Below are 57,533 nucleotides of genomic sequence, written 5' to 3' on the forward strand. Positions count from 1 at the left end.
GTAATTCAGCTGATCTTCTTGTAATTGATCAGATGATAAAGATATAGCTCCTCTCTATGCTATCCATAATAATGGTGAATAGTTCCATTTAGCGGAATTATTTTGACAGAGAACAAACTAACAACTATTCTCTTTTCTAGGATGCAGAGAGACCACGGGGTACAGGGTGCCCCGGCGCCTCCAGACAGGGTTGTCCCAGGACTATCCTTCCTTCGACATATCCCTTGCAGCGTCGCGCACGAGCCTGCTGGTACAGGGTAGTACAGCTTCTCAGGAGAGGGTCGAAGCTGCAGGCAGCGGCTCCCTGTCTGGGGCTTGGGCCGGCTTGGCGTTCTCCTATCTTTGCCTCTCTTCCCCCTATGGTGGCAGGCGGCAAGAGAGGCTTGAGCGCACAGCACTACCGCCTTGTTCTCTTCGCCCGCCAGCACCGGGGGAAACGAAGGTGGTGATCTGTTCGATGTGCTTGATATCAACCAAGGCTTACTCCAGGCTCACAGTTCTCCGCTCGCGGCAGTCTGTATTCGCATGCAGCGTGCGCAAGCCAAGAAACGAGGACGGTATGTATACCCGCTCTCTTCGTCTTCTGGCAACGATGGGCACCATGCTCCTGGTCCAGGTGCTCTTCGGCTGGGCCATCGTTGCTCCAGGTATGCTCTCCCCTGGCTGGCCTGAACAGCCAGTAGCCGCTCGAACGGCGCCAGGGCTGATGGTGATAGCTCTGCTCGCTGGCCCTCCCAGTAGCGGCGCATGGTGGGAAAATACGCCGATCGTGGTGGCCTTCATCTCTCTGGTGGGGGCTGTGCTGGCCGCAGCCATCCCTGCCTCTGTTAATCTCTATCTGGGGCGCTTGCGCGCCTCCCAGAGCGAAGATGAGGCCAATGCCTGGCGTCAACGCCTCTCTGCTCGCTGCCTGCGCCAGGCGCTTGAGCAGTATCAGGCAGGGTTGCGCGTCGATCCTCGCTTGACTCATCTGCAGATCCTTGATATGAATCTTCCTATCAATCTGCTCGATCTCTATATCCGTGTGCGCCTGCATGAGGAGACCCGCCCGGGCTACCAGCTCGATGAGGAGCGCTACGGACGACAGTTAAGCGGCGATCTCGTCGACCTCTGCCGCAGCGGCCATCGCTATTGCGATAGCCAGGCAGCCTCGACGCTCGACCCGGATGAGGCCATTCGCCGCTATCGCCGCAGCGTGGTGCTGGGAGACCCCGGCGCCGGCAAGACAACCCTCCTGAAATATCTGGCTCTGCGCTCGCTCTCTGGCCAGCTAGAGGGCCTGCCCGACCTCCCTATCTTCGTTGAGCTGAATACCTTCGTCTCTGCCAGCCCTATCACTACGCCTCATAACATCGATATTATTCAATTTGCCGCACGGACATGGGAGGAGCGCTATCGCATCCCTCGGGCTACGGCCCTGGCGCTGATGCACTCCCGTTTACAGGAGGGGCGCGCGCTCCTGTTGCTCGATGCGCTCGATGAGACACTGACCGGTGCCAGTAAGGATGAGGCTGAGTCAACCTATCGTTCTGTCGTGATGATGATTGTAGAGCTGGCAACGCGCTATCCCCAGGTCCCAATTGTGGTGACGGCGCGCAAGGCCGGCTATCACCAGCGCAGCCGCCTCACTGGCTTTCGCGAGCTGGAGGTGCTCGATTTCCGGCCCGAGGACATTCGCCAGTTCATTCAGCGCTGGCTGACTCTGACCGGCTCACAGCTGCGCCCCGAGGCCGCGAACGACCTGATCTATCGTCTCGAACGCAGTCCCCGCGTGCAGGCCCTGGCAGGCAATCCACTGCTGCTCTCGCTGATTGTCCTGCTCTACGAAGAGCAGCTGGATCTGCCCGATCGGCGCGTGGAACTCTATCGACGCTGTGTGGAGACGCTGCTGACGCGCTGGGATAGCAGTCGCGATATCCGCCGTCACAGCCAATTTTTGCCCCAGCACAAGCTACAGTTGCTGGAAGCAATCGCCTGGCATTTCCACCTGCGCGGCCAGCGCTACTTTCCCGAGGACGAGCTGTTGCAGGAAATCGCTCGCTTCTTGCCCACGATCGGCCTTGATCCCGAACAGAGTCAGGAGATCTTTAGCGAGATCATTGGGCAACACACCCTTTTGAAGGAGCAGGCTCGTGGCTGGTATGGCTTCCTTCATTTGACGTTGCAGGAGTATCTCACTGCGCTCTACGCTGTCGAGCATGGAAAGTTACTAGAGCTGATTAAACGGCGTGGCAATCCCTGGTGGGAAGAGGTGATTCTGCTCTACGCAGGGCGAGTGAGCGATATCAGCCCACTACTTCAGCACCTGCTTGGCAGCGGCGGGCGACGTCGCTCCAGCGACGATCTCTTCCATACGAATCTGCTGTTGGCGGGGCGCTGCCTGGCCATGCGTCCGACGATGCGCGAGAGCGGTCTGCGCCAGGAGGTCATCAGCCGCCTCTTTGCTCTGCTAACAGCGACGTCTTATCCTCTGGACCGGCGTAACAGTGCGGAGGTGTTGGCGGAGATCGGCGGCGAGTGGGTCAATATGGGCCTCTTGCATCTGCTGGCCGATGAGGGGGTTGACGTTCAGGTTCGTGATGCCATCGCCGATGCCCTGGGTCGGCTTGGGGAGCGTTCGCTGGCGCTGCCACTGGTACACCTCCTGGTCGATGAGCAGCTCGATGCCTCGGTGCGCTATGCGATTGCCAATGCCCTGGGTCGGCTTGGAGAGCGTTCCATTGTGCCTCACCTGCTGCGTTTGCTCTCCGATGAGGGGATCGATCCCTCGGTACGCTATGCAATTGCCCATGCTCTGGGCTACCTGGGGGAGCGCTCCATTGCGCCCCAGCTGCTCCACCTGCTGACGGATGAAGCGGTTGATCCCTCGGTGCGTGATGCCATTGCGGCAACGCTGGGTCAACTCGGCGAGCGGTCCATCGTCCCTCAGTTACTGGCTCTGCTGATCGATGAGCGTCTCCCGTTGTCGCTGCGCCATACGCTGGCGGCGGCCCTGGGCCAGCTGGGCGAGCGCTCCGTCGCCCCCCAGTTGCTGCGCTTGCTCGCTGATGAGCGCTTGCCGCTGCCGCTGCGCCATGCGATCGCGGCGGCTTTGGCCCGCCTGGGTGAGCGCAGCCTGATTCCGCAGCTCTTGGGCCTGCTTGACAATGAGTATGTCGACCGCTCGGTACGGTATGCCATTGCGGTAGCCCTGGGTTACCTGGGTGAGCGTTCGGTCATTCCCTTACTACTGGAGCTGCTGGCTGATGAAGAGGTTGAGCTGCCGGTGCGCGAGGCAATCGCCGGGGCTTTGGGCCATTTGGGCGAGCGCTGGGTGGTGCCGCAACTGTTGACGCTGCTGGCCGACCGGCGGCGCGGCTCCTGGATGCGTGAGGCAATTGCTCGTACGCTGGGCAATTTGGGCGAGCGCAGCGTGGGGCCATACTTGCTGGCCCTGTTGAGCGACGAGGAGGTTGAGCTACCGGTGCGTTGCACCATTGCCCATACCCTTGGTCAGCTTGGCGAGCGCTCGATTGTTCCCCAACTCCTGCACTTGCTCTGTCGCGAGGAGGAAGACAAGTACTTGCGCCGCGCCCTGGCGGAAGCGCTTGGGCAGCTCGCCCAGGATCAGGAGACCCTGCAGGCGTTGACGGGGCTGCTCCAGGAAGCGGATATCGCCGATGCTGTCTATGAGGCGCTCTGGAGGATCAGCCGCCGTCTGGGCGTGCGCCTGATGCCTGGCCAGGGATGCGTACGGATTGAGGCCATTCCCTAGCGATTGACCGGCGTGGGATGGCTTTTACATGGTGCTCACCGGGTCGATGTCGATGTGCCAGCCCGGCGGAATGGAGATCGCGCGTAGCAGGGGACGTAGATCAGGGCCGCGTGCAATCATTTGCCAGCGGAATTCGTCGCGGATGCGTTCCATTACTGCCGGGGCAGGTCCCACGATGTCGGTCTCCTCTAACTCCAGCTCGGCAATAATGCGATCGAGCTGCTCACGCAAGAGAAGGGCTTCGTTCTGGGCACGACGTCGGTTGGTATGGCTATAGGTGAACTTGACAAACTGGCGGAAGGGGGGATAGCCGTAGCGCTGACGCAGAGCGATCTCAGCCGCGTAGAATTCGTGGTAGGCATGGCGCGAGGCGGTTTCGATGGCAAAGTGCTCTGGGTTGAAGGTTTGGATGATCACCAGTCCCGACTCGCTGCCGCGCCCGGCTCGACCCGCCACCTGGGTGAGGAGGGTAAAGGCGCGCTCGGTGGCGGCGAAATCTGGCAGCATGAGGGCGATATCGGCAGCGACTACTCCCACCAGGGTCACTCCGGGCAGATCAAGGCCCTTGGCAATCATTTGGGTGCCGATCAGAATGTCGGCTTCATGATTGGCAAAGCGGTCCAGGAGCTGCTCATGGGCGCGCCGCGTGCGGGCCGTGTCGCGGTCCCAGCGCAGCAGCCGGGCGTTGGGAAAGGTCTGCTGGATCGCCTGCTCGACTTTCTCAGTACCGACTCCGAAGTAGCGCAGGCCGTGGTTGTCACAGTGGGGGCAGCGCGTCAAGACGGGACGCTGAAGATTGCAGTAGTGGCAGAGGAGGATGCGCTCGGTGGCGTGATAGGTTAACGGCACGTCGCAGTGTTCGCACATGGCTACATAGCCGCACTCGCGACAGAGGACGCAGCTGGCAGCGCCGCGGCGATTGAGATAGAGAATGGCCTGCTGACGCTGGGCGAGGACGCGCTCCAGCTCGCTGCGCAGGCGACGACTGAGGATGCTGGTGTTACCAGCATGTAGCTCGCTGCGCAGGTCGACGATCTCCACCGGGGGCAGAGGAGCCCCAATGCGCTCAGGTAGCTCCACAAGCTGATAGGCCCCCTGCTGGGCGCGGTAGAAGCTGGTTACGGAAGGGGTGGCGCTGCCCAGGACAACGGGAATATCAAGGAGCCGCCCCAGGGTGCAGGCTACCTCACGCGCATGGTAGGTGGGCCGGCGCTCTTCTTGCTTGTAGGCCGTCTCGTGCTCTTCGTCAAGGATGATGATGCCCAGGTCGGGCAAAGGGACGAAGAGGGCGGAGCGCGAGCCGAGGACGACATCAACCTGACCGGCCCGAATGCGCCGCCATTCATCGTAGCGTTCACCCGGACTGAGGGCGCTGTGGATAATAGCTACCCGTCCCGGGAAGCGCCCAGCAATACGCTGGATGGCCTGGGCAGTGATGGCAATCTCAGGGACCAGCACAAGACCTTTCTTGCCGCGAGCAATGAGGGCCGCCAGGGCTTGCAGGTAGACCTCGGTTTTGCCACTGCCGGTGACGCCATGCAGTAGCAAGGGACGCTGAGCAGCATCGGGGGCAAGAATGGCACGCAAGGCAGCCTCCTGGGCAGGCGTCAGCGGCAGCGGGGCGCCAGGCGTAATGCGTCGATCGCGCAGCGGATCGCGCCGGACTTCCACGTTCTCTTCGATCGCCAGAACGCCCTCGGCGATGAGCTGCTGCAGTTGGGCCTGGGTGAGTCCGCTGGCGCGCGCCAGGCGGCTCGGTGTCCAGATGACATCAGGCGGGCTGTGTTCCAGCAAGTCGACGGCAGCCAGGGCGCGCAGAGCACGCAGGCCCTCCTGACTCGGGCCACCATTGGCCGCCGCGGCGGAGGCTTTGGTTGCAGGCCCCCCAAGCGAAAAGGGGGCTGCCGAAGATGGATGTCGGCGCAGAGGGGGAGAGAAATGCAGCAGCCCGACGGTTGAGGCAGGAGCGGCATCGGGCCCCAGGTCCTGCGGCAGGTTTTCCTGCAGACGCCGCTTCCAGGCGGCCAGCTCCTCGCCGCTCAGGCGGAGTCGCACAGCGCGCTGCCGCCGCGGACGCAGACGCGGCTCCGCCAGGCGTGGTACGCGCTCGATCAGGCCGCTGGCCACGGCCTCCTTGAGCAGCGAGCGGGCGCGCGTAGGGCCCAGCATGCTCTGCAGGCGGGCGACATCGATCTCGCCCTCATCCAGGAGCAAACCGATCAGAGCCTGGAGCGGCAGCGAGGCTGTCTCACGTGGCTCTGTATTGGCGAGAGTCAGCACAGCACGCGACCCTTGCAGCAAGCCCGGTGGCAGCATCAGCTGCACAACCAGGGCTAGCGAGGTCACATAGTAGTCGGCCATCCACTCCGCCAGGGCACGCTGATGGGGAAGAAGCACCGGCTGCGGATCAAGCAGAGCATGCAGGGGGCGTAACGTTTCCGGCACGCTGCGCTCACAGGACTCTTCCAGCTGCCAGATAATGCCCTCGACCAGCCTCTCGCCATAGGGGACGGCCACCAGCTGGCCCGGCTGAAGTTGTTCGGCCAGCTCCCCCGGTACTTCATAGGTCAACAGGGGTCGCTCGCCCTGCCAGCTAGCGGCCACGGTTAGCACCTCGGCAAACACTAGCGCCTCCCGAATTCGCGTTCTAGAGCCGCAGCGCTGAAATGGATCGTCGTCGGTCGACCATGACAACAGCTAAAGGGCGCGCGCGTGCGGGCGAGCTGATCGATCAGTTCGCGCATTTCGCTGCTGGTTAGAAAATAGTTGGCTTTAATGGCCGCCTTACAAGCGATATTGGCGAGGGCATGCTCCTCCCAGGTCTGGCTGTAGCCATCGTGCTCGGGAGCCGTTAGCTCCCTGAGCAGCTCCTGCAGCGAACGCGCGCTGAGCTGCTTGGCAAGTACAGAAGGGACAGCACGCGCCAGCACCTGCCCGTGATCGAGCACCTCTAGCTCGAAGCCCAGACTGCGCAGATCGTCGAGCCGCTCCTCGATAGCCTCCAGCTCAGCAGGCGAGAGGTCAAGACGCAAAGGGGTCAGAAGGATCTGAGCAAGCGAGGTCTGTTCCTGACGCGCGGCCAGCATACGCTCCAGGACAATGCGCTCGTGAGCGGCATGCTGATCAATCAAGTAAAGGCCATCGCGCCCCTCGGCCACAATATAGCTCTGAAGTAACTGCCCAATGACACGCAGCTCTGGAAAACGACTGTGCTCCTGACGCGGTCCGGGCTGAGCAGCAACCAAGACTTCCTCTGGAGCAAGTGGAGCAGCCAGAGAAGGTGCCTCTTCTCCCGCCGAGGCTGCCGGCTCCTGCTCTGCCTCCGTTCCACTCTTCGCAGGTTCCGCGGACCCGGCTGGAACGGCTGTCAGAGCACGGCGCCCGCGCGCGGGTTCACCTTGCTGCGGACGCAGATGACTCTGCCAAAGACGGGACTGCAGGGCGGCTCGCTCTCCACGTTCCTCCTCGCTTACTGTCAGCCAGGGATTATCAAGAGGGAAAGCATGCCGCAGCCCGAGGCTACTGCCGCTCTCAGGACCTTTGCGCGGCGCAGGGCCAGCCAGCGGGGTGGAAGCACGGCCCTCCCTTGACTGCTCCTGAGCGGTCGCGTCCGGGACCAACGCCGCCGCCCGCTCTTCTGTGACAGCCTCTTCCTCTAGAGATTGAGGCGACGACTCTGGCTCTGGGGACGCCAATACCACATCGGTGCTGGCAGCAGCTGAGCTGGCGGGCCGTTGAGCCGGCTGCCAGCTTGGAGCTTCAGCCTCTTCCAGAACAGCGCGCCGTACCGCACGCATCAGCTCGGCATAGATCCGGCGCTCGCGCAGAAAGCGGATCTCCGTCTTGGCGGGGTGCACATTGACATCAATCTGGGACGGGTCTACCTGGATATTAATGACTGCCAGCGGATGACGTCCGCTGAGCAGCAGGGTTCGATAGGCTTCTTCAACAGCAGCAATCAGCAGGCGACTGTGAACCCAACGGCGATTGACAAAGAACGAGAGATACTGGCGCGTACTCTTATAACACGCAGGCCGACTGACATAGCCGCTGATCACTGGGCGTTCGGGATCATCGGCAGGCTGGCCGCCGAGCGGCACCATCTGCCTGGCCACCGCCGGGCCGTACATCTGCACCAGCACCGTAGCCAGTTGACCATCGCCAGGCGTCGTAAAGACCTCGCGCCCCTCGCTGGTGACCGTGAAGCGAATCTCGGGGTATGCCAGGGCATACTGCTGGAGCAAATGCAAACAATGACTGACTTCTGTCTGACGGCTTTTCAGAAACTTCAGGCGCGCCGGTACAGCGCTGAAGAGGTTACGCACTGTGACAATGGTGCCTTCGGGCGAAGCGGCAGAACTGACTGCCGAAATTTGCCCATTGCAAGCGCTGACCTGAGCACTCTGGGCGGCGCCACGGGGACGGCTGATCAAGACAACCTCAGCTACCGCGGCGATGCTCGCCAGCGCCTCCCCGCGAAAACCCAGCGAGCGAATGCTCTCCAGATCCTCAACAGTGCTGACTTTGCTCGTGGCATGGCGCGCCAGAGCTAACGGCAGCTCTTCCGCCGGAATACCGCAGCCATTGTCACTCACCCGTATCAGCTGCAAACCGCCACGGATGAGGTCAACGCGGATCTGCGAAGCACCGGCATCAATGCTGTTCTCGATTAATTCTTTAACAACCGAGGCGGGGCGCTCCACCACCTCGCCAGCGGCGATTTTGGCTGCGACCTCCGGGGCCAGTTGGCGAATCGGCATAGGGCAGACTCTTCCTTCGCTGCTGAAGCGAGCTGGGAGAAACACGCTACTCTACGCTGCTCCCGCCCTCGCTCCACTCCTCAGATTAGCTGCGCTCGGCCTTGACCTCCTCCCCCTCAGCGGAACCAGGCAGGACAAGAACGAGTGTTCGTACTGACTGATTATACCATAGAACCACCCCGTGTGTGGCCCGCAATCTACGCCTCGCGCTCGACTGGTAGCGGGTTCGCTCGCTATCGCCTTTCCCGGGCAGGATGGGCCACAGTAGCCTTTTTGGGCCTTACATGCCACTTGCCCTTGGTTTGACTGCGCTCTAGGAAGACATATAACTATTTATCTATGATGAGCATAGATAAAAGATGTATTGGTCATAATTTTAACGGAATTTTAATGGCCGAGGTCGGAGGAGCGTGCTATAGTTAGGTGAGGAGCGGTGTGTAGCTATTGAGAGGGTCCAAGGAAGGAAGAATGTACGAGCCTCAACGATGGAATGAATTTCTGAGCAGCATCGAAGACAATCCTCAAGAGCAAATGCACTTGTTAGAAGCAGCAGGTATCTCCTCCACGACCCTGGCACGCTGGGCCGCCGGCGAAGAGTCTCCCTGTCCTTATGCACTCTATCGTCTCTTCTGTGCCTTGCCATACCATCATCAAGGGCTGCTGGAGTTGGCAGCGCAGGAATTTGCCCTACTGAGCCGGAGTAACCAGAGTGCTTCTCTTTGCAGTGAGGCTCAGGAGATCGCTCCTGTTTTCTATGACCGTGTCTTGAATGCTGCGCTGAGGGTGCCGATGCCACTACGCACCTGGGCGATCAGCAATCTTGTGCTACAGCAAGCCACCATTCATCTTGATCCGCGGCGGCAGGGGCTGAGCTTAATCATTGTGCGCTGCATGCCCCCCTCACGCGATGGATATGTGCGCAGTCTGCGTACGGCGCTGGTTAACGACAGTCGGCGCTGGCAGCTCAGTTCTCAGAGCGAAGCCTGCTTTTACGGCACTGAGTCCCTGGCCGGTCATGCAGTCGCCATCGCTCGCACGGTCATCTTTCAGCTACCAGCCCAGGCTCCGCTGACGTTTCCGACCCCTGGGTTGGAGCCATTGGTGCAGGATGAGGCGCTGAGTGCCGTGGCCTGCCCGATTGTTCGTGCTCGCCGCGTTGCCGGCTGCCTGCTGGCGGTGAGTAGCCGGCTGCAGCTGCAAGCCCAGGAGCGGCTCTCTCTCCTGCACAAATACAGAAATCTGCTGCTGCTCGCCTTTGAACCTGATGAATTCTACCCCATCGACCTGATTCGCCTTTACAGGTTACCACCGCTGGAGGTGCAAAAGCCCTTGCTCGCCAACCTGCGCCGTCACGTAGCCCGGATGATGAGCGAGGCCACGCGCCAGCACCAGCCGCTCGACGTCAGTCAGGCCGAGGCCCTGGCCTGGCGCCAACTTGAAGAGGAGCTACTCGCGCAGGTAGCTCCCGCTAGCGAGAGCGACGAGTGGTAAGCCGCTCCCAGGGATCTGCGAGGGCTGTGGCTATGCTGCCTAGAGTGCATCCCTCGCAACCCCTGTTACTCTCCTTCAGGGCCTGATCCTCTCCCTCCCTTTGCTATACTCTCCCTGTTGTCTACCCTTGCAGCGCACATTGTCTGCTCCCTTTCAGCGCTGCCAGTCTAGAGAGAGCCTGCTTTCAGCTACTGTTGTGCCTATGTTGAAAAATTATGATACACTATGATCGGTCCTGCTTCTCCCCTGGATGTCAGGCCAGGTCTGACGTCTATCTCAGTAGAGAGCATGCCAGCAGTTCCCTCCCCAACAGTCCGGCCTCAGTCTGGTTGACAGCCGGAGTAACCAGTCATGAGATGGGCTAGTCTAGCTGGTGAGGCCAGCCGTTCAGCCGTGCTCATGGGCAGCAAGGTCAGAGAGTGGGACACATCAATGCAGACCAAGCGTTGTCATTATTGTCATAAACCAGTACCTGCTTATGCCCAGGTGTGCCGTCACTGTGGGCGTCCCCTTGGGCTTTCCTCTGTGCCGAAGAAAAAAGGCAGACCGCGGAGACGCTCTATTCCCCCGGCCTCGCCCCAGCCAATCGGCTATCATGCTGGACTGCACCCCGAGGACCAGCCTTATCTTTCCAGCCCGTTTTCGGTGCCGCCATCCGCCATTTGGGAGAAACCTGCGCCTCAGCAGTCGACTTCTGCTGCTGCCAGCGCTGATGCTGCAGAACCGCAGCCGATGCTCTTACAGAGCCAGGAAGTCTTGCCCTCACCTGCGCGTATCCAGCGTGGGGGGAGCGCCAGCGCCTATGAGGCAGCGCCTCCAAGCTCTTTTTCTCGGCGACGCGATCTCTTGCTGCGCGCGTTGTTGGTACTGTTCCTGGTAGCATTGGCAATGAGTGCAGCTCTTACCTATCTGTTCTTCACTCGCCGCTGGTCGGTCGCGACACTGGCGCCTTCGCTGACGGTGATTCCGCGCCAGCTGCATTTCAATGAGAGTTTGACCTTGGCCGGCAAGGGATTCGGGGCAGGAGACCTGCTCATTTTGCGGCGCGATGGAACGATCCCCTTACGAGATGCCCACGGTCAGCCGCTGCGCGTCCAGGCCAATGCGATTGGCGCCTTTGCCATTCAGGTGACTGTAACTCCGGACTGGCAGCCTGGAGAGCATCAGCTTCTGGTTGTCGATGAAACCCAGCTGCTGAGCATCGCGACGACGATTACGGTGCTGTCGTCGCCATCAACGCCGGCGCAGCTGAGGCTCTCTGATTACACCGTTGATCTGGGGGCCGATCTTCCTGGGACGACGACGCGGCTGGCGATCACCTTGCTCAACGCTGGCGATGGTCAGCTAAACTGGCGAGCCAGCTGCGATCGTTCCTGGCTGCAGGTAGATCCGACCAGCGGCAGCTTTATCGGGAGCGAGGTGGTTACCCTGGTGGCCCAGCGTGGCGACCTGACAGCCGGCAGCTATACAGCCCATGTAACCTTTCTCCAGCAGGCAGGTGGACGGGGAACGCCCGCACAAGTCTTGACGGTCACCATGACAGTCCTGGGTCCCTCGGCCACTTTGAGTATCGCGCCCGCCAGCTTGAGTTATACGGCGAGCAGCGGCACCCAGGCCCCACTGAGGCAGACGGTGGCTTTGCAGAACCATAGCCAGCAGGCGCTCGACTGGAGCAGTCACGCGACTACCAATGCCGGTGGGGACTGGCTGCAGGTCACGCCGAGCGCTGGTCACCTGGAGGCCGAAGCCAGTATCACGCTAAGCGTGACGGTTTCGCCGGCCTCGCTCTCTGTGGGAAACTATCAAGGGACGGTGCTCTTTGAGAGCGTCGGTGGCGAGGGAGAGAGACCACAGTTGCTGGTTAGCTTACATGTGGTGGCACCGGGCCAGCTTGCCCTGACACCGTCTGCTCTTAGCTTCACAACGACCCAGGGTCAGAATCCTCCGCCGCAGTCGCTGACGTTGCACAACAACGGCGGCCTCACGGTGAGCTGGTCCCTGACGAGTAGCACAAGTGATAATGGACCCTGGCTAGGGGCCACGCCAACGTCAGGAACGCTGGCCCCCGGGACGCGCGCCACGGTGAACGTGCAGATCAATGTGGCTGGTCTGGCCCCAGGAAGCTATCAGGGGAGCCTGATCTTCAGCACCGGCGCGCTCAAACAGGCAATCACTGTCACTTTAACAGTGCAGACGCCGGCTTTGCCCACGATTAGCGTTGAGCCAACGATCCTCATCTTCGATGTGCCACATGGGACGACGCCGGCGGCTCAAACCGTGACCATTAGCAATGGAGGCAATGCACCGCTCAACTGGATCATTACCGCTGATAAGAGCGACCCGCCTCTGCAGATCACGCCCGATAGTGGTGGCCCGCTGGCGCCTGGACAAGACGTGACTGTCAGCATTGTCCCCGTGCTCTCTCAGGTGCCTGCCAATACCTCGCTGAGCCTGACGCTGACGGTAGCCGAGCGTGATCACGACCTGGCTCCTCTGGTGTCCCCACAGCAGGTGCTCATTCTCATCGCTGTCATCTAAGGCTCAGGCCAGGCCAGGCAGCGCTGTATCCCGGCTCCCCCTGCCTGCCCTTGCTAGCCCTGGTGCTCTATGCTACACTCTCACCAGGCACAGCAGCAACAGATCCTCGACGCGCCTGACACAGCACAGGTACAAGGTCAACTGGTGAGAGGTCAGCGTGCGGGGAAACGAGGGACCAGATTGAGGCCAGGTGAGGCCGGGCCCGGGCCCTCTCACCAGCCTGGTCGGGTTCTGTCTGTTTTGCTGACTGGCTGGCTGGTCCCCGGCAAAGGAGCATTCAAAGAGAGCCAGCACCATTCCTGCGGAGGAATTCATCGTGCCAACGATTACGTTTGTACGTGAAAAGGTCAAGGTTGAGGTTCCTGAAGGCGACAACGTGCGCTATCCAGCGCTTGAGCATGATGTGCCTGTTTACTGCGGCATGTGGAAATTCGCCAACTGTCATGGCAATGGACTCTGTGGCACGGATCGCGTAGCGGTCTACCCCGCCAGCAATACGAATGAGCTGACCTTCATGGAAAAGTTCTGGCTGCGCAACGATCTCAAGAAGAATCCGAATGTGCGTCTGGCCTGCCAGGTGCGCGTTTACGGTGACGTGAACGTTGAGACGTTGTGCAGGAGGCGCGGGGAAGAAGCCTAACACCGGAGAGAGGCAGAGAAGGAGCGGGGCAGTGCCTCAGTCTGTGGCCGCCCTTGCCTCCTTCCCCCTTTTTGGAGGGCGCTATTTACAAGATTCGCTCCAGGCCACTAGCGCAGCGCGGCGATCAGCTCCGGTCGTATATTCTCATAGTGTCAGGTTGCCAGACTAGGGACGCACAACGAAGTAAAGGCGAATGGCCAGCTGGGGCTGTTTCCCCGTATCGTTCCAGTAGAGTTCGATCATGCCTTCGAGGGGCTGAGTAAAGCGCATCATAGAAACGCCCGTCCATGAGCCGCCTTTCTGGTCCGGAGTGGCTTTTGAGAGCACCTGATAGAGCAGGCCATTGGTGTACCACTTTACGGTGACCGTGCCGGCTTTTTTGGCGTGGACGCTATAGGTCAGGTAAATGGTCTGGCCGGGTTTAAAGACCTGGCTAGGCTGGAGCGCGATGCCGGTCTTGGGGTCGACACTGGGCGCGGTTGTGGCCGAGCTAATGATCCCATAGGCCGGGCCGTTCTCGCTGGCTTTGGGGTCGGGCAGGTTAGGCACCGGCGTCGCCGCCACGTTGGGCGGAGTGACACCTACCAGTTGCCCCAGGAAGGCCAGCTTACCAGTCACTTTGGCGTAATAGGTTGCTGCGCTGCACAGTAAGAGAATAACGATTACGAAGCTGAGGAAGCCGCTGATAGCGCGGTAGCGTGGGATGATCGGCCTCGGCTTCGTATACATTGGTGGAATGTAGAGCGCCTCCTCTTCGGTCGGGATGCCGGCAATCGGAGGCCCTGGCATCTGCTGGTTGAACGGCAAGAGGGCGCCGGTGTTGATCCCCTGGCCCTGAGCCTGTGGAATGAGGATCAGCGACTGCGTAGAGGGATTGGCCGGGTCCTGATAGAGCACGGGCAGCATGGCCATCGTCTGCTGACCCTGGCCCTGAAGTGGAGGCTGGGGACCGGTCTGTTGCTGGGCTGGCATTCCCTCGATGCCCGGGTAAGTCCCAGGAAATTGCTGCTGGCCCGGCGGGAAAGGTTCCTGGGGGATGGCCTCGCTCGCCCCACCCGCTTGCGGCGGCTGATTCTGGCCCCAGAGGGGAGCGGAGAAACTTTCAGCCCCATTCATCACCGAGGAGACGCTGAAACCAGGGGTGCTCAAGGCTGGATAGCTGACATCCGAGCCGCCAGGACCGGCGGTCGGATAGTTGATCGCCGAGCTTCCCCCGCTCTCTGCATTGCCCAGCCCCTGCTGATAGCTCTGATATGGCTGATAGCTCGACAGTGATTGTGCTGCCTGCCACTCTGTTCCTGTTCCCGCTCCTGCCCCAGAGGCAGCGCCAAAGGAGGAACCCAGCGGTGGCATGGCGACTGTCGTGTGGCCACTGCCAGTGGAGAAGAAGCCGCTGCCGTTGCCGTCGTTGGCGCCATTAGCCGGCCTGGCCGGCGCAGGCCCGCCGCAATAGGGACACGGACCCTCGCCCTCCGGTCGATACGTATTACAGTGGACACAGAGCATCATCACAATCACCTTCGCTATATACCGGAAGTTATCTATCAAGCATTGATCTCCTTTCTGACAGTAGCATTGTTGCCTGATGCGGTCAAGAGTGAGCGGGCGCTTTAGGGCAAAATGGCTATGTCCAACGTATACAAATCTGTTTCAGAGTGTATCTCTGCCACGGGTCCGCTCAGGATACGGGCGCCCTTGCGCCGCCGGGAGCGGCCATGATAGCATTACCTTGATGAAGGGGTGCAAGGCCGACAGATGCAGCCTGGCCTACTTTTTCGCTGGTTGGCAGGTTGGCTGCACCACCGGCGATTGCCCACTTGCAGCTTGTTGGTCTTGATCTGACTGCCTACTGAGCGGGTGCCTATGGCAGAGTCACAGGAGCAATGGTATCAGCGTCAGGCGGTAGAGCATCTGGCGCAGCATATTCCTTTTGAACAGGATGTTGCTTCAAAGGCGGAGCAGATCGAGATGCTGCGCAGCCTGGTCCTCCGTCATGGCCGCGAGATGGACCCCGAGCAGTTCGGCTTTGAGGCTCGCTGTGAGCTGATCCGCCTGGGTCTCTGGGATCGCATCGGGCCTGGTCCGCGCCCTGAAGGTCAGGAGGGCGAGGAGCTTTTCTAATCTCTCGTCGGCGGCAAAGCGGCAGAGATGAAGGAGAGGAGCAAAGAGCAACATGAGTAAGACGGCAGGGAATGCGACCATTGTGATTACGGGTTGTTCCAGCGGTTTCGGGCGCGTCACGACCCTCCATCTGGCGCGACGTGGCTGGCAGGTCTTTGCGACGGTGCGCCGCGAAGCAGACGCGGAGCAGTTGCTGGCAGAGGCCAAGACACTCGGCATCAATGGAAACCTGACGCCGCTCTTGTGTGATATTACAGATGCCGCTCAGGTGAAGGCCATGAGCGAGCAGGTGGCGGCAGCGACGCCAGCCTTAACCGCTCTTCTCAATAATGCGGGCACGGCCTTCGCCGGTCCCCTGGAACTGATCGACCTCGACGATCTGCGTGCGCAGTTTGAGATCAATACGATTGCTCATATCGGGGTGACGCAGGCGCTGCTGCCTCTGCTAAAGGAGGCGCGCGGGACGATTATTAATGTGAGCAGTGTTAATGGCCGTATTCCCTTGCCGGCTCTGGGTCCCTATGGAGCGAGCAAGTTCGCGTTGGAGGCTCTCAGCGACAGTTTGCGGGTGGAGCTGGCTCCCTTCGGTGTGCGGGTGGTGGTGATCGAGCCGACCTCTAGCCCGACAGGGATCTGGCGTACAAGTATGGAACGGGCGCGCGGTAAGCTGGAGCAGTATCGCGGTCAGGGAAGTCCATACGAGCGCCTGCTGACAGTGATGGAGAAGAGCGCTATGCGCCTGGCCTCTGGCAGGGGGGGATTCCCGCCGGAGCTGTTCGCCCAGACGGTTGAGAAGATTCTGCGCAGCCCTCGCCCGCGTACGCGTTACGCCGTCCCGCCCAGTATGGCCTGGGCGATGCGCCTGCGCTATTGGCTTCCCGATCGCTTCTGGGACTGGCAGATTCGCCGCTCACTGCGCTGGTAGCGCTGCGCTGACGCAAAGCGGCCCGAGCGAGCCAGCCCGAGTCAGGCAATGGGCGGTCTCTCTGGCATGACAATGCTTATTGCTCACTCAGGTCGTTCTCTCCATCGATCTAGCTCAACTGTTCCGAGGAGCGCTGGGCTGCTCTGGAACCCGGTGGCAAGGGAGCCAGAGCGGCTATTTTTGTGCTATCATAGGGGCAGGAAAGCTTAGCAAGACAGGCTATGCTAATGCTTCACTACTTCGATTTTCTCATTGGTCAGAGGGGGCGCTGATGCTCAGAGATACACTGCTGTATCTATCGCAGCATGATGGGCTGCGCAACTTTGCGCTGTCGAACCGGACAGCGCGCAATTTCTCTCATCGCTTCGTGGCTGGCGAGCAGCTGAGCGACAGTATCGAGGTAACCCGCACGCTCAATCAGCGGGGGCTGAGCGCGGCGCTGGATCACCTCGGGGAGAACGTTACTGACGCGCACGAGGCGCGGGCGGCGACCGAGGATTATATCCGCGCGCTGGAGTGCATTAAGGAGAGCGGCCTGGACGCCAATATCTCAATCAAGCTGACGGCCCTGGGCCTGGATATTTCGCCGACCCTGTGCGAGGAGAACCTGCGTCGTCTTCTGACGGAAGCCGATCGTTTGGGGATCTTTGTCTGTATCGATATGGAAAGCTCGGCCTATACCGAGCGGACGATTGATCTAACGCTGCGCCTGCACCGTGAGTTTGCGCAGGTTGGGACGGTGATCCAGGCTTATCTGTATCGCAGCAAGGATGATCTGGAGCGCCTGCTGCAAGAAGGGGTACGGGTGCGGCTGGTGAAGGGAGCCTATAAGGAGCCGCCGAGCCTGGCTTTTCCACAGAAGGCGGAGGTTGATGCGAATTATGTGCGCTTGATGGGGATGTTGCTGGCACGTGGGAACTTTCCGGCCATTGCCACACATGATGAGGCGATGATTACGGCGGCCTGTCGCTTTGTGCGCGATCATGGCATCAGCCGCGATGCGTTCGAGTTTCAGATGCTCTACGGTATCCGGCGCGATCTTCAGGAGCGGCTGGCACGCGAGGGTTACCATGTGCGGGTCTATGTGCCCTATGGTTCACAGTGGTATCCGTATCTGATGCGCCGCCTGGCGGAGCGTCCGGCCAATCTGGTGTTTGTCTTGAGCAATCTGTGGCGCTGAGCGCTCTTTAGCGCACGAGCACTTGACGTTTCTTTCAGGCAATGGAGGAGTGAGCGCTGATGACGACGAAGCTGGTGGTGGCGGTGCCGGTGGCGGATGTGCGGCGCGAGCCTGATGCGGCTTCGGAGCTGGTGACGCAGGCACTGCTGAACCGCGAGGTGGTGGTCGACGGGGAGCACGGCGAGTGGCTGCATGGGCAGCTTTCGGATTACAGCGGCTGGCTGCGTGAGGCCGATCTGGAGGAGCCGATTGTGACGGGCTTCTGCCGGGTTGGGGAGAGTTGCGGAACGGCGCTGCCGCTGGTGGCGGTGGTGCAGAGGCCGCGGACCCAGCTTTTGGCGGGGGCAGAGGGCAATGAGGTGCTGGAACCGATCTATCTGTCGACGGTGTTACCGGTGACCGATCTGCGTTTCGCTGAGCGGGTGGAGGTGGCTCTGCCGGGCGAGCGCCGCGCCTGGGTGGAGCGCGAGGCGGTGGCGGTGCGTCTGGCCCATGAGACTTTTCCGCGCCGTCCGCTGACGGTGGCCCTGGAGTACGCGCGCGAGCTGCTGGGAACGCCCTACCTGTGGGGTGGGACGACCTGCGAGGGGATCGATTGTAGCGGCCTGGTGCAGCTCTGCTATCGGATGGCGGGCTATCTGTTGCCGCGCGATGCGGATCAGCAGTATGCTTTCTTGCGGCGCTCGGTGCCGCTGGCGGAGCTGCGCGCCGGGGACTTGCTCTTTTTTGGGCACGAGCGCATCACGCATGTGGCACTGGCTCTGGATGAGCGGCGCTTTATACATGCGGAAGGGGTGGAGTATAATCGCGTGGTGATCAATAGTCTGGAGCCGGGCGACGAGGACTATAACGAGCGGCTGGCGAGCTGTGTGTGGGGGGTGAAGCGCGTGGTGAGGGAGGATGAGCAGGCGGAAGGGCCGCCAGACCAGGCTTGAGCGCGTGAGGCTGGCCGGCTGGGGGGAGAGTGTACAGGCTGTGCGAGCTGTCGATGGCCGTTCAGGAGCGGCGCGGGAGCAGGACGTAGCGCTGGCTGCCGCGCGGACGTTCGACGACCAGCAGGCCAGCCCGCCGCGTGACGTGCCAGAGCGCTTCAAAAAGGTAATCAACGACCCAGTAGCCGACCGGAAGAGTGGCATCCGTAACTGCCCTCTGGAAGAGCGCAAGCAGGCGCCTGGCAACTTCGGGCGTTTCACCTAGCTGGCTGAGCGCCCGTATAATGCCCTGGAGCTTTACGCCTCTGAGCTTCGTCGGTTCTGCCCTCAGCGACGAGTGCTCCAAGACATCGAGCAGCACAGGCACCAGGTCGCGGCGTTCAGCAGTCTCTATTGCCTTTATCAACGAGCCTGAGAACCATCCCCTCAAAAACCTGCTCCTCCTCAGCAAGCGCCCCAGCGTCTCCGCGCTGCTATGCTTTGCCAGATACTCAGGCAAATAGGCATCCCAGAGGGAACTCTCTGAAGGGGTCAGAAACCCACCAGTATGGCCCTGGAGAGCCAGCTCTTCACCCTGTGCCAGGACGCCCAGATCCTGATCATCGAGGCATACCAGGGCCAAGAGCAGAGTACGTTTGAGCCTCTCATCTTGTTCGCGCTCCCAACAGAGGCGCAGGGGAGCGGCGAGAAGGCGCTCTCCACTCTCACCCAAAGCAAGAGCGAGAGCAGCACGTACTTCGCTGTGCAGACCGACATCGGCCAGCGCAGCTAGCGCTCCAGTTTGCGCTGGCGCGACCTCTTTGGCCAGGTGGCCTAGCGTCTCGACACAAGCCAGGCGTGACATCATCGCTAGCTGCTCATCCCTCACCAACGACAGCAGAACCTCTACGGCCTCCCCATCACCACGACTGCTTAGTACCCTGTTCAAGGCTTTTACACAGTTATGATGCATCTCTACAGGTAACTTCTTATCCCTCACCAACGACAGCAGAACCTCTATTGCCTTTTCATCTCCACATTTTACTAATATATTATTCAATAGATTTATACAGTCATAACGCACCTTTTCAGGTAACTTCTTATTCTTGACCAGTGACAGCAGCACCCTCACCGCCTCATCATCATCGTAGCAGTCCAATACCCGGGCCAGCACCAGGACACAGTCAGAGCGGAACCTCACAGTCAGCTCCTCTGCTCGCACCAGTGATAGCAAAACATCCACTATCCTTTTTTGATCACCTGATTGTATTGCTTTTCTAAATGAAACCAAGAGCATTTTACGCGTAATATTTTGCTTTTCCAATCTTTTTTCGAGTAAAGACAGTCGTCGATATATCGGATAATTACCTACTGATGGTATTTTTGCATCAATAATATTCGCATCGTTTTTAATTTGAGCAGAAAAATCGAAATCTCTTTCATCGAAGATGATATCATCTTCAAACTTACTTATTCCAATAATGAAGTCAAATACAGATATATCACCAAAATCATCGAAAAATAATGTTGAGAACTCCTTTCCTGATCGTGCAAATCTTATTGCTCTGTATATCAGCAATGAACCCCCTTTTAACGATATATCTTTCAATCTTTCAATGATACTCTCATCGCCCGATCCCAGCACCGGATCTTTATAGGCAAAACCAAGCTGCAGCAGCACGTTTGCCAATAACTGTTGCATCAGACGATAGGGAGTCTGCTGTAGCTCATCGAAGAGGCGATTCGGCAACTCGCGCCGCAGCTCCGGCCAGCCGCGCAGCAGAGGCTGCGCTAGCAGACAGCGGCCCGCCAGCAGTAGCTTGCTGCGAAAGAGATCCTCCGGCGGCGCCTTCTTGCTCCCTTCAAGCAACGCCCGGAAAAGCGGCGTCGCATCGTTCACTGCGCCTGCATAGAGCAGCGTCACCTCTTCCCACCACGGATCACCCAGATAGGGAAGCAGCAGATCAACGCTGCCGCTCTCACTGACGTAGCAGGCTGCGCAATACTCCTGCAGCGTCAGATGCAGAAAACCATAGAGATCCTGGCCCTGCTCGCGTAGCAGCCCACAGTCATCACTGAGTGCCTCCAGCACCTGGCTCGCCAGTTCTGGCCCGCTAATCAGCCAGAGGCGCGGCAAAAAGTCGGCGATCCACTCCTCCAGCGCCGCGCGTGGTGCATAGCGCCAGCCGCGCAAGTGCATCTGCCAGGCCAGCTCATAGAGCAAATGGCGATGGTGATCGGGGCGCAGATGAAGCGGACCACCCATGCGCCGAATATTGCGCTCACGATCCCAACGCTCCAAGAGGAGTGTCACACACTCCCTATAGAGCGCGGCGCGCCGCGCCGGCAGCTCACCACTACCCTCGTAGGTGAGGACGATCAGAGTCAGCAGCAAAGGATTGGCAGCCAGCGTCAACAGATGCGACTGCCGATACAATTCACGCAGCAGGCGCACACCCTCAGCTCGCGCCTGGGGCCTGTGGCTGCTCTCCTGGGCGAACCAGCGCTGGACAAACTGCTTAATCTCCTCCCAGCGAAAGTCGAGCACATCCAGCTCATCGAAGCCGGCGAGGCGGCGATGCGAGCGATAGCCGGCGCGGCGGGCCGTCACCACCACCGCCGAGCGATTGGCCAGCCGCTGCACCGCCTCCACCACCCGGCTATAGCTCTGCCCGGCCTCCTCTGCCGACTCACCAATCAAGGTCTCGTCCAGCGCATCCAATAAAAAGAGCGTCTTCCCCTCCTCCAGGCGCGCACGCAGATAGAGGGCCAGCTCCGCCTCCTCAAGTCCGTAGTCAGCGTAGTCGCGCGCCAGGCGCCAGACCGCATAAGTTAACAAATTCTCCTGACCCGAGGCCGCAAAAGCATTCAGGCTCAGATAGACTGGCACTGGTGGCAAATCCGGCTCCCTGCCACGCAGCATACAGATCGCCAGATGACGCAGCAGCGTCGTCTTACCAGCCCCTGGGTCGCCCAGAATCACACAGCGCGGATGACGGCGGACGGCCTCCTGCGGCTCCAGCGCCTCCAAGGCACGCTTCTCCAGGCGTCGCTGCCGGCGCCGCTCTACATGCTCAGGATCAAACTGCTCCCCCCACTCCTCGGGACTGAGATAGCGCATCTCCGACTTCTCATGCAAGCGCAGGCGAATATAAATCTGCTCAATTGGGAAAGGGGTACGCATCCCCAGCACCTGCAACAGCGTCAGACTGCGATCCTCTAGCAGCGCCCGCCGATAGCGCTCCTCAACGCGGACGCAGAGCGCCTCAAGCTCCTCTTTACCCATACTGGCAGTGCTGCGCTCCCCTTCTCCCGCCTCCAGAGCTGCGCAGGTCGCCTCCGTCACCTTGACCCAGAGCTGGTCGCGTTCAGCCCGCCTCATCTCTGCGCAGCTTCTTTCATCGATAAACTTTAACTTTTCAAGCGGCGTCCCGCTTAGAGAACAGGCCCGCGCCCACACCGGAATCAGCAGCAGCCGGCCCAGCTGCCACTGCTGCAGAAGAAGATTAAGCTCTTTCTGCTCCTCTTTCCGCCCACTCAACAGCTCTGCACTCACCAGCACCACCGCCACCTGAGCCTGCCGGGCAGCCTGCTCCACCTCCTGGGAGGGCATCCGTCCAGCGGGCACATCGAGCGAGGCGAAACAACGCAGGCGCGAGCGCAGAGCGGGCGTCTGCAAATGATTTCTCAATTCCTCCACGAAGCGCTTATCGCGAGCAGCAGCGCACAAAAAGACCAGAGCCGCCTTCGTCTCCGCCGTCGTCATAGCCGATCAATCACCTGCCTCGTGCCAGGAAATGAATGCTTGCCGATCTTTCCAGTAAGATATTCTTCTATTTTAGCATAAAGAAGGCGAGAATCAATGAAATCCCCAGAAAAAATGACCAGCCAATTCAGTCCTCAACGAGCGTATCTACGATTATAGACCAGAGCGCCTATACTGGCGCAAGCAGCGCCCCATCAAAAAAAGAGACTCCAAAGACTCCCAGGAACGCAGAAGAGGTAGCCGTCATTTCATTGCCCGACGCACAGCAGTCGGCTACCGGGCGGGTATTCAAGTCAGCCGCGGGGCAACATCGTCATGACCTGGCTAGCGAAGACGCCAACGGCCCATTCTATGGCATAAAGCCTACAAAAGATACACCTTATGCTCATCGCTCACACAGATTGACATCATAGGCAGTTGGGGGATTCTCATATCCGCGGGGAACGGGCAGATAAAGCAGGTGAAGTGGACAACCAGCTACGCGGTATAACAAAAAAGTGGGGCCGAGAGGAATCGAACCTCCGACACGCGACTTAGGAGGTCGCTGCTCTATCCACTGAGCTACGGCCCCTTCCTCCTTGACACATAGGAACGGCTCTCGAAGCCAACAGCCTGCACCGGCCAGCGAGAGGCAAAAGCGTACGTCTGCCAGTCATCAGGCCAGCTAGCTAGTGGACTGGTTTCATCCTAGCATGCTCCTGGGGCCCTGTCAAGTGCCAGGAGCGGCCTAAGCAACACCAGACAGGCGAGGAACAGGCAGCCCATCATCATTGTTGCCATTGCTGGCATCGCTGGTCGGCGCCGAGGGGCCAGCTCTCCCGATTTGACAGCCGCTCTTGGCAGGGGCTATCATGCTAGAAAAAAGAACATATGAGGCTCCTGTTCACGCGGAGGAAGAGAGAATGACAGATTCTATCACCGTCGGTCGGGACATCTTCCACACCCATCGCCTCAGCAACGGCCTGCAGATTGTGGGTCAGAGCATGCCCGACTTCGAATCGGTCTCCATCGCCTACTATGTGCGCACCGGCTCGCGCGACGAGCACAACCCGGCCATCGAGGGCGTCTCACACTTTCTCGAACACATGGTCTTCAAAGGCACCCAGCATCTCGACTGGCAACAAATCACCCTTGAATTCAACAAAATCGGCGCCGAGTTAAACGCCTTCACCTCGCATGAAGCTACCATGTATTTCGCCCGCGTCCTCGGCGAATACAGCGAGCGCGCTCTCGAACTCCTCAGCGACATGATGTATCCGCGCCTGGCCGAAAGCGACTTCGAAACCGAAAAAGAAGTGATCATCAACGAGATCGCCCGCTCCGAAGACCAGCCCTACAACCTGGCCTTCCGCCGCCTGGCCCAAACCTACTTCAACGGCCATCCCCTGGGCCACGACGTTCTCGGCTCGCGCGAAAGCATCCGCAACATGCGCATCGAGCAAATGCGCGACTACTGGCAGCGCCGCTACGGCGCCAACAACATGATCCTGGCCGTTGCCGGCAACTTCGATTGGGAGCGCTTCGTCGCGCATGCCGAGCGACTCTGCAGCGACTGGCGCACCGGCGAGAGTGGACGCGAGCCACAGCCCTATGCACCAGCTCACTCCATCAACAACGTCATCGTCGATCCGCGCCTCAGACAGCAAATCATCTTGCTAGCCATGCCCTGCGTCAGCATCCAGGACCCCGACTATTACGCCGCCGCCCTCGGGGGCAGCATCCTCGGGGACACCGACGGCTCGCGCATCTACTGGAACATCCATCAAAAGGGCCTGGCAGAATCGGCCAGCGCCGGCCTCTGGGCCCTCGAAGACACCGGCATGCTCCTGCTCGAAGCCAACTCTACCCCCGAAGAGGCCCCCCGCGTCCTGCGTCTCCTGCGCGCCGAGCTTGAGAGCCTGCTAGCGGACGGCATCTACGAGGATGAACTGCGCCGCGCTAAGGATAAATGGATCAGCAGCATCGTCCTCAGCAGCGAATCAACCTTCACTCGCATGCGCACCCTGGCCTCAGACTGGGTCACCGAAGGCCGACTCATCAGCATCGACGAAGAAATCGAGCGCGTTGAGCGCGTCACCGCCGATGACATCATGCGCACCTTGCAGCGCTTCCCCCTGCGCGAAAAACAGGTCCTGGTCGCCCTCGGCCCCCTGAGCGAAGAGCAGCTTCTCAACTAAACGGGCCGGTTCACCCAGCACGACGCCCAACGTCATCGCCATCGGCTAGCGAACAAGCGCAGGAGAGAGGGAAAGAAGCAGGAAGTGATAGAGAGAGCGAGAGCAGACAGAGAATGACAAAAAACAGGCATCGCAGCCAGGCAACCTGAAGCGCCCCAGGCTCAAGCGAAAGCCAGGAAGGAGGAGAGAAGACAAGGAAGGAAGAGCAGGAGCAAGCAACGAGCCGGACTCAACCGGACAGGCGGGCCAGCTTATAGCCCACATCCGGCACCGTCAGAATATAGCGCGGATGGCGCGGGTCCGGCTCAATCTTGCGCCGCAAACGACTGATATAGACCCAGACAAAATCTATCTCACGGCTATACTCCGGCCCCCAGACCTTTTCGAGGAGCAGCTCGTGCGTCATCACCATGCCGGCATGCTGCGCCAACGTACTCAACAGGCGATACTCCGTGCGACTCAACTGCACCGGCTGCCCATTGACAAAGACTTGATGCTGCGCATAATCGATCACCAAATCTCCGGTACGGAAGACACGCTGGTGCCTCGCCTCCGCCGCACTCTCCCGACCACGCCGACGCAGGCGGCAACGCACTCGTGCCAGTAGCTCCCGCAGATGAAAAGGCTTGTAGACCAGATCATCCGCGCCAGCATCGAGCAGGCGAACCCCCTCCTCCTCATGACCAGCAGTACAGAGAGCAATCACCGGCGTCTCAGCAAACTCGCGCAGACGGCGCAACAGCTCCAAAGCCGTAATATCAGCTAGATCAGCCAACAAGATCAGGTCCGGCTCCTGCAGATCTAGTAAGCGGAAGAACTGGGCGCTATGGGTTGCCAGCTGTACCTGACAGCCCTGCTCCTCCAAATGGGCGCGCAGGTAGCGAGCGATGCGTGCATCCTGCTCAGCCAGCAAGACGGACGCCAGGCGCTCGCGGCGCAGGATTGGCCCTTGACTGTGAGTCGGAGCACTTGCGGAAGTCAAGACCGGCAGCGCCTCCGCTGTCGAGCCAGCAACCGGAAGCTCCTCTGTCGCCTGCAGGGGCAGCGTGAACGAGAACGTCGCCCCCTGGCCTGGGCCAGGCGAGTCGGCCCAGATCCGCCCACCATGCGCTTCAATGGTCGCCCGCGCCACCGCCAATCCGAGGCCACTGCCCTCCTCTTCACCCTCAGCCTCTTCGCGCGGCAAGCGATAGAAGCGCTGAAAGATATGCTCCAGATGCTCCCGCGGAATCCCCAGGCCCTGATCAGTAATACTCACGTGCAGCTCAGCGCCCTCGACCTCCACCTCCAGGCGAATTGTTCCCCCACCAGGCGAATAGCGAACTGCATTATCTAACAAATGATTAATTGCTTGCTCTATGCGCAATGGATCGCACGGCACTGGAGGCAAAGAAGGAGGCAGGCGCAGAATAAAGCGATGGCCAGGAGCCGAACGCTCGCGCTGCTCCACCAGGCGACGCAGCAACTCCTCAAACTGCACCTGCGCCAGGTGCAGTCTCTGCGTTCCACTATCAAGCCGCCACACATCCACAAGAGTATTGAGAATCTCATACAAGCGATCGGCCTGGGTATCGATCATCTCCAGCATTTCACGCTGCACAGCCGCATCCCAGCGGCGCGACGAGCCGAGCAAGGTTGTCGCACAGCCCTTAATAATTGCCAGGGGAGTTTTCAGCTCATGAGCTGCCAGGGCCAGAGCCTCCGAGCGGGCCTGAGCAGCCTCACGCTCCAGGGTAATATCTTCCAGAAGGAGGCCCCGCCCCAGTAAGCGACCTTCAGCGCCGTGGATAGGAAAACTGTGCACACGTAGCCAGCGGATCGCCGCATCCACCAGAGCCAGATCTGTCGAAGTCTCCTGCTCGGCGTGTTCCCAGAGGCGATCAAGGGCCTCCCGAGCGCGCTGGGGATCGGCAGCTCGCGCCAACAGACGCGCACGTACATCTACCGTTGACCCGCCAACCAGCTCATGGGCCTCACAGCCTAGCAACTCGCCCGCCCGCTTATTTGCGCAGGCCAACCGCTCGTGCTGGTTCAAAAGCAGTAAGCCACTGTGTAGATTCTCCGCCACTGCTGCCAGGATCGCCTGCGCGGTAGAGGGCATCAGCGCAGAGGTGGTCGATGCCCACGGGAGAGAAGCATCAGACGGAGTGCAGGCGAGGAACGTCATACACTCTGCAGAGCGACGGTCAACGCTGGCCATGTCCGCCCTATCTCTGGCGGCGCGCTCCATGAAACGAACACCTTTCCGCATTGCTGGCACGATCGATGAGTACTCATGAATATTCTAGCAAGGCGGTCAAGGTTCAAGACGGCCTGCCCACCTGAAGGACAGAGCACGAGCAGAGAAGACTAGTGCAGACTGGCCAGCCCCACAATCAACAGAAGATGCAAAAGCATGCCGATGATCAGCGTCCATGCAATAAACATAATGGCGCGATGATCATGGACAAAGCGACGAATATGAGGAGCTGACGAAGCAGAAGCCGGGCGACGCTCAGCGGCGACCAGACCCAGCGCAATGCGCAGACGCAGGGGTGAGCGCACCGGCGAGCGACTCATCTCGGCGAGCAGCGCACGATAGCAATCACGACACAACACCCAGGACTGGCGCGGCTCGGGCGCACCTTCGGGCTCCGTGACCGCAATAGCCTCCAGCGGAATCCGCTGGGTACAGACCGAGCAATTGCGGATAATGCGCTTTCGCGCCCGTGGTGACTGTGTACCCGCGTCGATGCTGTGCGAAGACAAGCTGCCGCTATGCTTAACCTCTCCCATGAGTGGCGCTTCCTTTCCAAAGCTCGCCGGTCCAATCAGCACGTCGCTAACGATCGGGAGACGATCGTGGGCTGGGAATCTTTCGCCCCACGTCTCTAATTGTATCACATCATCGGAAGGGTTACGCATCAAGCAAGCAAGGGCGTTCTCAGCGGGGTTTATAAGCTGTCAGAACGCCCTTGCCTATCAGCCTGATCAGTGCTGCCGCCGTCTCTCTCGCAACGGCGAGATCGATCAAGCCGCCTGCCCCTGACCAGTGCCAGTCGAGTCGGCCTGATTCTGGATGCTGATCTCCGTGAACCAGCCAGCAAGCCAGCCCAGGCCGCGAGAATCATCGTCGCAGCGTGCCTGCCGTTCTCCGCTCCACTAACCGCGCAACAGCGGGAGCAGGTAGACTATGCTAAAGACGAAGACCCAGACCGCATCAACGAAGTGCCAGTACATCTCGCCGGCCTGGAAAGCGAAATGTCGCTCCTTCGTAAAGTGGCCGTTCAAAGCACGCACAAAGACGATCAGCAAGAAGATCAGGCCAACGGTCACGTGCAGACCGTGGAAGCCAGTCAGCGTAAAGAAGGCCGATCCGAAGAGCTGGCTCTGCGGTGTGAAGCCCTCGCTGATGAGCGAGCTGTACTCATAGACCTGGCCTCCCAGAAAAATAGCACCCATCACTATTGTCGCCAACAAGCCCCAAATTAGGCGCCGCTGGCTGCCCTTCTCGATACCCTTGGCAGCGATATAGTGAATAGGTGCACTACTTCCCAGCAGAATGACCGTATTGATGAGCGGATACCAGATCTCGCTAGGCAGGCGCCAGCCATGGCCACCCTGGCGAATCTCCAGATAGAGATAGGCGGCTATCAGGTTAGCGAAAATCAGCGCCTCCGAGGCGATGAAAAACATCATGCCCCACCAGCCGACGCTGCGCCCACCTTCATCATGCACCTGCTCTAGGGCAGGTATCCCCTCGCGATAGGCAACACTCATACCCCGAAATTCTCCTGACTGTTCTCTCTCCAAGAAGCTAAACAGAGGTGATCTTGCTGCCTGGCAACCTTTCGGCATGATGCCAGCACGAGCACGATCGCCAGCGCCAGATACCAGCCAGCGGTAGATAGACAGCGCGTCCAGCGCATGCCTGCACAGGCGTAGCGCCAGAGCACATCAAGCAGCCGAAAGAAGAAGCCACGCTGTGTGGCGACTCTTTACCTAATAGCGTTCCAGGCCCCAACCGACGGCGGCCACCACGATCAGCAAAGCGCCGATCACCAGCACCGCCGGATGAGTTACCACACCCAAACAGACCAGCGCAATGGCCAGAGCCAGCACGAAGGGCCAGAGACTGGGATGAGGGCTGCGCGGAACCCTCGCGCGAGACGGACGACCCTGGGACTGATCACCGGTCTTTTCAGCAGTCTCCAGTTGCGGCTTCTCCTCCCCCACCTGCATCGTTTCACCGCTCTCACCCTGCAGCTGTTGCTGCACCCCGGCGCTCCCAGGATTGCCAGCTTCTCTCTTCTCCTCCTCCTGACCTTGCAGGCCCCCACCCTCAGCTGGAGGCCTATCCTTCTGCTCTTCCTCGTTAATCACAGTATGCCTCTCTCGTGCGCTCGCCGGGCCAGCTCATCCAGAGACAGGCAAGATAGCCCTCCCCAGAGGGGCGCGCCGGCTCCCGCCAACACGCCGGACCGCCAGAAGCACAGCCAGTCAGTCCGGGCGCCGGTCGGAACCCGGCGCAGCTCACAGGCGCTCACCGGCGCCCCGCCCTCAATGGACGGCCACTTTCCAGTCCGCCGTCTCCGGATTCTTCTTATCGTAGAACGGGCGGCGGCTGCGCACCACAGGGATCGTCTTAAAGTTGTATGGCTCCGGAGGAGAAGCCGTATCCCACTCCAGCGTGAAGGCATCCCAGGGATCGCTGCCCGCCGGCTGACCCTGGCGGAGGCTTGTCACGAAGTTGAACAAGAAGACCAGGATAGCCGCCGCGATAATAAAGGCGCCGACCGTCTCCAGGAGATTCAGCTCATTCCAGCCCAGATCGGGAGCGTAGGTATAGATACGGCGTGGCATCCCGAGCAGGCCCAGAATATGCATCGGGAAGAAGGTCACATTCACCCCGATCAGCATCAGCCAGAACTGGATCTGGCCCAGGCGCTCATTCAGCAGCTTGCCCGTCATCTTCGGGAACCAGTAGAAGATGGCCGCGAAGATAGCGAAGACCGCCCCGCCGAAGAGCACATAATGCAGGTGTGCGATCACAAAGTAGCTATCAGTCACCTGATAGTCGAACGGCACGATCGCCAGCGCCACCCCGTTAAGGCCGCCGATCAAGAACATCGCGACAAAGCCCAGGGCGAAAAGCATCGGCGTCTTGAACGAGAGCTTACCACCGTAGATCGTCGCCAACCAGTTGAAAATCTTGACCGCTGTCGGAATAGCGATCAGGGTCGTGCTCGTCGCGAAGAAAGCCTGAGCCACCACCGGCAGACCCACGGCGAACATATGGTGTGCCCAGACCGTAAAGCTCAGGAAACCGATGGCCACACCCGACCAGGCCACGAAGGTATAGCCAAAGATCGGCTTGCGCGAGAAGACCGGCAGTACCTCCGAGACGATGCCGAAAGCCGGCAGGATCAGAATATAGACCTCGGGGTGACCGAAGGACCAGAAGAGATGCTGCCACAGCAGTGGGTCACCATTGAAGGCCGCCTGATAGAAGTGCGTGCCCAGATGGCGATCCAGCAGCAGCAAGCCCGAGGCCGCCGTCAAGCTGGGCAGAGCAAAGAGCAGCAGGAAGGACGTTACCAGCGTCATCCAGACGAAGAGCGGCATGCGGTTAATCGTCATGCCTGGCGCGCGCAGCTTGAAGATCGTCACCACGAAGTTCAGCGCGCCCGCAATCGACGAGATACCCAGCAGCAGCACGCCCAAAGCCCAGAAATCCATGTTGATCGAGGGCGTCGCCGGGATACAGTTCACCCCCTGCACGCCGCACTCAGTCAAAGGTGCATAAGCGAACCAGCCGCTGTCTGGTGCCGCATGGAACACGAAGCTGGACTGGAGAAAGAGGCCGCCGAAGAGCACAATCCAGTAGCCAAAGGCATTCAGGCGCGGGAAGGCCATATCACGCGCCCCGATCATCAGCGGCACCACATAGTTACCGAGACCTGTGAACATCGGCATCACGAAGAGGAAGATCATCGTGGTGCCATGCATTGTAAAGATCTCGTTATAGGTCTGGGGATCGAGCACCTTGCCGTCCGGCAGCGCTAGCTGAGTACGGATCAGCAACGCCTCCAGCCCGCCGACCACGAAGAAAAAGAAGGCCGTGACCATGTACATGATCCCGATCTTCTTATGATCGGTCGTCGTCAGCCACTGGCCAATATATGTCTCGCTAAAGCGCTTCTGTCGGACCAGAGCAGGACGCTCAACAATGGTACTGGTTGCCATGGAAAATCCTCCGAATATCCAATCAGCCCCTTCAGGCAAACCGGGGAGGCCAGCCCTCTCCCTGACAGGCTCAGCGGTGGCAGGCAGAGCCATCGCCCGGCGATTGATCAGCTCGCTCCTGGCTGATAGCCTGACTGCCCCCCACGTGCTCGCCAGGCCGATGACCTATCGAAAAAGCCATTCTCTATATTATTGTTTTACTTCAGGCTTTCCAGATAGGCCACCAAGTCATTGATCTCGGACTGGGACAGCCCGAGGTTGGGCATATCATTCCCCGGCTTCACCGCCTGCGGATCATGCAACCACTTTGCCAGATTTTCAGGCGTATTCTTGAGCACGCCGCCGGCGATCAAATCACGGCTTCCAAAGTGTGTCAGATTGGGGCCGACCAGCGTTTGCGGCTGCGTATTGAAATCGTTGAGGTTGACCCCCACGATCCCGTGGCAAGCCGTGCACCCCTTCGACTTGAAGAGCGCCAGCCCGCGTGCATACTGCGGATTATTAGCCGCCGCCTGCTGCTGGCCACTCACCCAAGTTGCAAACTGGTCCGGCGGCAGCGCAATCACATTAAAGGCCATGTTGGCATGCTGCAAGCCGCAGTACTCGGCGCACTGGCCGTGGTAGGTTCCGGGCTTATCGACGCTAAACCACTTCTCGTTGTTGTGGCCAGGCACTACGTCAGTCTTGCCCGTCAGATTGGGCACCCAGAAGCTATGGATCACATTGTTCGAATAGAGCTTGACATGGATCACGGTCCCCGTCGGCACCACCAGATCATCGGCAGTGATGACCTTCTGGGTCGGATAGTCGAACTCCCACCACCACTGATGGCCGACAGCCGTGACCTCTAGCTGCTGCCCACCTGTAGGGATGGTATCGACCTGGAACATCGTGCGGATCGTGAAGACCAGCACCACGAAGAGGAAGATCGAGGGCGCCACGGTCCACACAATCTCCAGGGTCGTGTTCCCATGAATCTGGCGCGGCGTCGGCATCCCCGGACGCTCGCGGAAGCGAATAATCGACCAGATGAGAATCCCCTCGACAACCACGAAGACAAAGGTGGCCACACCCAGGATAAACCAGAAGAGATTGGCCTCATCCTGGGCGATCGGCCCCGCCGGGTTGAGGATCGAGGGGTTGCCGCCACAGGCGGCGAACAGGAGCGAGGATAAGAGCAACGTCAGGAGCAGCAGCCCCCAACGTGTTTTCCCTCGAAATAACGGTATCCTCACTGCTCGCACTCCTCAATTAGACACAGATTAGCGCTCTAGATAATTATAGGGCCGCCCGCGGGAGCCTTCAACCAGAGCGCGGGCCTCTCCGCTCGCCTGCCTTTCCTCCTCTTCGATCCAGCCTGACCAGCCAGGGGCTGGCCTTATCTCGCACTGCCGCAGCCGCAGGCCCGCTGGCCGGCGCACCAGCGACCCGACGGCTTACTCTTGCCCCTGCGCCTCGCGCGCAGCGGAAGTAAGGCGACAGAGCAGGCCCAGTCTGGCAGATCAGTCTAGCGTCCTTCCCTGACAGGAAACTTGCAGGACCGAAAGGGAACCTTACAGACACCTGAATGCAGCTCCCCGCAGAACAGACCTCGCCTCGTCAGCTTTCAGTCGCTGTCAAGACGGTTGCTCGCCAGGACGCTCGCGCTTGGCAGAAGATGACAGGCTGACATCCGTTCCCCGGCCCTCGTTCTCGCTCACACCCTCGCTTCGGCGGCCAGTACCACCCTCACCACTGCTCTGCTCAAGCGCTCGTAGCCGCTCCTCTTCCTCTTCTCGCTGCCAGGCCAAACGCTCCCGCTCCTCCTGACGCCGTTCCTGCTCCAGCATCCAGCGAATAAAGAGGACGCTCATCAGCACAATCACCAGGATATTGGCCGGCACCCACATAATCAGCCCGCCAAGCTGCTGATCCGTGGCCGCTGAGATCCCCCAGATACGCGGCGCCGCCAGGTAGGGAGCATAAAGCGGTGGCACAAAGGTCAATCCAGCCCCAAGTAAGACCATCGGCATTCCACTGAGGAAGAGATAGAGCACCTGGCCCGGCAAAGGCAGCGGTCCCAGCTCGCCCTCCAGTGGACTCAAGACCGGCCACCAGAACAGAAAACTGAAGGCAATAAAGGTTATATGCTCTATAACATGGATACCTTCATTCTCAAGAGTAGCGTCGTAGAGCGGCGGCGCGTGCCAGAGAAAGATATCTGCGTTGAAGAGAAAGAAAGCGACAACGGGTAAGGTCAGCACCCTGGCCAGTCTGAACAGCAGGCGATTGCGCAGTAGTGGAGTGAGGAGCCAGCCAGGCGTGCCCCACAACATCATCGGCGGAGCTACCAAGGTGATGAGCAGGTGCTGCACCATATGGGCGCTGAAGAGATAGTCATCCCCCAGCTCATCAAGTGGCGAGACCAGGGCCAGAAAGATGATCAGTACTCCCAGCAGGAAGACGATCACCCGGCTGCGCTGAACTGGCGGCCCCAGATCGTATTGTCTGCGCAGCGGCCCAATGGCGTAGAGATAGAGGACAGTAATCGCCACGCAGCCGACCACTACAGAAGGAATGAAATGCCAGGCTCTCAGCCAGAAGTCCATTGCCCCGCTCCATTGCGCAATGAGTGCAGCCTTGAAGGGACCCAGAGCAGCGCCTCTGCTTTCTTTACTCCGCCGCTCTGCCCTCCATCTGACAATTCCGAACAGCGCTTGGCTCGCCTGCCGCCAAACTGCTCTTAGATACTATAGCAAGGGAAAGCGGTGGCGACAACAGCGTTCAGGTAACTGTAAGGTACGCCTCTCTGCCTGTAAGGACAGTATCAGGTTCAGGTTTGACAATACTGACAGTGTTCTTAGCTGACTGGACAGAGCGGGCTATTATTTACCTGTAGAGACTCTTGATGGGGAGCCTGTAGCTGTTATGAAGATTATACGCCGTATCGCATGGGTCGCGGTTGGTTTCACATATTTTCTGGTGGCACTGGGGGGAACGGTGCGTGTCAACGACGCCGGCCTGAGCTGCCCCGACTGGCCACTCTGCTATGGCCGGCCCTTTGTCTTTCCTAATATCCGCACCTTGCTTGAGGAGTCACACCGCTATACGGCTTCGATCGTCAGCATCTTGATCGTGGTCCTGGCCATCTGCGCCCTGCTCTGGGCACGGAAGGAGCGGCAGGTACTGATCCCTGCCTTGATCGCTCCCGTGCTGCTGGTAGTGCAGATTGTGCTGGGAGGGCTGACGGTCCTTTGGAAGCTGCCCCCCGAGATTATTACTGCCCACCTGGCGACGGCCCTGGCTATCTTCGCGACAGTGATTACGATCGCGGTGATGGCTGGCCAGCCCTCTCCCAGCCAGGAGCACCCGGCACAGACCCGTCGTTTCTTGCGCCTGGCACTGACAACGGCTTTGCTGGTCTACGGGTTGATGCTGAGCGGTTCCTACGTGGTCGGCAGCGGGGCGACTTTTGCCTGCACGAGCTGGCCCCTGTGTGGCCAAACGCTTCCCGGCATGGCGCGCCTGGGAGATATTAATACGCTTCACCGGCTGATCGCGACCATTGTAGGGCTGGTGGTGGCCTGGACCCTTTATACAGCCTGGCGTCGGCGCCACGTCGCACCCGGCCAGGCTCGCGTGGCTGTAGCTGCCGCCTTGCTCTTTGTCCTGCAGTCCCTGATCGGCGGCACCATTCCCCTGCTCGGCAGTGGCTCGCTGCATTTCGGGAGCATTTCCAATCAGGATGCGGCAACCTTTATGCGCGGTCTGCACCTGGCAGTGGCAAGCGCCGTCTGGGGCCTGTTGGTTCTCCTGGCCGTTCTGGCCGCTCGCCAGTTGCGCGCTGCTCCCCAGGGCGCTGAGCTGGAGCAACTGGAGGCCGCTGAGGCCGCTGCGCGCGAGAGCGTCAGCCCCCTGCGCCAGACGATCTCGGGCTACATCGATCTGATGAAACCCCATGTGACGGTGCTGCTGCTGGGAACAACCGCGGCGGCGATGGCCATCGCCTACCAGGGCCTGCCCCCACTGGGCTTGACAGTGGCGACTTTGCTGGGCGGCGCTCTGGCAGCGGGCAGCGCCAATGCCATTAACTGCTACTACGATCGCGATATCGATAGCATCATGTCCCGCACGTCACGGCGCTCTCTTCCCGCCGGGCGCGTGCAGCCACGCCAGGCCCTTATCTTCGGTCTCGCGCTGGGCGTAGCCTCTTTCTTAATCCTGGCCCTCTTTGTGAACCTGCTAAGCGCGGTGTTGGCCTGCGGCGCCATTCTCTTCTACGTGGGCGTCTATACCATGTGGCTGAAACGCACCACGGCCCAGAATATCGTCATTGGGGGAGCCGCCGGCGCTGTTCCTGTCCTTGTCGGCTGGGCGGCGGTTACTGGTACGATCTCGCTGCCAGCGATCTGGCTCTTCGCCATCATTTTCTACTGGACACCGCCCCACTTCTGGGCCCTCTCGCTCTTGATCGAGAAAGACTACGAGAAGGCCCATGTGCCTATGCTCCCGGTTCTCTTCGGCGAGCAGGAGACGCGCAAGCAGATTTTCCTCTACTCGCTGCTGTTGCTGGCAGTGACGCTGGTGCTCTTCGCCATGCGGGCGATGAGCTACCTCTACCTGGCGGCAGCGCTGGTACTGGGGGGCATCCTGGTTTACATGGCTCTGCGCCTCCTTTGGGAGAGACACTCACGGCGCTGGGCCCGCACGTTGTTCTGGTATTCTAATTGCTATCTGGCGATGATCTTCGCCGCAATGGTGTTGGATCGCGTCATTTTCCATTAGGAGCTGAGTCGTGAGGTGGCTGAACTGGCGTCTGGCTTCGCGCCTTTCGGTATTGACAATGGCCTTGCTGGTGGTTCTCGTGGTGGCTGTGCTGAACCTGCGGGCCGGCCAGGGAGGGAGCGCCAACGGCCAGCCTGCAGCTCAGCCCACCGCTAGCAGCTCTGGGCTGCAGGGGACGCTGCTCGATGGTCGACCTGCCCCCGGTTTCCAGCTCACAGATCAGTTCGGTCGTTCTGTCTCGCTGGCAGAGTTCAAGGGGAAACCGGTGGTGATCACCTTCCTCTATACTCATTGTCCAACGGTCTGCCCCTTGACCGCCGATAAGCTGCATACAGTCATGCAGCAGCTCGGCAGCGATGCCCAGCGCGTGGCGGTCCTGGCTGTGAGCGTCGACCCGGTAGGCGATACCCAGTCCGCCGCTCTGGCCTTTTCGAATACTCACAAGATGACCGCCTACTGGCACTTCTTGATCGGCTCGCGCTCGGCTCTCTCGCCTATCTGGAGCGCCTATAGTATCGATGCCGAGGCGGCTACCGCCAATAGTAGCAGCGGTTCGGTATCCCATACCGCCGTGCTCTATGTGCTGGATAAACAGGGACGCGAGCGCGTCCTCCTGAGCGATGACTTCGACCCATCTCAGCTAACAAGCGACTTGAAAATACTGCTTAAGGAGTAGTGCCAGCGCAGCCTGGCTCGCTCTTCGGGCAGGAAGTCGAGGCACGCACGAGCAGGCAGCAGAACGGGACAAGCACGAGCGAGGACGGAAAAGGTGTAGAGCTACTGGCGGTAGCACACAGGCCAGACGGGCGAGGCGCTGCGTTCAATAGAAGAGCGACGGGGAGGATGGCGCCCCTATCTGAAAGCCTGGAGCTGCGGGGCCTGGCTTGCAAGAATGTTCCTCTCCTGCTATCCTTAGAAAAGGAGAGGACTCTTGCAATCTGTCCGTGCTCGTACGCTATTTATTCTGCAGTAGAAAGATTTCGCGGAGATGCGATAAGTATGGAAACTCACCTGCAAGGCATCAATCTCGCGACAGGTGACCTGACCGCTACGCTCCTCCCGGCCTATGAGGAGGAGCAGGAGGGGGCAGGAGAGCATCACCTGCCTATTCCTAGCTACTGGCCGCTGATCGCCAGCGTGTCAATCTTGGTGACCTTCATCGGCCTGCTGATCATCGATCAGACGCCGGTGCTGGCTTTACTCGGTGCGCTGGGCACGCTCATCGGGATCGTCGGCTGGGGACTGGAAGACCCGCAGGCTCATGCTCATGCCGAGGCCTACCCCGGTTTCGGTGTCGGCACCGCCGAGGGCGAGGTCAGTCCGCTAGCCGAGGCGGTGCGCGAGCAGGCGCAGGAGATTGTCGATCGCCTGGTGGTGCGCGGAGATCTGGCCTGGAGCGCCCACCCGGTCAACGTGGAGGTAGAGCAGGAGGGTGTGGTCCTGGCCCTCTACGGTAAGGTGGAGCTGGAGGCTCAGAAGCAGGCCATCGAGGAAGAGATTCGTAAGCTGCCCCATGTGATCGATGTGCGCAACTTCATTATCGCTGAGGATGCCATCCTCAACGAGGCCAACCGCCGCATTGCTAAGCTACAAGAGGCGGGCAAGCTGGAGGGCGCCACAGACCTGCGGGTGCTTATTGAAAACTACGTCCTCCACCTCTACGGCGAGGTGCCTACGCGCCAGATGAAGTATCTGCTGGAGGATGAGCTGATCCAGATTCCTGGCGTGCGCGTAGTGGTGAACCACATCGGCCTGAATGAGGATATCCCCGGCGAGCTGGGCCGCACAAAGGGGAAAGTCGGCAAGGGCTAGTCTCCTTTCGCTCATCCGGCCAGCGGGACGAGCGAGAACAGACTAGGAAGGGGTTTCTGTTCTCGCTCGACACGAGCCCTGTTTTCACCATGTCAACGATTATACCTGGTTGGCTAGACTGCCAGTCGCTTTGCAGATTCTTTTTGCACTGAGGCGACGCAAGCAAGGCGAGCAGAAGGAACCGCTTCTGCCCGCCTCCTTTCTTTGTTTCCTGGGAGGAAGAGAGGCAGCGGCCTGTCAAAGCTCCCCCTGCGCACCTGGCTGGCTCACAACATCTTGTTCTGCCGGATGCAAAAGTACCTGCGAGTGCGAACGCGAAGATAGAGATCGGACTTTCGCCTGTTGGGACCGGGCATCCGCTCAACTCAACATTCTGTAACCACTCGCCCGAGCGAAACGTATCCTTTAGAGGGATGGTAATAGCCCCAGACAGGTCCATTTCTGCTGCCCCGCGGCTACAGCCGAGGGGAAGAGACGGAGGCCGCCGCAGGCTTATGTCTAGATCGCTTGGGATTATAACGTCGTACCTTAACAGGGAGATAATAGTCTGCCCATAGAGATGCTGCCACAGAGGACGCCACTCTGCGGGAAGGAAACCAGTCTCTGAGCATGACTGTCCATCACAAGCCGCCGCTGAGTAGGAGGCCAGAGAGCAATGGCGGATTCGTCCACCCAAACTGTACTGTTGATCGAGGCAGAAGCCTCCTTACGGCGCCTGATCACCCTGGGCTTGCAACAACAAGGGATCTCGGTCATCGCGACCGATCCCCAGCACTGGCCCTCTCTCTCACCTGATTGCCGGCCAGGACTCCTGGTCATAGACATCGATACAGGTCGCAGGCAAGATGCTTCCCTCCTGCAGATCCTGCGCGCTCAACCGCAGTTTGCCGGAGTAGCAGCCATCGTCTTGTCTTGGGATTGGGAAACGCCTTGCCTTCCGCAAGATGAAACTACATTTTACGTACGTAAACCTTTCGATGCCCGTTTTCTATATGCATTAATCGAAGAGCAGCTCTCGGCCAAGCCGCTGGTCGCGGAGGCCGCGACCCATCAGGCTAGCTTCTGCCCGCTGGCAACGGCTGCCGGTCTGCTTCTGGTCATTGTCGGCCTGATGGGGCAACTGGTCATTGCGGGAATAGGTCTGGCGATTGCGCTGGCTGCTCTCCTATGGTGGACCCTGGGCCAGCAGCCGCGCTCCTACCTCTCCGCCCCCTGGCTACAACCTTCGCACCCATGCCACGTATAGACTAGTGTCAAGGCTAGATGATACAGTAATGAGAGCTTCCTGAACCCTTTTTAAATGACGTAGGTAGAGGCGGTCTGTGCCTTTTACCTCTCCCATAAATATGAGTTATGCTATAGCAAACAAACAGTGAAATACAGGCAGAAAAGCCCGCCTGCATGAGGTATTCGACCATGCCATTAAGACTGCTTGCCGCGGATAAAACCGATGTTGGTCGGCAACGAGAACAGAACGAAGACTGCGCCTATCGGCGGATCAGCCCAGAGGGGGATGTAGCCCTTTTCATCGTCGCCGATGGAATGGGTGGCTACCGTGCAGGGGAAGTTGCCAGCCGCTTGGCGGTAGAAACGATCAGCCAGGCCCTCGACAGCTTTTTCCAGCCGCTTAGTGAGCAACCAACCATTCAGCTCACTCCCCCCATAGAGGAGCAGCCGACCGTGAAACTGGCTCCTCCAGTCGAGGAGGAACCCACGGTGAGAAGCAGCCCCGAAGCCGTCCCCCATCATTCACCCGCCCCGGAGCAACAAGCGCGACTGACGATCAGACTACCTGAGACGCCGTTGTTGCGCTCCGTCGAAGAGCGGCTTGTGAACGCCATCAGGCAGGCCAACAGCGCCATCATCCACCACGGCGAGCAGCGAAGAGAGGCCCGGGGACTGGGCTGCACCGTCACCGCGGCCCTGGTTTACCAGGGCATGGCCTACATCGCCAATGTTGGCGACAGCAGAACCTACCTGCTGCGTCATGGCCAGCTCAAGCCACTGACACGCGACCATTCGCTGGTAGCCAAGCTGGTCGAAGCTCACCAGATTTCGCCTGAAGAGATTTACACTCATCCTCAGCGCAATCTCATCTACCGTTCGCTGGGGGCGGGCCGGCGGCAGGTCGAGGTAGACATCTTTCAGGAGCGCTTGCAGCCTGGTGATATGTTGCTTCTCTGTAGTGACGGGCTTTGGGAAATGGTCCGCGATGACGAAATCTGCAAAACCTTAAGCGAACAAAAGTCCCTTCAGGACATCTGCGATCAGCTGATCGCTCTGGCCAACGCACACGGGGGCGAAGATAATATCACAGCCCTTGTCGTGCGCGTCGAGGCGGCCTGAAGGCGGTTGAGGAAGAAAGCGCTATGGCTCTCCCGATCGGCACAATTCTCGATGGTAAATTCCGCGTTGTTGAAGTGCTCGGCGAAGGTGGAATGGGTACCGTCTACAAGGTCGAGCAGGTTGACCGCCCCGGCTTTTATCGCGCTGTCAAGGAGCTGCTTATCAACCCGGGAATGCCAGAAGAGGAGCGCAAGGCCGCTATCGAGCGCTTCAATAAAGAGATTGATTTGATGTTCAATCTCAAGCATCCTAATATCCCCTCGTTGATTGTTAGCTTCCAGGAACGGGGCAATTACTACTTTGTCATGGAATTTGTGCCCGGTAAAAGCCTCGATAAGATCCTGGAAGAGAACAAAGGGCCGCTCGATGAGGAACAGGTCATTCGCTGGATGATGAAGGTCTGTGAGGCCCTCAGCTACATCCACTCGCGTAACCCACCGATCATTCTGCGCGACCTCAAGCCCGGCAATATCATGATCACGCCGGAGGGCGATGTCCAGCTGATCGACTTTGGGATAGCGCGCCGCTTCAACCCGAACAAGCGCACCAACACAGAGAACCTGGGCACCATATCCTATGCCTCACCCGAGCATCTTGGCTCAATTACTGCTCCGGGCCAGAAGCGCTCACCTCAGAACCCCGGTCGTTTGGTTCAAACCGACGCCCGCTCGGACATCTATTCGCTTGGGGCCACCATGTATCACCTGCTGACCAACCAGGAGCCGGAGCCGATGCAGACGCCGGCTCCTGGCAGCATCCGCGCCAAGAATCCGAAGTTGCGCACGATCCAGGTGGAAGGGCGCATCATCTGCCCGATCGAGCAGGTGATTATCAAAGCCATGCAGCAGGACCCGGCCCATCGCTTTCAGAGCGCCGAGGCCATGCGAGTAGCCTTGCAGCAGTGTCTGCCTGGTCAGGCGGCGCCCGCCACCATTCAGATTCCGGCGATCTCGCCCAACGCCACCATCGTGGTGCCGGCCATAGGCGGACAGGCTTCAGCGCCGGCGGCGCCGCTGCCCCAGGCGCCCCAGGGCCCAGGGCCAATTTGTCCCCGCTGCGGCCTGCAGAACCGTCCGGGGGCCAAATTTTGTAAGCGTGATGGTCAACCCCTGTTCCAGGGAGCGGCAGCGGTCCCCCCGAATGTACGCATGCAGGCACAAGCCTACGCCTCACTGCCAGCAGGCGTTGTGCGCCAGCCGATCCGCGCCCGTCCCGTCTCCGTCGGCGCCCCGGTCAGCAACGACCCACTGGCCTTCTATCGGCGCGGTTTGCAAGATCTCAACAACCGGCACTACGTCGAGGCGATTGAGGAATTCAAGCAAGCGCTGTCCCTGGGTCGCCCTACCTACGACGTACTCTACAGCCTGGCCCGAGCGTATCGCCAGTACGCCCAGTCCCTGCGCGATAAAGATGAGAAGCTTTTTCATGAAAATATGACACATGCTGCTGAGTACTTCGCCCAAGCGGTCAATAACCGGCAGAACGCTCTGGATGCCTACTTCCAGCTCGGCCTCTGCTATCTCGACCTGGGCCTTTATCCCAAGGCCGAGGCCGCTTTCAAAGAGGCACAGCGCATTGCCCCTCAGGACGCGGCCATCTATTATCAGCTCGGGCAGGTGGCCATGAAACAGGGCTACCATCGCGAAGCCGAGGGCTACTTGCTCGAAGGTCTCAAGATTAATCCCGATCATGCCCTCATTTTGCTCGCCCTGGGCCGCCTTTACAGCGAAACACGCCAGTACAACTCGGCGATCCGCGTCCTCCAGGAGGCCACGCGCTGCGACCCCTCCCACGTGGATGGCTGGTATGAGCTGGGTCGCGCTCACATGCGCGCCAACCAGTGGAATCAGGCCCTCAGCGCCCTTGAACAGGCGCGGCAACGCGATCCCGAGCGGGCCGAGATCTATAGCGCAATGGCCACGTGCTATCTGAAAATGCGTAAAAAGGTGGAAGCCAGACAAATGCTCCGCGAAGCTCTACAGCGCGATCCCAACAGCGCCGAGGCGCTGCGCCTACAAAAGCAGCTGTAATGAGCCTGACCTGGAGCATCAACAATACCTGAATGAATGAAAGAATCGTCGCCAGCCACTCCTGAGCCGAACACCAGGAGAAGAGAGGATCGAATCCGTCTCAGAGAGCGAGGAGAGCAGGTATGATCTGTCCAGTTTGCAGCACGCCCAACCGCGACGATGCGAAATTCTGCAAAAGCTGTGGGCGCTCACTTCCGCGGGAAGCCCCCGCCGGCGAAAGTTCCGCCGCTTCCGAGCAGTCAACCGGGCAATCCCAGGGAGTGGAGCGCGTCGCCGCCAGCCAGGAACCGGAAGACCCAAGCCTGGCACCGACACTGATCCTTACCCCCGAGCGCATGATGGCCTACCATAGCCAGCGCTGGCAGCGTGAGCTAGAGGAGGCCGAACGGCAGCAACAGCAAGCGAATAGCAGACCGGAACAGGAGACCAGGGACGTCGCCGACTTACCAACCATTCTGCTTGCGCCGGGAATGGGCGAGAGGATGGCCGAGACTCCGGGCGGCGCCGTTGTCAGTGAGCAGTCCCCTGCATCAGCAGCTGCGACCGGCGAGAGAAGTGGCCAGGCAGAGCCAGGCTCAGCGGCAGCTAGCAGCAGTCCGCCAAGCAGCGGCGAGCTGATGGGGGCCTCAGCAGCTCAGCCTGTCGAGAGCGAGCAGCCGGCTTCTGCTGCGGTCAGCGGCGCTGCTGAGGGCCCGGCAGAGCCAGCCGCCGAAGGAGCAACAGAAGAACAATCACAAGAAGGGACAACAACCGCGGTGGAAGAGCAACCATCAGCAGATCAACCTGCTCAGCCAGAGGCTGCCGAGCAGACCTCCGCAGCCAGTGCGGAATTGGAGTCACAGAGCCAGCAAGCAGAGAATCTCGGCGGCGAAGCTGTGGCAGGAGCGAGCAGCGGGCCACTAGAGAGCGGCACCCTCCTTGGTGGGCGCTACCTGATCAACCAGCTCGTACAAGAAGAGGAACACGAGCGCATCTATCAGGTCACCGACCAACAGGGCTACCAGCGCTGCTGGAACTGTGGTAGCCAGGAAAATGCCGAAGGTGACGAGTTTTGCATCAACTGCGGCGCCGAATTGCTGGGTATGCCCTACCTTCTGCACGAATTCAGCGGCGAGCGGACCAGTCCAGAGACCCAGGTCACCGGCGGTCATATCATCAACACTTTCATCGAAGGAGGGCGCACCTACGCCGTTGAGCAGCCGCAGGCCGAGCGCGATCCCTTCCCCGAGGGCGTGCATCTGATGGCGGCGGCTCTCTCCGACGCGGGCATCCTGCGCCGCGATCAGCCGAACGAGGACAGCACCCTGGTTCTCCTTCTAGAGCGCTCGCACGAATCCATCTCCCAACCAATGGGTATCTTCATCGTCGCCGACGGCATGGGAGGACACGCCAGCGGTCAGCTTGCCAGCCGCGTCGCCGTCAATACTATTGCCGAGCGCATTGTCCGCGACCTGCTGGCGGCCCCACTGAGCGCCGAAAGGGAGAGCCAGCAACCGCCGGCCCCCGCGGAGGAAGACCAACTTGTGCGCTTGCTTCAGGAAGCCGTCGAGGAGGCCAACAGCCGCCTCTGCCAGATCAACCAGCAGAACAAGACCGATATGGGTTGCACCCTGACCGGTTTTATGATTGTGGGGCGCCACTCGTATATCGTTAATGTGGGCGACAGTCGTACCTACATGGTCCGTGGCGGGCAACTCTACCAGCGGACAACCGATCACTCGCTCGTGGGGCAGCTTGTGGCCGGCGGTTTGCTCCAACCTGACGAAGTGTACACCCATCCGCAGCGTAGCCAGATCTTCCGCAGCCTGGGCGATCGCCCCAACGTGCAGATCGACCTCTTCAAGCAAGAGTTGTACCCGGGAGACATCCTGCTGAGTTGCTCAGACGGGCTTTGGGAGATGGTACGCGACCCACAGATCGAGAGCATTCTCAACGCAGCCCCAGATCCACAGACAGCCTGTGCCCAGTTGATAGAGGCAGCCAATGCAAATGGGGGAGAAGACAACATCAGCGCTGTTGTGGTCTTTGTACGTTGAACACTATGGTATACTGAAGGCTGCCACCAATGAAAGGAGCTGATAGACTATGCCTGGTGAGGTAGTGCTGGCGTATCAGCTGGGGAAGGACTATATGCCGGTCACCGGTGGGAGCCAGCTCGCCTATGTCCTGCTGGAGGCCAAGCCCACCGAGATGATGGCCCAGGTCCGTCTGCCCCTGAATTTTGCCCTGGTTCTGGATCACTCCGGCTCCATGAAAGGAGCCAAGCTGCATAACGTTAAAGAGGCGGTCAAGATGGTCATCGACCACCTGGAGCCGACTGATTACGTCTCCGTCATCGTCTTCGACGACACGGCCCAGGTGATTATCCCCTCCATGCCAGCTCAGGACAAGGTAGGCATGAAGGCGGCCATCGACCGCATTCGCGACGGAGGCGGTACCACCATGTCGCTGGGCATGATCCAGGGCCTCAACGAACTGCGACGCTACAGCTTTCCTAATACCGTCAATCGCATGATTCTGCTGACGGATGGGGTCACCTACGGCGATTCAGATCGCTGTCGCCAGCTTGCCCGCGAAGCAGCAGCTGCGGGAATCGCCATCTATCCGCTGGGCATTGGACAGGACTGGGATGAGAATCTGCTAGACGACATTGGCCAGCTCAGTGGGGGCATGCCGGCGGAATTCATCAGGAATCCCGCCGACGCCATGAGCATCTTCCAGCAGCAGGTTCAAAGCGCCGTCGCAGTAGCCGTGCGCAACGCCGTCCTCACCCTGCGCCTGCCAACAGGCGTCACCCCGAAAAAGGCCGTCAAAGTCTTACCCATCATCAGCGATCTCGGGCAGTCTGTCCTCTCAGACCGTCAGGTGGTGATTCCCCTGGGCGACCTGGAGAAGGAGACACCCCAGGCCGTGCTGGTCGAACTACTCATCGATCCACGCCCGGCGGGCCTCTTCCGCATCGCTCAGGCCGAGTTGTCCTACGATGTGCCCATTGCCAACCTGGTGGGCGAGCGCATTCGTGAAGATATTAAAGTCACATTCACTACTGATCCTAACCAGGCGGCTCAGGTGAACGCACGAGTCATGAATTTCGCTGAGAAGGCCAACGCCCAGCGCCTCGTGACGCGCATCCTTGATGAGTATAAGCGCACAGGCAAGGTAACAACCCGCCTGGCACCCAATGTGACGCGCATCCTTGATGAAGAGACACAAGCGGCGCTTGAGCAGATCAGTAAGGGACAGCAGATCTCTCAAGAGCAAGTCAAATCGATTGGTAACAAGACGAGGAAGCTGACGCAACGCCTAGACGACATCCTGCCCTGACAGTACGCAACAGAGCAGAAAGAGCAGAACAGCACGAGAGGATTCACTGAAGGTGTCGGTCGCCTGCGCCACCGACGCGCGCAGAGGCGAGAAGGCGTGCTTCAGGGGTAACACAGGATTAGAGGAGGAGAGTAGAATTATGCCAGTTTATTGTTCGCTGGGTCATGAGAACCCGGATGGTTCGGCGTTTTGCGACGAATGCGGTGAGCCGTTGAGTGCGGCAGCACCAGCGGCGCCGGCGGCTCCTGTCCCGGCAGCGCCCGTTGCTCCCAGTGGAGCCGCACAGCCAGGCATGCAAACCTGCCCCTCATGCGGCGCGCAGAATCCCCAAGGCGAGGCTTTCTGTTCAAATTGCGGCGTGAGCTTGCTGGGAGCACCAGCGGCAGTGAGCGCACCAGGCGTGGCGCCAGCCACTCCCGTGGCCTCCCCAGGGCCAGCAACACCTGCCCCCGCCCCTGCTCCCGTGGCGGCAGGTTCCGCCCTGCACGCCCGACTGATCGTTGAGGCGGATAACCAGGAGTTCGACATTAGTGGGAAGGACAACATTCTGATTGGCCGTGAAGATGCGGTCAGCAACATCTTTCCCGACATCGACCTCACTCCCCACGGCGGCGAGGAGGGCGGTGTCTCGCGCATGCACGCACGTATCTTCATCCAGAATGGCCAGTACATGATCGAGGATGAGAACAGCACCAATTACACCTTCCTGAACCGGCAGCGCCTGGCCCCCAAGACGCCAACGCCGCTGCACGATAACGACGAGATCAAGCTGGGCCGCGTGCTGTTGCGCTTTAAAACCTCGTAAACCAGAGGGGGAGAGAAGAGCCCAAGCGGGGAGGCAGCTGCTGCCAGCAGAGCGCAGCCAGCTATGCCTCCCCCCGTCATTGACAGCCAGGATCGCTACCCGCTATAATCTACAAGACATCCTTTAGTGGAGGAGAACGAGGGGTTTATGAAACGCACCTGGCAACCGAAGCGTATCCCCCGCAAGAGGGAACACGGCTTTTTGAAACGCATGGCGACGCGCGCCGGTCGGCGAGTACTCAAGGCCCGCCGCCTGAAGGGTCGCTGGCGCTTGACAGTCTAGCGCCCCCCGCAGGCGGGCCGTACTCGGCCCGACGGCGTCGACTCGCCGCCTGCGGTAGCTCCCTTCCTGGGGTGTCTCTCAAGGCGCTCTCTCTCACCTGTTGGTGAAGATGATAGATCAGAAGTTATCAAGACGGTGGCATTAAGACGCGAACTGCGCCTGCGCAGAAGCCGCGATTTTCAGCGGATCAGGCAGCAGGGAAAGAGTGTTGCCTCCAGGTTGTTGGTCCTCGCCTGGGCACCGACGGAGAGCGATCAGGTTCGTGTCGGCTTTGTAGTAAGCCGGCGCATCTTCAAGCTGGCCACGCAGCGCAACCGTCTCAAACGCTTGCTCAGCGAGGCCATTCGGCCTTGTCTGCCGCGGCTGCGCGGCGCGGACCTTGTGCTGATTCCCAGGCGCGAAGCGCTTGAGGCTGATCTACAGACGTTGAAGGCCGAGCTGCAGGTTTTGTTACGCCGAGCGCGATTGCTGCAGGCCAATGAGGCGTCTGGGCGGCAGCGCCCGGCAGGGAGTGTCCATAAAGGTCGATAGCCGTGAAGTACGTTGCAATGTTTCTGATTCGTGTCTACCAGCGCACCTTTTCCGTCATTCTACCCCCCTCGTGTCGCTTCGTTCCTTCATGCTCACAGTACGGGTACGAGGCAATCCAGCGCTTCGGGCTGATTCGTGGGGGCTGGCTGACGGTGAAACGCCTGGCACGCTGTCACCCGTTCTATCATGGAGATCTCTATGACCCAGTTCCTGAGCGCCTGGGCCAGTAGGCAAGATCGAGGAAGGCAGGAGAAATCCCGTGGGGATCAGTGATTTTATCAATGTCGTCTTTACGCAGCCCATCTTCAACGTTTTGATGCTGCTGTACCACCTCTTTGGCGATTTCGGCCTGTCGATCATCGTCTTGACGCTCATCATCCGCCTGATTCTCTTCCCGCTGACGCTGCAGCAGCTGAGGTCAGCCAAGGCAATGCAGGAGCTGCAGCCAGAGATCAGCCGCATCCGCGAGCGTTTCCGCGACGATCCACGCGCCCAGCTAGAGGCCACGCAGGAGCTATACAAACGCTACAATATTAATCCGTACTCGGGCTGCCTGCCATTGCTCCTGCAGTTTCCGGTGCTCTACGGGCTGTACTTTGCCTTCCGGGCGGTCATCGATGATGCTTCGTTGAAGGGAAATCAGGGGTTGGAACGGCTCAATGGCTTTATCTATCCCTTCTTGCCGAAGTTTGGCCATTTCCCCAACGTCAACCTCGATTGGTTCACCTTCATCAACCCATCCTGGCACCTGTCGCTGGCTCTACCCGACCCAACCCACATTCTGCCGATCCTGGCCGCTCTGGCAACCTTTGTCCAACTCTATCTGACTCAGTCCCGCAACAATCGCTCTCTCTCTGCAACGGCTTCCTCCGGCACCAACACCCCTGATGCTCTGGCCGCCCAGCAGCAGACGATGAAGATCATGACCTGGGTGATGCCCCTGTTCACTCTCTTCTTCGCCTGGAGTTTCCCCGCCGGCCTGGCTCTCTACTGGGCTGTCGGCTCCATTATCATGGCGGCTCAGTATTACCTGGTCACAGGCCCAGCCAGCCCGTTCTCTCCCTCTCGCAAAGAGGAGGAGAAGCAGCGTGAGCAACTGACCCAGACCCGTGTTCTTGAGGAGACAATTGAGTCACAGGAGGCGCGACCAGCTTTCTCGGATGAACGCGCCTGGCGCAATGGTACGAGCGCATCACGCCGCCACCTGCGCAGCGCTTCGGCCCGTCGACGCGGCGTTGTGCGAAGGAGGAATGCTACTCCCAGCTAGGAGGAGCCAGCATCGATCAGGTTGCCTTGTGCCGGGCTGGGGCGGATTGGATGGATTCATTGGGCTGCGTTGGCCTACCCTAGCAATTTACTAGCAGAGCCGATGAGCAGAGCAGGCCTTGTCAGCCAGGAGAGGCTGGCTGCTGCAATACGATAACGGCCCAGATCCGGTTCGGTTCGGTTGGTCTGCCCTACCCAGGTTGAACCACTGCCCCGGCTGGCAACCAACTGACCGATTTTCTCGCGCTCTCGCTCTCGCTTCTCATTCTGCCCGGCATTGTGTGATACCTTCAAGGGAGGCAAGTAAGCAGTGGAAAGCATTGAGGCCAGTGGTAAAAGCGTTGAAGAAGCTGTCCAGCAGGCTCTGCTCCGTTTGGGCAGGCGCCGAGATGAGGTCGAGGTGACAGTCCTTCAAGAACCTTCACGGGGCGCCTTTGGACTTGGCAGCCGCGAGGCACGGGTCCGGGTGACGGTTCGTCCCAGCCGCGGCGCAGTGATCACCCCTGAGATGGCCGATGCCATTCTAAGCCAGGTCGAAGCGGGGGAAGAGGAGGAGGAGGATTTCTTCACAAGCGCCTCTCATGGAGCCTACGACAGTCAGGAAGAGTTTGTAGATTTCTCAGAGGATGAGAACGAGGATGAGGAGGAGCCTCTGCCCTTCTCCCAGGAAGTGCAGCCGACGGCTCGCCCTCAGCATCTGCCTGGTGGGGAGCAGCTCACCTCTACGCCACCCCCTCCCGTTAGCTCAACCTCCGCTGGTGTAGCTTCCGCCTCGGCCCCCGTTGCTCCTTCTCCCGCCGAGTCCTCTACTGGCTCACCCGCCACTCAGGAGCCAGTGCAGCCTACACGCGAGGACATCGAGCTGACTGTCGATGTGCTCCAGCAGATCTTGCGCTACATGAATATCCGCGCCTCGGTCCAGGTACGCTCGACCGATCCGCTTACTCTCAATATCCAGGGCATTCATGAAAATCTGGGCCTGCTGATTGGCCGCCGCGGCGAAACGCTCTCTGCCCTCCAGCTGCTGGTGAACCTCATCGTCAGTCACCGCACGAAACGTCGCATGCGCATTATCGTCGATGCGGAGAACTATCGCCAGCGCCGCGAGGAAAATCTGCGCTCGCTGGCTCTGCGAGTGGCACAGCAAGTGCGCAATTACCGCCGTTCGATCGCCCTGGAGGCCATGCCTCCCCACGAGCGGCGCATCGTGCACCTGGCTCTGGCCGACAGCCAGGATATCAGTACGGAGAGCATTGGTGAGGGAGATGCACGCCGCGTAGTGATCTCTCTGAAGCGCCCCGGACGCTCCTAAGCCAAGCCCGTTATCGATTGGCCAGCCTGGCTGGCTGGTCCGGTTCTCCCTCTCATCAGAAGGGATTGTCGGCTCGCCAATATGCCGCTTGCCTGCCTTCGTCTTCATGAGGGACAGCGGCCAGGAGAAGTATGGCTTGCCTCAGGTGCAGGCGGGCAGATACAGGTGATCAAACTGCGCTGTGCAGCGCTGCGCGCGCCAGAGGGGAGGTGTTCTTTTTATGCCTGCGACCGTCCTTCAGCCTGCTCGCGCTGAGCCACCTGCTTTCCTGTGCATTGGTCATATTACTCGCGATGTGCTTCCTGATGGCTCGTTCGCCCTCGGCGGTACAGTGACCTTCGCCACGTTGACCGTTGAGCGCCTCGGCCTGCCCGCAGCGCTTGTGACCTGCGCCTCCGCAGACATCTGCCAGCAGCTGCCTTCGCTGCTGCCCGGTATCGGTCTGGCCGCTCGTATGGCCGCTACGACGACAACCTTTGAGAATCGCTATCAGGATGGTTTCCGCATCCAGTATTTGCGCGCGCGCAGCGAGCCGCTGGAGACCGAGGATGTTCCTCTCCCCTGGCGTGCAGCCCCGATCGTGCTCCTGGCCCCCCTGGCCCAAGAGCTGACCCCTGAGATGCTTGCTCTTTTCCCGCGCGGCGAGGGGCGCCTCCTGGCCGCCACTCCCCAGGGCTGGCTGCGGCGCTGGGATAGCGATGGTAGGATCTGGCCTACGCCCTGGGAGGCTGCCGAGCAGGTCCTGCCTCATCTGGATGCTCTTATCTTGAGCCATGACGACCTGCTGCCATTTGCCAACGGCAGCCGGGCAGAGGCCGAGGCGATTCTACGCCGTTGGAGCCAACTGGTACCTTTGCTGGTGGCAACGGCAGGCCGCGAGGGGGCCACGCTCTTCCGCCAGGGCCTGGCTCAACATTTTCCAGCCTATCCCGCGCGCGAGGTTGACCCAACCGGGGCCGGCGATGTTTTCGCAGCTGCATTTCTGGTGCAGCTGGCCCGCTCCGGCGATCCTGCTGCCGCAGTCGATTTTGCCAATTGCGTGGCGTCCTTCTCGGTGGAAGCCGTAGGCACGCGCGGTATCCCCTCCCCTGACCAGGTGGAGAAACGCCTGGCCGAGCGCCGAGGCTCAGATGCCGGCTAACTAATCCTCTCCCCCTCCCCAGTCGCCAACAGGTTCCTTTCGAGAAAGCCTGAGACAGGTCAGCAGGCAAACAGACAGGGCACCGGCGCTATACGCCAGCACCTCGCGCGTGGTAGAATGGAGAAACCGCTCATCACTCGGGAGGATATCGCGAGCGCCGACAAGGCCAAGCGCTATGATGGAGCAAGCATCGCTCTTTCCAGATCCAGCATCCAGCCAGAAGGGCACACCGCCGCGCACCAGTGCCACCGCCAGCGAAAACAGAGCTGCTGAGCCGCTGGCTTCCCGCCTGCGCCCCCGAACACTTGATGAGTTTGTGGGACAGGAACATCTGCTTGGAGAGGGGCGCTTGCTACGGCGCTGCCTGGAGGAGGACCGCGTCCCTTCGCTGATCCTGTGGGGACCGCCCGGCAGCGGCAAGACAACGCTGGCTAGCTTGATTGCCCGGCTGACTCGCGCTCACTTTGTGACGCTCAGCGCCGTTGCCGCCGGGGTGGCCGATTTGCGCCGTGTGACCGAGGAGGCTCGCAGGCTACGCCAGCTGCGAGGACAGCGCACCATTCTCTTTGTTGATGAGATTCATCGCTTGAATAAGGCCCAGCAGGACGCTATTTTACCCTACGTTGAGCAGGGCCTGCTGACGCTGATTGGGGCAACGACCGAGAATCCTTCTTTCGAGGTAAACGCCGCTCTACTCTCGCGCTGCCGCGTCTTTACCTTGAACCCGCTCAGCGAGGAGGCCGTTATCCAGCTCCTGAGAAGAGCTTTACAAGATGAGGAGCGGGGCCTGGGCCGCTATCACCTGGAGATCGACGACGAGGCTTTGCAACAGATCGCCCGTTTCGCCAATGGCGATGCCCGCACGGCACTCAATGTTTTGGAGCTGGCCGCCGCCGGCGCCCGAGAGGGACGTATCACCGCGGAAACGGTGGCCGAGGCTCAGCAACAGCGGGCCTTGCTCTACGATAAAAGCGGCGACCAACACTACGATACCATCTCGGCTCTGCATAAGGCCATCCGCGGCTCTGACCCCGATGCCAGCCTCTACTGGCTGGCGCGCATGCTGGAAGCGGGCGAGGACCCCCTCTTTATTGCCCGCCGCTTGATTCGGATCGCCACGGAAGACGTGGGCCTGGCCGACCCCCTGGCCTTACCTCTGTGTGTGGCCGCCCAACAGGCGGTCCAGTTCGTGGGCCTGCCCGAGGCTGATCTGGCCCTGGCGGAGGCCGTGGTCTATCTGGCCAGCGCCCCGAAAAGCAACGCCCTCTACCTGGCCTACGGGCGAGCGCGCGATGATGTGCACCAGCAGCGTCAGGAAGCGGTACCTCTCTCTCTGCGCAACGCTCCCACTACGCTGATGAAACAGCTGGGATACGGCAGAGATTATAAGTATGCCCATGATTACTACCGCCAGCTTGAGGAGGAAAGCGACGATCCTTCTCGACCACCAGCCGTGCAGTTGCAGGAGTACCTGCCAGCGAATCTGCAGGGAAGGCGCTACTACGAGCCTGGACTGCAGGGCAACGAGGCCAGCATCAGGCGCTGGCTGGAGCGACGTCGCACCTCTTCCACCCCAAGTCAGCCGGCATCGCCCGCGGCTCACTCTGATACTCACAGTGAGGGTTCTTCGTCCTTTACTGGAGAAAGACATTCTTCATGCTGATACAGATATCATCAAAAAGCAGGGAACTGCCGTTTTCTTTTCAAAACACGTCTGCATTGAATTGATATACATCTATCCTTGACAACCTGGCAGGTTATCTTACATAATTATTGGGGCTTGCAATTTGTGCGTCTGGTGCTTTCGTCGAGCAATGTGCATTGACATTGTGCGCAGCGCCCAGGAAAAACTGATCGAGAAAGGGAGAGCTAATGTCTGGAGAAGAGAGGCAGCAATACACAACAACGAAGCGATCCGTCCGGCTCAGAAGAGACGAAATGCCCCTCCCTACAACGCAGACACGCCGTGGTGGCTATGTACCACCAGATCCGCTCGATTATCTTGCAGAAGACGATCCAGATGCATCACGACCACCGCGGCCCGGTAGTAGTGCCATTCGGCTCAACGACCCTCGTCTCACGGGGACGCAGCGAGCCATAAGCCCGCAATCGACCACGCGCCAGATGCCGGTGCCCTACACCTACCGACGCAGCGCTCAGCAGCCGGTGACAACCACGGCCAGCCCGGCCATCACGGCGCGCATGCGAGCTACACCAGCGCCAGCGCCGCAGACCTCACAGAAAGCTCCTTACAAAAGCCCCCTCCCCGCGAGAGAGAAAGTATCAAATCGGCGTATCCACTGGCTGCTCTTTATCGGCGTTGGCATGCTCGCCATGTTGGCTCTCTGGGTTCTTACCTCCTGGCTGATCTCCTGGGGCACCCAGCGCCTTGATGACATCCGTTATGGCAATCCGCGCACCTATCAGACTGACGCCGTCGTTGGTCATGGAGGCGACAGTCCTCAGCATCCGAGCCACTTTATCGCCATCAACCTGCACGGCCACATCATTGTTGTTGAGCTGATGGCTGGCGATCCTGCGAAAGCCATTACCTACGGCGGCCCCTATCTCTATGGCACCAATTCGAATGTCGACCAGATTCCCCCAATCCTGGAGTTCAAGGACGTCAACGGTGATGGCAAGCCTGACATGATCATCCACCTCGGCGATCAGAACATTGTTTTCATTAACACGGGGACAAAGTTCAGGCCGTCTGATGCCAATGACAAAATCCATCTCTGAGCAGGGAAAGAGCCACGGACCAGCCACCGTTTTTGTCTTCCAGGGATCTCAGGGAGAAGAGCTTAGTCTGCCTCCCTAACCAGGCAAGGCGACACAGGTCCATCGAGGATCACAACAGGGGAACAGAACAGCACAGATAAGATTAGCACAAGAGCCAGGATACTGCTCTGAGCGGAGGTGATGACACCACCGGCGCAGTATGGCCTTGCTGTTTTTTTGATAGTCTTTTCGGCCTTCTAGCGTGCAGCATCGGCGGAGAAGCCGGTGGGCGAGCGCCTTCGGTAATGGCGGTCAGGGCTGCGCTTTTTTTGGCTGAATGAAGATGCGACGATAGCCCTCCTCTACTATCTCGGCAGGGAAGACGCGCAAGAGAGATACCAGAACAAGCACCAGCGTCAGCCAGTCGAATCCAGCATCAAGAGGCACTCCCAGGATAGTTCCCACTACAGGTAGCAGCGTACTGCTTACCAGCTCGCCAAAGGCATCAGGGAAGAGAAGCAACAAGAGAAAGACGCCACAACCGCCCACAAAGAGTACCTTTCGCCCAATTCCGACACGCTTATGTCGCAGCAGGTAGACAATCAAGCGAACGGTCTTGATGACGTGAAAGAGTAGATCAAGGCGCCTCGGCCACAGTCGCCGCGGGCGCGTACCAGGCACAAGCAGTTCTCTCGACATAGCATTCCCTCCATTATTTAATACGTAGCAAGCGCTACCGGGGTTTTCCAGGCCGAGAGACCACGAGGGGGTGATGGCGAGCGAGGCAGGCTGCTCTCCCCAATCCGGGCCCTCCAGACAGCAGGCAGGCAGATAGGGAAGGAAGGCAGCCCGCCCTGCTGTCTGTGACTGCTGCAGGATGAGCCTAATGGAACAGCGTGGGGATCACCAGGGAGGCGGCATACTCTAAGTGCCAGATGACCAGGCCCGCTGTGACCAGGGCCAGGAGGATATGGAAGATGCGCCAGTAGCGAATGACATAGCGATAGAAATGCTCGCGCCTCATGGCATGTTCGACCGCCCGCAAGGCCGCCATTTGCTCCTGGGCCCCGGGTAGCAAGGCCCCGGGACGGCTCAGAGGACTCTTACGATCGGGTACAAGGCGATAGCTCTGTTCATAGCGGCTCAGCTCCTGGGGCGTCTCCTCCAGTGTCAGATAGGCCAGGTCCCAGGGACCATGCAGGGTACGCCCGCGTCCAGCGCCTCCTCCGCGCTCTGGGGGAGCCGAAATAGCGGGCGAGGCCGAGGCCGGCGATGGGGTCAGGCCGCGCACACGCTGCATATTATGCTCGACAATGGCCTGCAGCTGCTGCGAAATGGCTTCAATGCGATCCTCTCCTTCTTGAGTCAGGGCCTTACTGGCCTCTTTCGCAATCAGGCGCGGCATGATTCGATCAAGGCTGCGTCCAATGATGCCGCTGATGACCAGGGCAATGAGGCCATAGAGGGCATAGGTGCCGGAGCGCGGGTTAAAATTGCCAAAGGAGTGATAGAAGATCAGAGCCAGACCGGTCAGACCAAAGAACATATGCCAGCCCAGGGCCGAGCGCAGTCCGCCAATCACCTTTTTGCTCTTCCGCGAGCGGCGATGCAAGCTATAGAGGAGGCCGGCCAACAGGAGAAAAACGGTGCCCAGGACGGCGTAGGTCAGACCTACAAGGCTATCAGGGGTCGGATCGCTCCCATTGCGACTATACCAGATACAGAATGCCAGCCCAGCCACGATGATGAGCAACCCGAGCGCTATCCGCAGTAAATTGCGCGACTTGATATACACGAAAAAGAGTGGATAGCCTCTCGTACCAGCCCACTCTCGATCGGAGGCATAATCATAGGGCGAGGAAGAACGCGAAGCCGGCATCAGTTCAATCCTCCTCTCCAGAACGGTACAGACGGATCTTCAGCCACATCATCATGGCATCACGGTGCAGGCCCACTGGACAGGGAGGCACGCAAGCACCACACTGATAGCACGAGCGGGCAAAGCGCGCAACCGGAGCCGAGATCGGACCGCCGAAGGTCTCGCGATTGAGGACATCGATCGTTAGGGGTTCATCAAGAGCTGGGCAAGCAAGCAGACATTCGTTGCAGCCAATGCAGGCCTCAAGTTCCTGTTGAACCTGAGAAGCGGTTTTATGTAAAAGGACAGGATTACGCACTTAACGTCCTCCCTCCCGTTTCTCACTGTAGGATCGACTATGCTGCATCTGCGCTGGACTCTGACGAGAGAATGCGGGCAGAGCAGGATCGCTGTAAGCCCACAGATTGCGCCGTCCTCCGCGGCCCTGCTCTTGAGGAGAGAGCAGGTTGCCAGAGTTCAAGCGTGTCCCTGCCTGTCCTTGCCCTTGCTCTGGTAGAGCAGGCAAGGTGCCGGTGAAAGGACTGATCTCCTCCTCTTCGCGCAAAATAGGATAACGAGAGCCAGCATGCGCAGCAGGAGCAGAAGCCGGAGCTGGCTGAGATGCGGCACCTGGCCCGGTAGAGAGTGGGGGTAGCTGTTCGGTTGTTGGCAGGCGAGGCTCAAGCTGAGCTGCTGCAGCAGCCGGAGCAAGGCTGCGAGAGGCGGGAGCTGGCTCGGGTGTGGTCTGCGCGGTCGTCGGAACAGCAGGGGGCTTCACGCTGGCCAGACGTCCGCTGGTTACCAGATCCTGGGCGGTGTAGGTGCGCTGGCGTGTCAAATACTGGCGGGCATCGAACTCACCTTTCAAGAGGCCCTTCAAAATATCGCGCACGGGTAGTTCTTCATCGATGATGCGCTTGATTGCCAGGCTATCGGGCTGCATCGGGCCGAGCGAGAGGTAGCCAATAAGGCGATCGCCCTGCAGCAAGAGACGGCGATAGCCACCGCGACTGGTATCGGTTAGCACGTAGGCTCCAGGAGGTGACTGCAGCGGATTGCCCACGTAGAGCATCGACAGGTCGCCCAGGTGCGTCGCATGCCAGGGGACACCGAACGGGCGCACGACCTCACGATGGCCAGTCATCATTGCTCCGGCCATGCGGCCCTGCTCCACAGCGGCGTACCACTGAGCGCGTGGCTCGTACTGGCCAGTGAGCGGGTTTTTGAGGGCCGCCACATCGCCGGCCACATAAATATCACGGACACTACTGCGCAGACGGTCATCGACCAGGATGCCATTTTCGTGCTTGAGGGGCAGATCACAGTGTTTCGCCAGAGTCGTCACCGGCTTGGTGCCAGTGCAGGCCACGACCAGCTGGCAGGGGATAAACTGCTGATGATTGGTTACCACGCCAATGACACTGCCCACGCGGCCCACAATGCCAATTACTTCAGTAGAAGTGTAGACGGTCGCCCCGGCCTGCCTGATGCGCTCCAGCACCATCTCTGAAGCGGTCTCGTCCAGCATGCGCGGCAGCAGGACAGCGCTGCGGATCAACCAGTGGACATGGATGCCCCAGTGCAGCAGGCACATCACTGTTTCACAGGCATGAGCGCCACCGCCGATCACCACAGCCTCCTCGACCTCGGGCAGACGGCGCCGCAGATCCAGATAGTCCTGAAGACGGTGCAAGGTCAGTACGCCATCGAAATCGCGTCCCGGCAACTGAGAGGGCAGAGCAGTCGGCGTACTACCTGTGGCTAGCAGCAGCGCACCGTAGCCAAAGGCGCTGCCGTTGGCCAGGGTCACTGACTTGCTCTGGGCACTGATTTTTTCAACCCGCGCGTGGATCAGGTGAATGCGCTCCTGGCGCTCTGTACCAGGGGGGTAGGCTAAAAGCTGCTCACGGGTCAGTTTGCCAACGGCGAACTGCTTGAGCGCGGGCGTATTGATCGTGGGATGGTTCTGATCGCTGATAATAGCAATCCGGGCATCAGGTTCGAAGCTCCGCGCCTGGATGGCCGCGGTCAAACCAGCGATGCCGTTGCCAACAATCACAATATCGGCCCGATCAATACTGGGCTGATCAGTCCCTTTGAAAAAGGGTGCCCGGTGACCTGCATGATCCTGTCTCATATCTCCTCTATCTGTACTCACCCATCACCTGAGTTCATCACCTGAGTGTGACCAGCTTCTTGCCCTCTGGCACGCTGGCCAGGCCCTGGCCTTTGACCGGCCCCGGCTCCAGCGACGAGGTCCTATGTTCCCTTCCCCGCTCACGTAATGCATCCTCTCAACCCACCCACCTGGAGGCTCACAGCTCTCGCTCCCTGGCTCTTGCTTTGCCTGTTCACCGTACTGACTGCCGCTGCAGATCATTGCCTTCGAGCGCTCAGGCATCAAGCTGTCAAGTCGAAAGCCTCAATTGAGACGGGCATGAGAGCCAGTGAACCAACGGTGACAGCTAATCTACCTGAAAGGCAACCGGAGGCTTGCCCGTGGTCTGCTGATAATAATAGACATCGGTATGTGCTTTCTCACGGAGATGCCGCTCCATATGCTGCAGCGCCAGACGACAGCGCTCTACGCAGAGAAAGCGCAGGCGTTGACCGCTGGCGGTCTGGAGCACAAAGCTCATATCGGCCTGCTGAATCGCCACAATTTTGCCATCGGCGTGCTCGACACCTGGCCCCTGGGTAACTGTTGGGTTGAACAGGGCGAGCGGGCTGATGCAGGCCAGCGACACGATAGCCACCAGAAGCAGGACAAATATGACAGCTGTGCTACGCGGAGAAATCATAATCGCTAGCCCGGAAATTCATATCCATACATAGGAGTATTTTATATCAAGG

General features: G+C 59.8%; 42 protein-coding genes and 1 tRNA gene. 26 read left to right on the forward strand and 17 right to left on the reverse strand.

Going from position 1 to position 57,533, the window contains the following annotated elements; all coding sequences use genetic code 11:
• The first annotated feature begins 559 nt into the window (after window positions 1-559).
• The gene (locus IRZ31_RS01760; RefSeq protein WP_297148895.1) at window positions 560-3,754 is read left to right on the forward strand and encodes a HEAT repeat domain-containing protein; all 3,195 of its coding nucleotides are present in this window, start codon (window positions 560-562) and stop codon (window positions 3,752-3,754) included.
• A gap of 24 nt (window positions 3,755-3,778) precedes the next feature.
• Here IRZ31_RS01760 and priA read toward each other — a convergent pair whose 3' ends face one another.
• Window positions 3,779-6,379: a primosomal protein N' gene (gene priA / locus IRZ31_RS01765; RefSeq protein ID WP_297148897.1), complete on the reverse strand. Its 2,601-nt coding sequence runs from the start codon at window positions 6,377-6,379 to the stop codon at window positions 3,779-3,781.
• Complete coding sequence (mutL, locus tag IRZ31_RS01770) at window positions 6,379-8,514, reverse strand: DNA mismatch repair endonuclease MutL (RefSeq protein WP_297148898.1); 2,136 nt, start codon at window positions 8,512-8,514, stop codon at window positions 6,379-6,381. Before mutL ends, priA begins: the two co-directional genes overlap by 1 nt.
• Window positions 8,515-8,982: 468 nt before the next feature.
• On the opposite strand from mutL, the gene IRZ31_RS01775 reads away from it, so the two are divergent.
• The 3 genes from IRZ31_RS01775 (at window position 8,983) to IRZ31_RS01785 (ending at window position 13,183) form a co-directional block, all read left to right on the forward strand.
• Window positions 8,983-10,005 carry a hypothetical protein gene (locus IRZ31_RS01775; RefSeq protein WP_297148901.1) on the forward strand — a complete coding sequence of 341 codons (1,023 nt, stop codon included), beginning with the start codon at window positions 8,983-8,985 and terminating at the stop codon, window positions 10,003-10,005.
• Window positions 10,006-10,737: 732 nt separating this feature from the next.
• Window positions 10,738-12,543: a choice-of-anchor D domain-containing protein gene (locus IRZ31_RS01780; RefSeq protein ID WP_297148903.1), complete on the forward strand. Its 1,806-nt coding sequence runs from the start codon at window positions 10,738-10,740 to the stop codon at window positions 12,541-12,543.
• Window positions 12,544-12,859: 316 nt separating this feature from the next.
• A complete protein-coding gene (locus tag IRZ31_RS01785) occupies window positions 12,860-13,183 on the forward strand; it encodes a 2Fe-2S iron-sulfur cluster-binding protein (RefSeq protein WP_297148904.1) in 324 nt (107 codons plus the stop codon).
• 165 nt (window positions 13,184-13,348) lie between these two features.
• Here IRZ31_RS01785 and IRZ31_RS01790 read toward each other — a convergent pair whose 3' ends face one another.
• Complete coding sequence (locus IRZ31_RS01790; protein ID WP_297148906.1) at window positions 13,349-14,731, reverse strand: hypothetical protein; 1,383 nt, start codon at window positions 14,729-14,731, stop codon at window positions 13,349-13,351.
• A 315-nt stretch (window positions 14,732-15,046) separates the two neighbouring features.
• Between IRZ31_RS01790 and IRZ31_RS01795 the strand changes: the two genes are divergently transcribed.
• From IRZ31_RS01795 to IRZ31_RS01810, 4 genes are all read left to right on the forward strand, one after another.
• Window positions 15,047-15,304, forward strand: a complete 258-nt coding sequence (locus tag IRZ31_RS01795) for a hypothetical protein (RefSeq protein WP_297148909.1) — start codon at window positions 15,047-15,049, stop codon at window positions 15,302-15,304.
• Window positions 15,305-15,356: 52 nt separating this feature from the next.
• A complete protein-coding gene (locus IRZ31_RS01800; protein WP_297148911.1) occupies window positions 15,357-16,229 on the forward strand; it encodes an SDR family NAD(P)-dependent oxidoreductase in 873 nt (290 codons plus the stop codon).
• 271 nt (window positions 16,230-16,500) lie between these two features.
• A complete protein-coding gene (locus IRZ31_RS01805; protein WP_297148913.1) occupies window positions 16,501-17,409 on the forward strand; it encodes a proline dehydrogenase family protein in 909 nt (302 codons plus the stop codon).
• Window positions 17,410-17,468: 59 nt separating this feature from the next.
• On the forward strand, window positions 17,469-18,344 hold the full coding sequence (locus IRZ31_RS01810; protein WP_297148916.1) for a C40 family peptidase: 876 nt from the start codon (window positions 17,469-17,471) through the stop codon (window positions 18,342-18,344).
• Between the two features lie 61 nt (window positions 18,345-18,405).
• On the opposite strand, the gene IRZ31_RS01815 is transcribed toward IRZ31_RS01810, so the two are convergent.
• Both IRZ31_RS01815 and IRZ31_RS01820 read right to left on the reverse strand, forming a co-directional pair.
• Window positions 18,406-22,086: an NACHT domain-containing protein gene (locus IRZ31_RS01815; protein ID WP_297148918.1), complete on the reverse strand. Its 3,681-nt coding sequence runs from the start codon at window positions 22,084-22,086 to the stop codon at window positions 18,406-18,408.
• A 498-nt stretch (window positions 22,087-22,584) separates the two neighbouring features.
• Window positions 22,585-22,657 (reverse strand) — tRNA-Arg (locus tag IRZ31_RS01820).
• Window positions 22,658-22,988: 331 nt separating this feature from the next.
• Here IRZ31_RS01820 and IRZ31_RS01825 point away from each other — a divergent pair.
• Window positions 22,989-24,263 (forward strand): pitrilysin family protein, encoded by a 1,275-nt coding sequence (locus IRZ31_RS01825; protein ID WP_297148920.1) that lies wholly within the window; start codon window positions 22,989-22,991, stop codon window positions 24,261-24,263.
• A gap of 229 nt (window positions 24,264-24,492) precedes the next feature.
• Here IRZ31_RS01825 and IRZ31_RS01830 read toward each other — a convergent pair whose 3' ends face one another.
• The 7 genes from IRZ31_RS01830 to IRZ31_RS01860 form a co-directional block, all read right to left on the reverse strand.
• Window positions 24,493-26,331 (reverse strand): ATP-binding protein, encoded by a 1,839-nt coding sequence (locus IRZ31_RS01830; protein ID WP_297148922.1) that lies wholly within the window; start codon window positions 26,329-26,331, stop codon window positions 24,493-24,495.
• A 281-nt stretch (window positions 26,332-26,612) separates the two neighbouring features.
• The gene (locus tag IRZ31_RS01835) at window positions 26,613-27,038 is read right to left on the reverse strand and encodes a hypothetical protein (RefSeq protein ID WP_297148924.1); all 426 of its coding nucleotides are present in this window, start codon (window positions 27,036-27,038) and stop codon (window positions 26,613-26,615) included.
• Between the two features lie 366 nt (window positions 27,039-27,404).
• Window positions 27,405-28,022, reverse strand: coding sequence for a cytochrome c oxidase subunit 3 (locus IRZ31_RS01840; RefSeq protein ID WP_297148926.1), 618 nt, complete (start codon window positions 28,020-28,022; stop codon window positions 27,405-27,407).
• Between the two features lie 222 nt (window positions 28,023-28,244).
• Window positions 28,245-28,625: a cytochrome c oxidase subunit 4 gene (locus IRZ31_RS01845; protein WP_297148928.1), complete on the reverse strand. Its 381-nt coding sequence runs from the start codon at window positions 28,623-28,625 to the stop codon at window positions 28,245-28,247.
• 177 nt (window positions 28,626-28,802) lie between these two features.
• Window positions 28,803-30,488, reverse strand: a complete 1,686-nt coding sequence (gene ctaD, locus IRZ31_RS01850) for a cytochrome c oxidase subunit I (RefSeq protein ID WP_297148930.1) — start codon at window positions 30,486-30,488, stop codon at window positions 28,803-28,805.
• Window positions 30,489-30,685: 197 nt separating this feature from the next.
• Window positions 30,686-31,723: a cytochrome c oxidase subunit II gene (gene coxB / locus IRZ31_RS01855; RefSeq protein WP_297148931.1), complete on the reverse strand. Its 1,038-nt coding sequence runs from the start codon at window positions 31,721-31,723 to the stop codon at window positions 30,686-30,688.
• 381 nt (window positions 31,724-32,104) lie between these two features.
• The gene (locus IRZ31_RS01860) at window positions 32,105-33,076 is read right to left on the reverse strand and encodes a cytochrome c oxidase assembly protein (RefSeq protein WP_297148933.1); all 972 of its coding nucleotides are present in this window, start codon (window positions 33,074-33,076) and stop codon (window positions 32,105-32,107) included.
• Window positions 33,077-33,395: 319 nt separating this feature from the next.
• Between IRZ31_RS01860 and IRZ31_RS01865 the strand changes: the two genes are divergently transcribed.
• The 17 genes from IRZ31_RS01865 (at window position 33,396) to IRZ31_RS01945 (ending at window position 52,843) form a co-directional block, all read left to right on the forward strand.
• The gene (locus IRZ31_RS01865) at window positions 33,396-35,252 is read left to right on the forward strand and encodes a heme o synthase (protein ID WP_297148937.1); all 1,857 of its coding nucleotides are present in this window, start codon (window positions 33,396-33,398) and stop codon (window positions 35,250-35,252) included.
• 10 nt (window positions 35,253-35,262) lie between these two features.
• The gene (locus tag IRZ31_RS01870; protein WP_297148938.1) at window positions 35,263-35,928 is read left to right on the forward strand and encodes an SCO family protein; all 666 of its coding nucleotides are present in this window, start codon (window positions 35,263-35,265) and stop codon (window positions 35,926-35,928) included.
• 323 nt (window positions 35,929-36,251) lie between these two features.
• A complete protein-coding gene (locus IRZ31_RS01875) occupies window positions 36,252-37,064 on the forward strand; it encodes a BON domain-containing protein (protein ID WP_297148941.1) in 813 nt (270 codons plus the stop codon).
• A gap of 655 nt (window positions 37,065-37,719) precedes the next feature.
• Window positions 37,720-38,310: a hypothetical protein gene (locus IRZ31_RS01880; protein WP_297148943.1), complete on the forward strand. Its 591-nt coding sequence runs from the start codon at window positions 37,720-37,722 to the stop codon at window positions 38,308-38,310.
• A 170-nt stretch (window positions 38,311-38,480) separates the two neighbouring features.
• Window positions 38,481-39,410 (forward strand): PP2C family serine/threonine-protein phosphatase, encoded by a 930-nt coding sequence (locus IRZ31_RS01885; RefSeq protein ID WP_297148945.1) that lies wholly within the window; start codon window positions 38,481-38,483, stop codon window positions 39,408-39,410.
• 23 nt (window positions 39,411-39,433) lie between these two features.
• Window positions 39,434-41,440, forward strand: coding sequence for a serine/threonine-protein kinase (locus IRZ31_RS01890; protein ID WP_297148947.1), 2,007 nt, complete (start codon window positions 39,434-39,436; stop codon window positions 41,438-41,440).
• Window positions 41,441-41,562: 122 nt separating this feature from the next.
• On the forward strand, window positions 41,563-43,476 hold the full coding sequence (locus IRZ31_RS01895; protein ID WP_297148950.1) for a protein phosphatase 2C domain-containing protein: 1,914 nt from the start codon (window positions 41,563-41,565) through the stop codon (window positions 43,474-43,476).
• A 49-nt stretch (window positions 43,477-43,525) separates the two neighbouring features.
• Window positions 43,526-44,764: a VWA domain-containing protein gene (locus tag IRZ31_RS01900; RefSeq protein WP_112430635.1), complete on the forward strand. Its 1,239-nt coding sequence runs from the start codon at window positions 43,526-43,528 to the stop codon at window positions 44,762-44,764.
• A gap of 139 nt (window positions 44,765-44,903) precedes the next feature.
• Entirely contained in the window at window positions 44,904-45,569 is a 666-nt protein-coding gene (locus tag IRZ31_RS01905; protein WP_297148954.1) for an FHA domain-containing protein, read from the forward strand.
• A gap of 147 nt (window positions 45,570-45,716) precedes the next feature.
• On the forward strand, window positions 45,717-45,851 hold the full coding sequence (gene rpmH, locus IRZ31_RS01910; protein ID WP_069805928.1) for a 50S ribosomal protein L34: 135 nt from the start codon (window positions 45,717-45,719) through the stop codon (window positions 45,849-45,851).
• Window positions 45,852-45,986: 135 nt separating this feature from the next.
• Window positions 45,987-46,382: a ribonuclease P protein component gene (gene rnpA, locus IRZ31_RS01915; RefSeq protein ID WP_297148959.1), complete on the forward strand. Its 396-nt coding sequence runs from the start codon at window positions 45,987-45,989 to the stop codon at window positions 46,380-46,382.
• A gap of 2 nt (window positions 46,383-46,384) precedes the next feature.
• Window positions 46,385-46,612: a membrane protein insertion efficiency factor YidD gene (gene yidD, locus IRZ31_RS01920; RefSeq protein WP_112430629.1), complete on the forward strand. Its 228-nt coding sequence runs from the start codon at window positions 46,385-46,387 to the stop codon at window positions 46,610-46,612.
• A 29-nt stretch (window positions 46,613-46,641) separates the two neighbouring features.
• Entirely contained in the window at window positions 46,642-47,649 is a 1,008-nt protein-coding gene (locus IRZ31_RS01925) for a YidC/Oxa1 family membrane protein insertase (RefSeq protein WP_297148966.1), read from the forward strand.
• A gap of 309 nt (window positions 47,650-47,958) precedes the next feature.
• Window positions 47,959-48,960 (forward strand): RNA-binding cell elongation regulator Jag/EloR, encoded by a 1,002-nt coding sequence (jag, locus tag IRZ31_RS01930; RefSeq protein ID WP_297148968.1) that lies wholly within the window; start codon window positions 47,959-47,961, stop codon window positions 48,958-48,960.
• 220 nt (window positions 48,961-49,180) lie between these two features.
• Entirely contained in the window at window positions 49,181-50,101 is a 921-nt protein-coding gene (locus IRZ31_RS01935; protein WP_297148970.1) for a PfkB family carbohydrate kinase, read from the forward strand.
• A 175-nt stretch (window positions 50,102-50,276) separates the two neighbouring features.
• Window positions 50,277-51,764 (forward strand): replication-associated recombination protein A, encoded by a 1,488-nt coding sequence (locus IRZ31_RS01940; RefSeq protein WP_297148971.1) that lies wholly within the window; start codon window positions 50,277-50,279, stop codon window positions 51,762-51,764.
• A gap of 275 nt (window positions 51,765-52,039) precedes the next feature.
• Window positions 52,040-52,843 (forward strand): hypothetical protein, encoded by an 804-nt coding sequence (locus IRZ31_RS01945; protein WP_297148973.1) that lies wholly within the window; start codon window positions 52,040-52,042, stop codon window positions 52,841-52,843.
• Window positions 52,844-53,134: 291 nt separating this feature from the next.
• On the opposite strand, the gene IRZ31_RS01950 is transcribed toward IRZ31_RS01945, so the two are convergent.
• The 5 genes from IRZ31_RS01950 to IRZ31_RS01970 form a co-directional block, all read right to left on the reverse strand.
• The gene (locus tag IRZ31_RS01950; RefSeq protein WP_297148975.1) at window positions 53,135-53,521 is read right to left on the reverse strand and encodes a hypothetical protein; all 387 of its coding nucleotides are present in this window, start codon (window positions 53,519-53,521) and stop codon (window positions 53,135-53,137) included.
• 184 nt (window positions 53,522-53,705) lie between these two features.
• Window positions 53,706-54,701 carry a hypothetical protein gene (locus IRZ31_RS01955; RefSeq protein ID WP_297148976.1) on the reverse strand — a complete coding sequence of 332 codons (996 nt, stop codon included), beginning with the start codon at window positions 54,699-54,701 and terminating at the stop codon, window positions 53,706-53,708.
• A gap of 4 nt (window positions 54,702-54,705) precedes the next feature.
• Window positions 54,706-54,999, reverse strand: coding sequence for a 4Fe-4S dicluster domain-containing protein (locus tag IRZ31_RS01960; RefSeq protein ID WP_052891136.1), 294 nt, complete (start codon window positions 54,997-54,999; stop codon window positions 54,706-54,708).
• Complete coding sequence (locus IRZ31_RS01965) at window positions 55,000-56,817, reverse strand: FAD/NAD(P)-binding oxidoreductase (protein ID WP_297148982.1); 1,818 nt, start codon at window positions 56,815-56,817, stop codon at window positions 55,000-55,002.
• Window positions 56,818-57,145: 328 nt separating this feature from the next.
• The gene (locus tag IRZ31_RS01970) at window positions 57,146-57,481 is read right to left on the reverse strand and encodes a hypothetical protein (protein WP_297148984.1); all 336 of its coding nucleotides are present in this window, start codon (window positions 57,479-57,481) and stop codon (window positions 57,146-57,148) included.
• Window positions 57,482-57,533 lie beyond the last annotated feature (52 nt).

The organism is Thermogemmatispora sp., from assembly GCF_019683635.1.
GTDB lineage: Bacteria > Chloroflexota > Ktedonobacteria > Ktedonobacterales > Ktedonobacteraceae > Thermogemmatispora.

Coding starts and splice junctions, on each gene's coding strand:
- IRZ31_RS01760 (WP_297148895.1), top strand. CDS start 560: ATGTATACCCGCTCTCTTCGTCTTCTGGCAACGATGGGCACCATGCTC.
- mutL (WP_297148898.1), bottom strand. CDS start 8,514: ATGCCGATTCGCCAACTGGCCCCGGAGGTCGCAGCCAAAATCGCCGCT.
- IRZ31_RS01775 (WP_297148901.1), top strand. CDS start 8,983: ATGTACGAGCCTCAACGATGGAATGAATTTCTGAGCAGCATCGAAGAC.
- IRZ31_RS01780 (WP_297148903.1), top strand. CDS start 10,738: ATGCTCTTACAGAGCCAGGAAGTCTTGCCCTCACCTGCGCGTATCCAG.
- IRZ31_RS01795 (WP_297148909.1), top strand. CDS start 15,047: ATGGCAGAGTCACAGGAGCAATGGTATCAGCGTCAGGCGGTAGAGCAT.
- IRZ31_RS01800 (WP_297148911.1), top strand. CDS start 15,357: ATGAGTAAGACGGCAGGGAATGCGACCATTGTGATTACGGGTTGTTCC.
- IRZ31_RS01805 (WP_297148913.1), top strand. CDS start 16,501: ATGCTCAGAGATACACTGCTGTATCTATCGCAGCATGATGGGCTGCGC.
- IRZ31_RS01810 (WP_297148916.1), top strand. CDS start 17,469: ATGACGACGAAGCTGGTGGTGGCGGTGCCGGTGGCGGATGTGCGGCGC.
- IRZ31_RS01815 (WP_297148918.1), bottom strand. CDS start 22,086: ATGACGACGGCGGAGACGAAGGCGGCTCTGGTCTTTTTGTGCGCTGCT.
- IRZ31_RS01825 (WP_297148920.1), top strand. CDS start 22,989: ATGACAGATTCTATCACCGTCGGTCGGGACATCTTCCACACCCATCGC.
- IRZ31_RS01835 (WP_297148924.1), bottom strand. CDS start 27,038: ATGGGAGAGGTTAAGCATAGCGGCAGCTTGTCTTCGCACAGCATCGAC.
- IRZ31_RS01840 (WP_297148926.1), bottom strand. CDS start 28,022: ATGAGTGTTGCCTATCGCGAGGGGATACCTGCCCTAGAGCAGGTGCAT.
- ctaD (WP_297148930.1), bottom strand. CDS start 30,488: ATGGCAACCAGTACCATTGTTGAGCGTCCTGCTCTGGTCCGACAGAAG.
- IRZ31_RS01860 (WP_297148933.1), bottom strand. CDS start 33,076: ATGGACTTCTGGCTGAGAGCCTGGCATTTCATTCCTTCTGTAGTGGTC.
- IRZ31_RS01865 (WP_297148937.1), top strand. CDS start 33,396: ATGAAGATTATACGCCGTATCGCATGGGTCGCGGTTGGTTTCACATAT.
- IRZ31_RS01875 (WP_297148941.1), top strand. CDS start 36,252: ATGGAAACTCACCTGCAAGGCATCAATCTCGCGACAGGTGACCTGACC.
- IRZ31_RS01880 (WP_297148943.1), top strand. CDS start 37,720: ATGGCGGATTCGTCCACCCAAACTGTACTGTTGATCGAGGCAGAAGCC.
- IRZ31_RS01885 (WP_297148945.1), top strand. CDS start 38,481: ATGCCATTAAGACTGCTTGCCGCGGATAAAACCGATGTTGGTCGGCAA.
- IRZ31_RS01890 (WP_297148947.1), top strand. CDS start 39,434: ATGGCTCTCCCGATCGGCACAATTCTCGATGGTAAATTCCGCGTTGTT.
- IRZ31_RS01895 (WP_297148950.1), top strand. CDS start 41,563: ATGATCTGTCCAGTTTGCAGCACGCCCAACCGCGACGATGCGAAATTC.
- IRZ31_RS01900 (WP_112430635.1), top strand. CDS start 43,526: ATGCCTGGTGAGGTAGTGCTGGCGTATCAGCTGGGGAAGGACTATATG.
- IRZ31_RS01905 (WP_297148954.1), top strand. CDS start 44,904: ATGCCAGTTTATTGTTCGCTGGGTCATGAGAACCCGGATGGTTCGGCG.
- rpmH (WP_069805928.1), top strand. CDS start 45,717: ATGAAACGCACCTGGCAACCGAAGCGTATCCCCCGCAAGAGGGAACAC.
- IRZ31_RS01935 (WP_297148970.1), top strand. CDS start 49,181: ATGCCTGCGACCGTCCTTCAGCCTGCTCGCGCTGAGCCACCTGCTTTC.
- IRZ31_RS01940 (WP_297148971.1), top strand. CDS start 50,277: ATGATGGAGCAAGCATCGCTCTTTCCAGATCCAGCATCCAGCCAGAAG.
- IRZ31_RS01945 (WP_297148973.1), top strand. CDS start 52,040: ATGCCCCTCCCTACAACGCAGACACGCCGTGGTGGCTATGTACCACCA.
- IRZ31_RS01950 (WP_297148975.1), bottom strand. CDS start 53,521: ATGTCGAGAGAACTGCTTGTGCCTGGTACGCGCCCGCGGCGACTGTGG.
- IRZ31_RS01955 (WP_297148976.1), bottom strand. CDS start 54,701: ATGCCGGCTTCGCGTTCTTCCTCGCCCTATGATTATGCCTCCGATCGA.
- IRZ31_RS01965 (WP_297148982.1), bottom strand. CDS start 56,817: ATGAGACAGGATCATGCAGGTCACCGGGCACCCTTTTTCAAAGGGACT.
- IRZ31_RS01970 (WP_297148984.1), bottom strand. CDS start 57,481: ATGATTTCTCCGCGTAGCACAGCTGTCATATTTGTCCTGCTTCTGGTG.